The following is a 57,045-nucleotide window of genomic DNA, read 5'->3' on the forward strand; positions in this document are numbered from 1 at the left end:
CCGCGGTCGATTGCGAGGCGGTCTGGGTCGCGGTGGCGGTCATCGTGCCGGCGGTGGCCTGCAGCTCGGTGGCCGAGGACGACACCAGGCCGACGATCCCGCCGACCGCCCGCTCGAACCCGTCGGCCATCTGGCGCATGCCGGCCTTCCGCTGTTCCTCGGCGGTATTCCGCGCCAGGAGCGTCTCCTGCTCCAGTTGCCGCGTCCGGACCAGGTTGTCGCGGGACGACTCGACGGCGCCCGCGATGGCTCCGATCTCGTCGGTGCGGTCGGTATGGGGCACGGGGCCGTCCACGTCGCCGGCGGTCAGCACGCGCATGCGCCGGATCAGGCGGTCGATGGGCCGCGTGATGCCGCCGACGACGTAGGCGGCGCCCGTGAGCCCGATCGCCAGGCCGATGCAGCACAGGAGCCCGGTGAGCCAGAGGGCCCGCGAATAGATCGCCTGGGCCGCCAGCTGGGCGGCTTCGCCCCCCTTCACGTTGAGGGCCGTGCCGCGATCGAGGGCGGCCAGGGCCGCGTCGAAAGGCTGGCGCGAGGCTTGGAACAGATCGGTCGAGGCACGCTGGTCCCTGGCCCGGGCGGCGGCCACGATCTTCGACCGCATCGCCAGGTATTCGTCCCAGTGCCGTCGGAACGTCGTCCAGAGGCCGCGCTCCTCGGCGTTCGAGATCAGTGTCTCGTAGCGGGATGCGACTTCATCGATGTTCTTGGCACGGCTCTCCGAGACGGCGTCGAGCTCGTTCACCGCCTCGGACGCCATGACGTATCGGGCGTCGACGAGGCGCAGGCGCGTCACCTTGTATTTGAGTTCGCCCAGCTCCCGGACGCTCGGCAGCCAGTTCCCCGACAGATCGAGGGCGTTGGCGTTGACGGCGCGGAGCTGCCATCCCCCGACGACACCCTGCGCCAGCAGGCCGACCGACAGGACGGAGATCAATCCGATCAAGATATGTGAGATCTTCAGTTTCATGGTGTCGCTCAATCTGTCGTCACTAGATTATCGAAGAAGCATAAATATTAGATTAATTAATTGAAAATTTTTAGTAAATAGGAATTATATCTTGTAAAAGAGCGTTGCGGGCGCGCATCGCCGGATTCGATGCTTGAAGCGACTTGATCCGGGCCGCCCCCGCCCCCGCCCCCCGTGCATCCGTGCGATCCCCGCCGCGAAACCGGAACGCCGTCCCGGTGTTGAGATCGCGACGCTTCCCAACGGACAGGCCGATGATCAGAACCGCCCTCGTGCTCGCCTCCGGCCTCGGCCTCGCTCTCGGCCTCGCGGGTCCCGCCGCGGCCCAGACCGCCCACGTCCCGCCGCCGAGCGACGCGGTCGGCGCGCCGGGCCCCGGCACCGGCACGAAGCCGCCGGCCTCGCGCCCGACCCGGAATCTTCCCGGCAACCCGAGCAGCACGTCGGTGCCCGGCACCAACCCGGGTGTCTGGATCGGCGGCAGCCCGACCGCGGGACCGCCCGGCAGCGGCGGTACGGCGGGCGGGCCGGCCGCGGGGAATCGGTGATTCACGGTCGCGTGTGAACGGAGGCCGCGTGATGCTGACGATCCACCACCTCGGTCGCTCGCAATCCGAGCGCATCCTCTGGCTGTGCGAGGAACTGGGCGTTCCCTACACCCTCGTCCGCTACGACCGCGACCCGGTCACCATCCTGGCGCCGCCGGACCTGCGGGCGCTGCATCCGCTCGGCGCGGCGCCGGTGATCGAGGAGGATGGGCTGGTGCTCGCCGAATCCGCCGCGATCGTCGAGTACATCGCGGTCAGGCACGGCGGCGGCCGGCTGCGGCTCGGGCCGGAGCACCCGGACTATGCCGCCTTCCTGTACTGGTTCCACTTCGCCAACGGCAATCTCCAGCCGGTCCTCGGCCGGACGATGATGGTCGGCCGCGTCGGGCTTCCCCCCGACCATCCGGTCCAGGCGGCGGTGCAGGGCCGCCTCGACCGGGTGATGGCGCTGGTCGAGGCGCGGCTCGCCGAGGTGCCGTACCTCGCCGGCCAGGAGTTCACGACGGCCGACATCATGAGCGTTTTTTCGCTCACCACGATGCGGCTGTTCCAGCCGGTCGATCTCGCGCCCTATCCGGCGATCCGCGCCTACCTGCAGCGCATCGGGGCCCGCCCCGTCTATCGCCGCGCCATGGAAAGGGGCGATCCCGGCTTTGCCCCGATGCTGACCTGAGGCGTCAGGCGTCGAGCCACTCGCGCAGCAGCGCGGCGGTCCCCTCCGGCCGCTCCAGCGGCGGGAGGTGGCCGCACTCGCTCAGGACGTGCAGGTGCGAGCCGGCGATGCCGGCATGGATCTCCTGCGCCAGGGCCGGGGGCGTCAGCACGTCGTCGGCGCCCACCGCCACCAGGGTCGGTACCCGGATCGTCGCGAGGGTCGGCCGGCTGTCCGGCCGGGCGAGGATCGCCCGCTGCTGGCGCAGGAAGGCTTCGCCCCCGACCCGCTCGGCCATCGCCTTCACGGCGTCGCCGACCGGGCCGGCGACGTGCGAGGCGTGGACGAGCTTCGGCAGCAGGCGGGTCGTCACGCCGGCGAAGCGCCCGACCTTGATCTGCTCCATGCCCTGGCGCCGCAGCGCCGCGTGCGCCGCGTCCTCCGGCGCGGCGCCGGTGTCGAACAGGGCGAGCCGCGTCACCCGCTCGGGCGCCTGGCGCAGGATCTCGAAGGCGACGTAGCCGCCCATCGACAGGGCGACGAGACCGAAGCGCGGCGGCGCCGCGGCGAGCGCCCGGCGGGCCATCGCGGCGACGCTGTCGTCGAGGGTCAGGTCCGCCACCGCGGCCGCGCTGCGGTCGGCCAGGGCGGCGATCGGGCCGCGCCACAGGACGGCGTCGTTGAGGAGCCCGGGCAGGAACAGCAGCGGGCCGGAAGGGAAGGTCATGGGGGATTCCGTGGCCGCCCCCGGGACCCCGAGGGCGGCGTTCGCCGTCTTGCGATCTCTGGCTGATCGCGTCGCGAGGCAGACATCGGCTTTGCTCGGGCGCCGCGCCGGCTTGTGGCACGGATTCCGGAGGGCATCCTCCGAAAATCGCGTCAGTAGGAGCGCGGCATGCCCAGCACGTGCTCGGCGATGTAGGACAGGATCAGGTTCGTCGAGATCGGCGCCACTTGGTAGAGCCGGGTCTCGCGGAACTTGCGCTCGACGTCGTACTCTTCGGCGAAGCCGAAGCCCCCGAAGGTCTGGATGCAGGCATTGGCCGCCTCGAACGAGGCGTCGGCGGCGAGCATCTTGGCCATGTTGGCCTCCGCCCCCGGATTGGCTCCGGCCTCGTAGAGCGCCAAGCCCTCCCGCACCATCAGCTCGGCGGCCCGCATGTTGGCGTAGGCCTTGGCGATCGGGAACTGGATGCCCTGGTTCTGGCCGATCGGCCGGCCGAACACCTGGCGCTCGCGGGCGTAAGCCGAGGCCTTGGCGATGAACCACTTGGCGTCGCCGACGCACTCGGCGGCGATCAGCAGCCGCTCGGCGTTCATGCCCGACAGGATGTAGCGAAAGCCCTTGCCCTCCTCGCCGACCAAATTCTCGGCCGGCACCTCCATGTTGTCGAAGAACACCTCGCAGGAATTGTGGTTCATCATCGTGCGGATCGGCCGGATGGTCAGGCCGCGGCCGAGCACGGTGCGCATGTCGACGATGAAGGTCGAGAGGCCGTCGGTCTTCTTCGCCACCTGGTCGCGGGGCGTGGTGCGGGCGAGCAGAAGCATCAGGTCGGAATGCTCGGCCCGGCTGGTCCAGATCTTCTGGCCGTTGACGATGAACTTGTCGCCCTCGCGCCGCGCCGTGGTGCGGAGCGCGGTGGTGTCGGTGCCGCTCGTCGGCTCGGTGACGCCGAAGGCCTGGAGCCGCAGGCGGCCGGCGGCGATCTCCGGCAGGTAGCGCTCCTTCTGGGCCTGGGTGCCGTGCCGCAGCACGGTGCCCATCGTGTACATCTGGGCGTGGCAGGCCGCGCCGTTGCAGCCGGAGCGCTGCACCTCCTCGAGGATCGCGGCCGCCGCAGAGAGCGGCAGGCCCGAGCCGCCGTATTCCTCGGGGATCAGCACCGAGAGGTAGCCGGACTCGGTCAGCGCGTTCACGAAGTCCGTCGGGTAGGCGCGCTCGGTGTCGAGGCGGCGCCAGTACTCGTCGGGAAAGCGCGCGCAGAGCTTGGCGACCTCCTCGCGGATCTCCGGATGGCGCAGCGCGTCGGTCTCGGTCATTCGGGCGTCTCCTGCCTGCCGGGCCGCCGGGTGGGGATCCGGGGCGCCGGTCGTTCGCGACAGGTTTACACGGTCCGCCACCGTCCGTGTCATACCGTCGAGGCGTGCCTGCCATCGCGGCCGGCGTATCTCGCGGCGGTCAGAAGTCGGCGTGCAGCCGGGTGCCGAAGAAGTTCGCCGGGCCGCGGTCGCGGTTATAGGCGGGGTTCACCACCAGCTGGTAGTTGAACGACACCGTCACGGCCTTGGTCAGGCTCAGCGCGTAGTAGGTCTCGAAGGCGCGCTCGGTGCCGTAGGTCAGGCGTCCGTCGCCGATCAGCAGGCCGAGGCCACCGTTGGCGAAGTAGGCCCGGTGCGACGGCGACAGGCCGTTGATCGCCCCGCCGATCCCGACCGTGTCGCTCGGCCGCTCCCAGGCGGTGCCCTTCAGGGACAGGCCGCCCGAGACCGAGCGGTCGACGTCGGTGAAGGACAGGCTCTCGTTGCGCCCGTCCGAGACGCTCGCCCGGGCGAACAGGCCGAGATCCGGGGTGAGCGCCTGCTCGAGGTTGATGTAGGCGCCGGTCTTGCGCCGGGGCCGGCGGGTCGCGGCGGCCGCGTCGTTGATGTCGTCGTAGACGCCTCCCTGAGTCAGGTCGACGACCTGGCGATAGTTGGCGGTATTGCCGACGTTGCTGAACAGGCCGATGCGCAGCTTGCCCGGCTGGTCGAGGCCCGGCAGGACGTGGCGCTCCTCGAACTCGATGTTGGTGCCGGCGCGCTCGAAGACCCGCGGGTCGAGCACGTCGTTCGAGGGCTGCTTGGGCACTTGGGTGTAGGCGGCCCGGATCGCGAATTCCGGCCGGTTGTACTCGACCATCACGCCTTGCGTGAAGCCGGGGAGGTTCGCCGGGAAGTCCCAGGCCGAGGAGCCCCAGATCGACCAGTTCATGAAATCGACCCGCGGGTCGTGGGCGTAGACGTTGCCGTCGAAGAAGTCGCCCAGCGCGAACTTGCCGGCCACCACCGAGATCCGCTCGACGTCGCGGGTCATCGCCACCTGGTTGACGCCGTCCGGCACGTCCTCGGTGGCGCCGCCCAGCCCGAAGGTCTGGCGGATAAAGTAGCGGTTCGAGCGCAGCTTCGGGAACGGCGCGCCGGCCTTCTGGGCCTCGCCGTTGACGAAGCCGGCGACGCCGAGCGTCCTCGACAGGCCGAAGCCCTGCGAGAATTCCGGGTTGTAGTAGAGCTCGGTGCTGTCGGTCAGCTTCACGCCGAGGAACACGGTCGCGGTGGTGGTGGACTGGACCTGGTTCGGCACCAGGCTGTTCTCGCCGCGATAGGGCGCGCGGAAGCCCGGTACCCCTTGCATCACGAAGGTGGTCTGGCCGTGGAAGGAATAGCGGCCGGTGTCGCGGCTGGCCGGCGCGTCCTCGGCCACCTCCGCCGGCAGCCTGAGGCCGTAGGGGTACCAGGAGAGCCGCGCCATCATCTGGTGCGACGAGAACGCGGCCTGGGTGGCGACGGGGCCGAGCCCCGGCACCGCGCCGAGGTCGAAGCGGCCGGACCGACCGAGGTCGATGTAGCGGTAGTCGAGGCCGAGCGCGAGGTTGGGGGTGATGGCGTATTGCACGCCGGCCCCCAGGGTGAAGCCGAGGAAGGACAGGTCCTTGCGCGCCGTCGCCGTCGGGCCCGCGGCGGCGTCCGGGTAGGTCGCCAGCACCCGCGCGTCGGCGCCCGCGAGCCCGAAGGTGGCGTAGACGAGGTAGCTCTCGAACGCGTAGCCGAGGCGGGCGCGCACGGCCCCGTAGAGGTCGGTCTTGGCGCGGATCACGCTGAAGGCCGGATCGACGTCCTCGTAGCCGAAGCCCAGCGCCGTCGAGGGGACCGGGCGCTTGAGGTTGGCGCCGTAGAGGTCGGCCTCGATCCCGTAGAGGTAGGGACCCGTCTGCCAGTTGTAGCCGCCGAACAGGCCGCCGACCGCCGTGGTGGCGGTGCGGCCCGCATCCGAGCGCCGCGTCGAGTCACCGCTCTGGAAGGCCGGGATCGCCCGGCCGCCGACCGTGCTCGGCCCGAAGCGGTAATTGCCGAACGAGGCGCCGGCGCTGCCCTCGACGCCGAGATAGGGGCCCGACCAGTCGGTGTAGGTCGGCCCCTCCGCGGGCGCGGGCGCGGGAGGGCGCAGGTCGGCGGCCTGCGCCAGCCCGGCCCACAGGCCGAGCGCCACACCGAGTCCCGCTCCGCCCGCACGCCGCATCGCCGCTTCCCCTGCCGTTCCGGTGCCGGGTATAGCAATTGCTATATTCCTGGCAACCGGCCACGCTCGTCCGGGAAAGGCCTCTACGGTTTCCGTGACGGTATTGTCACGGTCCGGCGCCCTAGGCCGGTTACCCTACGCCGAGAGCGTCGTCAGGCGCCGAGCAGCCCGCGGCCCGCGAGGTTGCGCATCAGCGCCGCCGCCCCGAAGGTCCAGGGCTCGCAATCCTGGCAATGGCGCATCCGGTTGACCAGCGCCCCGAGCCCGGGGCTGCGGATCACCACCCGGTCGCCGACCTGGTGGGTGAAGCCCTGGCCCGGCGCGCCGCGATCCTCCACGGGGGCGAACATCGTGCCGAGGAAGAGCACCGCGCCGTCCGGGTACTGGTGGGTCCCGCCCATCATCGCCTCGACGAGGTCGGCCGGGTCGCGGCTGATCTCCGAGAGGGGCGAGGTGCCCGACAGCCGGAAGCCGTCCGCGCCCATCACCTCGAGGCTCACCACCGTGCGGCGGACGTCGTCGAGGGAGAAGCGATCGTCGAACAGGCGCACGAACGGCCCCAGCGCGCAGGAGGCGGCGTTGTCCTTGGCCTTGCCGAGCAGCAGGGCCGAGCGGCCCTCGAAGTCGCGCAGGTTGACGTCGTTGCCGAGGCTCGCCCCGACGATGCGCTGGTCGGAGGCGACGACCAGGGCGATCTCGGGCTCGGGGTTGTTCCACTGCGAGCCCGGATGCAGGCCGGCCTCCTGGCCGCAGCCGACCGCCGAGAGCGGCTGGGCCTTGGTGAAGATCTCGGCGTCCGGGCCGATGCCGACCTCGAGGTACTGGCTCCAGGCGCCCTGCGCCACCAGCACGGCCTTGAGCGCCATCGCCTCGGGCGAGCCGGGCTTCAGGCGCCGCAGGTCGTCGCCGACGAGGCGCCCGACCTCGAGGCGGATCGCCGCCGCGGCGTCCGGGTTGCCCCGCGCCCGCTCCTCGATCACCCGCTCCAGCATCGAGACCGCGAAGGTCACGCCGGCGGCCTTGACCGCCTGGAGGTCGATGGGGGCGAGGAGCCACGGCCGCGACGGGTCGCGGGTGTCCGGCGGGGTGTTGGCCAGCACCGCGTCGAGGGGGCCGAGCGTCTCGCCCGTGGCGGCCCGCAGGGCGCCCGCCGGGTCGGCCGCCTCGCACAGGTCGCGGACCGTCGGGAAGGCGCGGGTGACGTCGACGAGCTCGGGCGCCCCCGACGCGCCGTCGCGCACGGCGACGACGCTCGGGCCGTTCAGCTCCGGCCGCCAGACGCGGCCGGCGAGCGCCCCGGCACAGCCGTCCTCCGGCAGGATGGCGCGGGCGTCGAAGGCATCGAGGATCGGCTGCATGGGTGTCTCCTCCCGGCCGGCTCCCGTTCGGCGGGGCGCAGCATGGGGAGAGACCTAAGCCGATCGGCCGCGGCGGGGAAGCGCGGAAGACGCCGGATCGTCCGGATCCATGTGCCTGCCTCCGGGATCCCCCGCGGCGGGGGGCGTCAGGCCGCGTCCGGCCGGCAGGCCAGGACATGGCGGAGCGCCTCGTCCAGGGGGGCGGGGCGGCCCAGGTGGTAGCCCTGGACGAAGGGGCAGCCGAGGCTCCGCAGCATCGCGAGGTCCTCGGCGGTCTCGACGCCCTCGGCCACCACCTCGAGGCCGAGGGCCCGGCCGAGGCCGAGCACCGCCTGGACCAGCCCGCGCTTGTCGTCGGAGTCCGCCAGGCCGGTGACGAGGCTGCGGTCGATCTTCACCCGGCCGGCCCGCAGGTGGCGCAGCGAGGCCAGCGACGAGTAGCCGATGCCGAAATCGTCGAGCGCGACGCCGATGCCGGCCCGCGACAGGGCGAGGAGCTTGCCCTGCACCGCCTCGATGTCGAGGGCGGTCTCCTCGGTGATCTCGATCTCGAGCATCGCCGGCGGCAGGCCGAGCGCCCGCAGGCGCTCGAGCACGATCTCGTCGACCGGGACCTGCACCATCTCCCGCGGCGACACGTTCATCGCCACCCGCACGCCCTGGACCCCGCCGGCACGCAGGGCCTGGAGCGCGCCGCAGACCTGCTCCAGGATGACGCGCAGGAGCGATTCGGTCAGCCCCGCCCGGGCGGCGGCGGCGACGATCTCGCCCGGCGGGACCCAGCCGTGGACCGGGTGGTACCAGCGCACCAGGGCCTCGAGGCCCGCCACGGTGCGGCCGCCCTCGCCGAAGATCGGCTGGAACCAGACCGCGACGCCGGTCTCGGCGAGCGCGTGCGACAGGTCTCGCTCGCAGTCGCGGCGCAGCTCGATGCGGCCGCGCAGGCTCTCGTCGAAGATCCGGAAGCGGTTGCGCCCGGCGGCCTTGGCGGCGTGCAGCGCCTCGTCGGCGCAGGTCAGCATCTGGGTCAGGTCGGGCCCGTGGGCGTGGCACAGCCCGGCGCTGATGCCGAGCCGCCCGGCATCCAGCCCGTCGAAGGGCTCGACCGCCGCCTTGATCAGGGCCGCCGCGAGGTCGGCGGGCGGCAGGGCGGCGGACGGGTCGTAGAGGACCGCGAACTCGTCGCCGCCGAAGCGGGCCGCCAGGGCCTCCGGCGGCAGGCTGCGGCGCAGGCGCCGGGCCACCTCGACCAGCACCCGATCGCCGGTGGTATGGCCGTAGACGTCGTTGACCGACTTGAAGCCGTCGAGGTCGAGGAGCATCAGGCACGGCGCCGGGCCGGGGCGCTGGATCCGCTCCTCCGCCGCCAGGGCGAAGCCGGCGCGGTTGTTGAGGCCGGTGAGCACGTCGTGGGTGGCGCGCCGCCGCATCTCCTCGGCGAGGATCGAGGCGGCCGCATGGGCCTCCTGGCGCGAGCGCGCGAGCGCCGTGGCCTCGTTCTTGAGCCTGCTGGTGCGGCGGAAGGTGCGCTCGGTCTCGGCCGCATTGCGCAGGAGCGCCGCGAGGTAGAGCAGCACCGTGAAGGCGAGGCAGGTGCGGTCGAAGCCGCCGGCCCAGGCGAGGCAGCCCGCCGCGGTCAGCAGCGGCGGCGTGATGAAGCCCGTGGGGATGGCCGCGAAGGCCGTGCCGTGCGCGACCGCGCCCGAGGTGATGCCGCAGGTCACGATGAGGTAGAACAGCGTCTCGGGCGCGGTGTAGCCGGCGCACAGGAGCGGCACCAGGGACCAGACCACGCCCGACAGCAGGGCCGCCAGGGTGGCGAGGCGCAGGTGCCGGTCGACCGAGCGCGCCGCATCCTCGGCCTGCTCGGGCGCCTCGCCGGCCGCGAGGCCCTGGCAGGGCGCCCGGCACAGGCCGACGCGGATCAGGTTCACGGCCGACGAGACCGCGAACCAGGCGAGGCCGGCCTGCCCGTTCCCGGCATGCCAGGCCACCAGGGCGCTGGCGGCGCCGAGCAGCGCGTTCACCAGCATGGCGGGCTGGACGCTGCGCCGGACCGATTCGAGCTGGTCGCGTCGGATCGATGACCGCAGGTCGGTGTCGTCGCTCGCGGGCAACATGTCGGAGCCTGCTTCCTGGCTGCCTGTTCCTGACATGACCCCTCGGCGCGTCAGTATGCTTCCCTTAGCGGTCGCAGGTAAAGAATCGTTGACGGCGGGATACGTCAACCCGCCCATTACGCGCAGTTCGCCCGACGCGACGGAACGTCGGCCGAGCCTAGCCGTTGAATTCGCGCTGCAGAGCGGAGGAGGGAACATGCGGAACGTGGCGAAGGCGGCCGTGGTGGTGGCCGTGACGCTGATGGGCGCCGGGGCGGCCGAGGCCAAGGGCTGCATCAAGGGTGCGATCATTGGCGGCGTGGCCGGCCATTACTTGGCCGAGCGCGGCGTGGTCGGGGCCGTGGCCGGTTGCCTCGCGGGCCGGGCGCTGGCCAAGCGGCGCGACCAGCAGCGCGACGTCGATTACGGTGCCCGCGTCGGACCCCGCGACGGCTACGCGCCGCGCCGGAACTACAGCTACTGACGGATGCCCGTCCCGGGCCGGCCCGTGCCGCCCGGGATCGACACCGCGCGCCGGCGCGGCGATCGGTCCCGTGCCGGCGGCGCCGGCCGCCCCATCTGATCGCGCATTCCTCCCGCCGTCCGGATGCGCATGGCCGTCTTCTTCACCGCCGACACGCATTTCGGCGACACCCACATCCTGCGCCAGCGCGGCCGCCTGTTCGCCTCCATCGCGGAGCACGACGAGACGCTGGTGGCGAACTGGAACGCGGCGGTGGGGCCCGACGACGAGGTTTGGCACGTCGGCGACTTCGCGGCCCATGCCGAGCGGGCGCATTGCGCGGGGATCTTCGCCCGGCTGAACGGCGTCAAGCGCCTGGTGCGCGGCAACCACGACAGCAACCGCGTCCTCGACCTGCCCTGGGCCGATCCGCCGGTCGAGAGCGTCCGCGTCACCCTGCGGGAGGAGGGGCGCGAGTGGCGCCTCTTCCTGGCCCATTACGCCCACCGGGCCTGGCCGGGCCTGTGGCGCGGCACCCGCCACCTCTACGGCCACACCCACGGCACGCTGCCCGACACCACCCGCTCCTGCGACGTAGGAGTCGATGCCTGGGACTATCGCCCGGTGCGCCTCGCGGCCTTGGCGGCGCGCCAGGACGCCGCGACTCTGGTGCCGGAGGAACTGGCGCGGGACCGGGCGAGGGAGGAGGCTGCGACCAGGGATCGCGACGGATCGACGGAAGCCGTGATTCCACCCGCGACCTCATCCTGAGGTGCGGCTGCTTGCAGCAGCCTCGAAGGAGGGCTCCAGACGTCGCTGCGATCTCTGGAGCCCTCCTTCGAGGTCAGCCCATCGATGATGGACTGACACCTCAGGATGAGGTTTCGGATGGGACGAGCGGGGGGCCGAACGGCTCCCCGGCTCCACTCAGCCGCCGATGTTGTAGGCCGCGAGCGCCGCCATGTTGACGATGTCGGAATCGGTGGCGCCGAGCGGGACGATCTGCACCGCCTTGTCGAGGCCGACGATCAGCGGCCCGAGCACCTGGGCGCCGCCGAGTTCCTGCAGCATCTTGGTGGAGATCGCCGCCGAGTGGAAGGCGGGCATCACCAGCACGTTGGCCGGCTGCTTGAGCCGGCTGAACGGGTACTGGGCGAGCAGGTCCTTGTTCAGCGCGACGTCGGCGGCCATCTCGCCGTCATACTCGAAATCGACCCGCATCCCGTCGAGGATCCGCACCGCCTCCTGCACCTTCTCGGCGCGCTCGGCCTTGGGGAAGCCGAAGGTCGAGAACGACAGCATCGCCACCCGCGGCTCGTAGCCGAGGCGGCGCGCCACGCCGGCCGCCTCGATGGCGATGCCGGCGAGTTCCTCGGCGCTCGGCATCTCGTGGATCGCGGTGTCGGCCACCAGCACCACCCGGCCGCGGGCGAGGCAGAGCGAGACGCCGATCACCCGGTGGCCGGGCTTGTGGTCGATGACCCGGCGCACGTCCTCGAGCGCGATCGAGTAGTTGCGGGTGGTGCCCGTCACCATCGCGTCGGCGTCGCCGAGCGCCACCATCGAGGCGGCGAAGTGGTTGCGGTCCTGGTTGATCAGGCGCTGGCAGTCGCGGAACAGGTAGCCCTTGCGCTGCATCCGGGCATACAGGAACTGCGCGTAGACGCTGTTGCGGTCGGATTTCGCGGCGTTGTGGATCTCGATGTTGTCGCGGCCGGCGAGATCGATGCCGGCGGCCTCGGCATTGGCCATCACCCGGTCCTCGCGGCCGACCAGGATCGCGGTGCCGAGGCCCTGGTTGACGAAGGAGATCGCGGCGCGGATCACCACCTCCTCCTCGCCCTCGGCGAAGACGACGCGCTTGGGGTACTTGCGCACCCGCTCGAACACCCGGTTCAGCGTGCCGGCGACGGGGTCGCGCCGGGCCGAGAGCTGGGCCCGGTAGCGGTCCATGTTGTCGATCGGCTTGCGGGCGACGCCGGTCTCCATCGCGGCCTTCGCCACCGCCGGCGGGATGGTGAAGATGAGGCGCGGGTCGAACGGCACCGGGATGATGTATTCGCGCCCGAAGCGCGGCCGCGTGCCCTGGTAGGCCGCCGCCACCTCGTCCGGCACGTCCTCGCGGGCGAGCGCCGCGAGCGCCTGCGCGGCCGCGATCTTCATCTCCATGTTGATCGTGGTCGCGTGCACGTCCAGCGCGCCGCGGAAGATGTAGGGGAAGCCCAGAACGTTGTTGACCTGGTTGGGGTAGTCCGAGCGCCCCGTCGCCACGATGGCGTCGTCGCGGACCTGCGCCACCTCCTCGGGGGTGATCTCCGGGTTCGGGTTCGCCATCGCGAAGATGATCGGCTGCGGCGCCATCGAGGCGATCATCTCAGGGGTGAAGGCGCCCTTGACCGAGAGGCCGAACACGATGTCGGCGCCCTCGAGCGCCTCGGAGAGCGTGCGCTTGTCGGTGGCGACGGCGTGGGCCGACTTCCACTGGTTCATGCCCTCGGTGCGGCCCTGGAACACCACGCCCTTGGTGTCGCACAGGATCACGTTCTCGGAGCGGAAGCCCAGCGCCTTGACGAGCTCGATGCAGGCGATGCCGGCCGCGCCCGCGCCGTTGACGACGAGGCGGGCCTCGGAAATGTCGCGGCCGGTGAGGTGCAGGGCGTTGATGATGCCCGCCGCCGAGATGATCGCGGTGCCGTGCTGGTCGTCATGGAAGACCGGGATGTCCATCAGTTCCCGCAGGCGCTCCTCGATGATGAAGCACTCGGGGGCCTTGATGTCCTCCAGGTTGATGCCGCCGAAGGTGGGCCCAAGGTAGCGCACGCAGTTGATGAACGCCTCGGCATCCTCCGTTTCGACCTCGAGGTCGAAGGAATCGATGTCGGCGAAGCGCTTGAACAGGACCGCCTTGCCCTCCATCACGGGCTTGGAGGCGAGCGCGCCGCGATTGCCGAGGCCGAGGATCGCGGTTCCGTTCGAGATCACCGCCACGAGGTTGCCCTTGGCGGTGTAGTCGTAGGCGAGCGCCGGATCGTCCGCGATGGCGAGAACCGGCACGGCGACGCCCGGCGAGTAGGCGAGCGACAGGTCGCGCTGCGTCGCCATCGGCTTCGTCGCCACGACCTCGAGCTTGCCCGGGCGGCCCTGCTGGTGGAACTGCAGCGCCTCCTGGTCGGTGAAGGTCGGGCGCTTGCCGCGGGTGACGGGGCGGGACTCGCTCATGCCAGGCTCTTCTCGTGCGACCAGGGTCATACTCTGGGGGAACCGTCCCTTAGGGCCATGATCCGGCCGGCTCAAGCGGCGCCGGAGCGCTAAACCGTGTCGGTCCGCGATTTTAAACCGGGGACGACCATCCCCATCATCCCCGCTGTGCCGGTCTGGAGCGTGGCCGTCGGCCTCTGTTAGTCTGCCCGACCACGATGCCGCGGACCCGACAGCCCCCCGATCTCATGACGATGGACAGCGATACCGGCCGCCTCATACGCAGCGAGGCCTACGAGCCCGCCGACGAGGCGCCCCCGGCCCCCGCCCGCGGCCGGCGCCCTGCCGCGCCCGACGACGAGACCAAGGTCTCGCCGATGATGGCGCAGTACATCGAGATCAAGGCGGCGAACCCCGATTCCCTGCTGTTCTACCGCATGGGGGACTTCTACGAGCTGTTCTTCGAGGATGCCGAGATCGCCTCGCGGGCGCTCGGCATCGTGCTCACCCGCCGCGGCAAGCACGGCGGCGCCGACATCCCGATGTGCGGCGTGCCGGTCGAGCGCTCCGACGACTACCTCCAGCGGCTGATCGGGCTCGGCCACCGGGTCGCGGTCTGCGAGCAGACCGAGGACCCGGCCGAGGCCAAGAAGCGCGGCTCGAAATCGGTGGTGCGGCGCGAGGTCGTGCGCCTCGTCACTCCCGGCACCATCACGGAAGACCGCCTGCTCGATCCCGGCCGGGCCAACGTGCTCCTGGCGCTTGCCCGCCGGCGCGCCTCGGATGCTGCCTGGACCTACGGGCTCGCCGCCGTCGACATCTCGACCGGGCGCTTCTCGCTCGGCGAGGTCGAGGGGCCCGGCCTCGCCGCGGAGATCGCCCGGCTCGACCCGCGCGAGATCGTGATGGGCGAGGCGATCCACCAGGATCCCGAGATCGCCCGGCTGTGGCGCGAGACCCGGGCCGCCGTCACGCCGGTCGGGCGCGGCGACGTCGATCCGGCCTCGGCCGAGCGGGCGATCAAGGAGCAGTTCGGCGTCCAGACCCTCGACGGGTTCGGCGCCTTCAGCCGGGTCGAGATCGCGGCGGCGGGCGCCGTGCTGCACTACATCGCCCGCACCCAGCTCGGCGCGAAGGTGACGTTGAGCCCGCCGACCCGCCAGGCGGCGGGCGCCAGCCTGATGATCGACGCGGCGACGCGCCAGAACCTCGAACTCACCCGCACCCTGTCGGGCGAGCGCGCAGGCAGCCTGTTGGCCGCCATCGACCGCACGGTCGGGGGCGCCGGGGCGCGGCTTCTCGCCGAGCGGCTGGCCGGCCCCTCGACCGACCTCGCCCTGATCCGGCGCCGGCACGACGCGGTCGCGTTCCTGGTCTCCGAGGGGCCGTTGCGGGCCGAATTGCGGGCCGAGCTGGCGCGCGCGCCCGACATGGCCCGGGCGCTCACCCGCATCGGCCTCGGCCGGGCCGGGCCCCGCGACCTCGCGGCTCTGCGCGACGGGCTGATGGCCGCCCGCGGCATCGCGACGGCGCTCGCCTCGGCCGGCGCGCTGCCGGGCGAGATCGGCAAGGCCGCCCGCATCCTCGCCGGGCTCGACGAGGGGCTGGCCGACGACCTCTCCGCCGCGCTCGCCGACGACCTGCCGCTGCAGCGCCGCGACGGCGGCTTCGTGCGCGAGGGCTACCGGGCCGAACTCGACGAATCCCGCACCCTCCAGCGCGATTCGCGCCAGGTCGTCGCCGGTCTCCAGTCCCGCTACGCGACCGAGACCGGCTGCCGGACGCTCCGGATCAAGCACAACAACCTGCTCGGCTACTTCATCGAGGTGCCGCAGGCCTTCGGCGAGACCCTGCTGAAGGACCCCTGGCGCGCCACCTTCGTCCATCGCCAGACGATGGTGGACGCGATGCGCTTCACCAGCGTGGAACTGGGCGAACTGGAAACGAAGATCGCCAATGCCGCCGGGCGCGGGCTCGCCCTCGAGCTCGCGGTCTTCGAGAGCCTGTCGGCGTCCGTGATGGCGCAGTCCGACGCGATCGTGGCGGCGGCGAGCGCGCTCGCGGCGCTGGACGTCGCGGCCTCGCACGCGGAGCTCGCCGTCGAGCTGAACTGGACCCGGCCGGTGGTCGACGACGGCCTCGCCTTCCGGATCGAGGGCGGGCGCCACCCCGTGGTCGAGGCGGCGCTGACCAAGGCCGGCGAGGCCTTCATCGCCAATGCCTGCGACCTGTCGGGACGCGAGGCCGGTCAGATCCTCCTCGTCACCGGCCCGAACATGGGCGGCAAGTCGACCTTCCTGCGCCAGAACGCGCTCATCGCGGTGCTGGCCCAGATGGGCGCCTTCGTGCCGGCGATCTCGGCCCATCTCGGCCTCGTCGACCGGCTCTTTTCCCGCGTCGGCGCCGCCGACGACCTGGCGCGCGGCCACTCGACCTTCATGGTCGAGATGGTCGAGACCGCGGCGATCCTCAACCAGGCGACGCGCCGCTCCCTCGTCGTGCTCGACGAGATCGGGCGCGGCACCGCGACCTTCGACGGCCTCTCGATCGCCTGGGCCTGCCTGGAGCACCTGCACGGCACGAACGGCTGCCGGGCGCTGTTCGCCACCCATTTCCACGAGCTGACGGGGCTGGCCCAGCGCCTGGAGCGGCTCTCCAACGCCACCCTCAAGGTGACCGAGTGGAAGGGCGACGTGGTGTTCCTGCACGAGGTGGTGCCGGGCGCGGCCGACCGCTCCTACGGTCTCCAGGTCGCGCGCCTCGCCGGCCTGCCGGCTCCGGTCATCGCCCGCGCCAAGGCGCTGCTCGCCGAGCTGGAGAAGGGGGAGGGCGGCTCCGGACGGCGGAAGGCCCCGGCCGAGCTGCCGCTCTTCGCCGCGATGCCGGCCGCCCCGCCCCCGGCCCCGCCGCCGGTCGAGACGCCCGACCCGGTCGGGCGCCTCCTCGATGGGATCGACCCCGACGCGCTGAGCCCGCGCGAGGCGCTCGACGCGCTCTACCGGCTCAAGGCGGCGCGGGCGGAGGGGTAGGGGCGGGGCGCGGGCGGTCCTCGCGGCGCACCCCGCCGTTCCTCGAGCCGTCAGGCGGCGCGCGTCTCGCGTCGCCCGGCCCGGTGATGCGCGATCCCCTCGGCGATGACCTTCGCGTAGCGGCCGAAGGCGTTGCCCTCCGGCAGGAGGAGGCGCGGGATCGCCAGCTCGCATTCGAGCAGGCGGAGGCGGCCGTCGGCGTCCTGGAGCCCGTCGATGCGGGAAAACCAGAGCGCGCCGTAGCGCCGTTCGAGCGCGTCGTTCACCCCCGTCGCCCAGCTTTCCTCCGCGGGGCTCGGGGTCCAGCGATGGTTCCGGCCGCCCAGCCGCTCGTGCGCCCACCAGCCTCCCTGGTCGCTGACGGTCTTGCGCACGACGTGGCTCAGGCTTCCGCCGAGGAACACGAAGGACAGCTCGCCGAAATCGAGGACGGAGGACAGGAACGGCTGCACGATCAGCTCGTGCGTCCGGGCCAGCGCGGCCATCTCGGCCTGTCTCGGGAACCCGCCCTCGGCGAGGACGAAGTGGTGCTCGTCCAGCGCCGGACCGCGCCGGGACACCCGGATGGTGTTCCAGGAGCCCGACGACACGGTCGGCTTGACGACGACGTCGTCCCAGCCGGCCTCCTCCATCGTCCGGACCACGTCGAAGGCGGAGCCCCTGGCGATCCAGCGGGTGGGAACGAGGTCGATCCCGTCCTGCGCGAGCTTTCGCAGGTAGCGTCCCTTGTCGAGGGCATCGAGGACCAGCGGCAGGGGGTTGGCCAGCGGAACCGGACCGTTCGGTGCCGCCAAGAGCCGCTCGTGGACGTGCTCCACGCGCTCCTGGAAGCGCGGCTCCTTGTGGTACCACCGGCACATGCGCAGGTTCACGAGATCGATCTCGCCGAGATCGAGCGTGTCGAACGCGTCGAGATGGACCATCCGCGCCGCCACGCCCTCGGCGCGAAGGGCCTCCTCCACCGCGGGATATTCGAGGTGGGGCGCGCCGAGGCTCAGGTAGAGGGCCTTACGCATGGGAGCCCCCCGCGTTGTTCGTCAGGTCGGTGGAGAGGGGCGAGGATTTTCCGACGGTCTTCGGCGACAGCCGCATCAGGAGCTTGCGCCGGCCGGTATCGGCGGCGTCGTAGACGTAGCCGAAGGCGAAGCAGGCCAGAAGGCCGAGCGGGCGCAGCCTGATGACCTAATCGAGCTTGGTGTTGATCGGGATCGGCAGGCGGTCGAACCACGTCGCCGTCCCGGCGGGACGCTGCGCGGCCGGCTCGACGAGGTCGCGGGCGCTGATGTCGAGCACCTGTCCGTGCCGGGCGAAGGGCAGCCGCCAGATCCGCGGCAGCGGCGCCGTGACCGACAGGACGCTCTTGAGCGGGGGAGGGACGATGCCGTGGCGCTGGCGCCAGCGCGCCCGTTCGGCGATCCTGCCCTGCAGGAAGCGCTGGAGACGCTGCACCCGTTCGGGCGACAGGCCGAGCCAGTAGGGCGAGCGCGAGTAGAACAGGCGGCGTTCCACGTCGCGCCGGAGCCGTTCGAGCGCCGGGGTCTCCCGGTCCGAATGGCCTTCGGTGCGCACCAGCCAATGCGTCAGCTTGGCCCGCGTGCTGCCCATGCACCAGAAGATCGCCATGTCGAGGATGTGGGACAGAAGGAAGAAGCGCGAATCCTCGATCGCGGGCGTGTACTTCTCGCGCACCATGTTGCGCATCATCGCCCAGTCCTGCCGCGTCGCCTCGTTGATGCGGTCGATGTAGGCGTCGTCGATCTCGCCGGTCTTGACCTGCCGCTCCATCACGTTGGCGATGTGCCAGCTCGAGACCAGCGCCAGCGCGATGCCCTGGCTGTAATAGGCGTCGATGATGCTGCCGGCATCCCCGGCCATGGCGTAGCGTTTGGCGCTGACGAACCGGTCGGTCCAGTGCTGGACCTGGCGATAGGCCTGGAACTCGAGCAGCGTCTCCTCGCCGATGATCCCGTCGAGCACCGGATGGCGGCGGATCAGGGCCCAGAACTGCTCGCGCAGCGTTCCCTCGACGGGCGTGCGGCGCAGGTCGAAGGTCACGCCGACGCTGATCCGGTTCTGCGAGAGACGGATGACCCAGATCCAGTAGCCGACGCCCCACAGGTGGACGGTGTAGAGGTCGCGCGGCGTCCGCTGGCCCGAGGCGAGCAGCGCGGTCCAGCGCTCGTCGAACTTGGCGTCGTCGACGTGGGAGAACTGGCCCCAGGCCGCGGAGGTCTGGAACCCGTCGTCCATCTCCTGCCGTTCCGCCCGGTGGTCGAGCTTGCTGGCCAGCAGGCGGTTGCGCCCCGAGCAATCCATCACCCAGCCGGCTTCCAGGGGCGACGGGTACTTGTCGCCGGCGAGCGTCAGGCGATGCGGGGCGTCGGTCTCGGAGAGATCGATCGCCTCGACGCGGACGTCGTCGAGGAACCGGATGCCGGGGTGTCGGCGGACGGCGTCGCGCATCGCGGCCTCGGCGTCCGGCCGCGCGATCTGCATGTCGAGGAACATGCAGCGGAACCACTTCTTGTCGGGGGCGTGGTCGAAGAGATAGTGCGGCGGATGCGGGTCGGCGTTGACCGCCCACTCGGTCGTTCCGGAGAATTCCGTCTTGTGCTCCGCGCCGGCGGTGAACCAGACGCCGAGCTTGATGAACGATTCCTCGGAGATGAAGCGGTCCAGCTCGCCGACGGTCCGCAGGAAGGCGCTCGTGAACACCAGGAAGGATTCGCCGACCTTGTAGCTGTCCTTTCGGCTCTCGACGTTGTCGACGAGCGTCACCGTCAGGCCGCGCTTGGCGAATTGCAGCGCGTTGGTCAATCCGACGATGCCGGCGCCGACGACGACGACATCGCTGTAGGTCTCGCACCTGGAGTTTTTCTCGTGCCCGGAGGCTGGCGTCGCTTGAGCGGAACGAAAGTTTACTGAGGTAGGCATCGGCTACACTCCGTCGACAATGTCGTTCAGGGCGCCGCCCGCCAGGCGGCGTTCGGGGCGGGCGGCGGTGCGCGTACGCGCCGTCGCCCGCCGGCTCTGCGACCCCTGGCGCATCGGCCGGGACACGGCCCGGCCTTCGTCGGGGCGGGGTGCGCCGACGTCCTCGCGCCGCCAAGTTGCGGGTCGTCGAGAGATGGTAAAGGCCAGCATTTGAAGTTTTTATGACGATGTCAACGTCGAATATGCGCTTTTTACTACCCGAGGTTGATCTATTTACCTAAGGGAAACAAAATTAAACATATGTAATTGCGGGAGGCGCCGGTCCTCGTCGAGGGCCGTGCCCGGCGCGCGCCTCGCGGCGGAGGGGGCCGGACGCCCATTGTCCGATCGCGAGAAATCCCGTCGGCGGCCGGCGGACATTCCGCTTGACGGTGGACGGGGTGAGCGACAGTGTCGCGGGACATGAGCCCGGACCGGACCCTTCGCGATCGACGCCGACGTCGCCCCTCTCACGCGGCGGCTCCGTGCGCTGCGCGTCGATCGGCGTTCCTCCGCGTGGCGGCGGCCTGACCCCTCGGGCCTCGACCGACCCCACCACGCGTCGCAGCCGCCCGGCCCGCATGCCCGGACGACCCCCGCAGCCCCCGGCTCCGGGGGTTTTCTTTTGCCCGCAACCCGGAAGGACATTCCCATGAGCATTCGCGTCGGCATCGTCGGCATCAGCGGTTTCGGCGGCGGCGAGGCGATGCGCCTGATCGCCGGCCACCCGTCCTTCGAGCTCGTCTACGCCGCCGGCGAGGGCAGCGCCGGCAGCCGCCTCGTCGAGCGCTTCCCCGGCGCGCCGGCCAAGTTCGCCGATCTCGTCATCGAGAAGTGGGACCCCGCGGCCCTGCCGCCGCTCGACGTGCTGTTCGCCTCGCTGCCGACCGGCACCTCGGCCGAGGCGCTGGCGCGCGTGCCCCGGAACGTGAAGATCGTCGATATCGGCGGCGACCACCGCTACGCCGAGGGCTGGGCCTACGGCCTGGCCGACGTCTGGCCGGACCGGATCGCCGGCCGGACCCGCATCGCCAATCCCGGCTGCTTTCCCGCGGCGACGCTGATCGCCCTGGCGCCGCTGCTGGCCGGGAAACTGATCGCGCCCGGCCACATCATCGTCGACGCCAAGACCGGCATCTCCGGGGCCGGCCGGGGCGGCGGCGACAGCCGGTTCGGCTACGCCGAGAGCAACGAGAACCTGGTGCCCTACGGCCTGCTCCAGCACACCCACATGCCCGAGATCGCCGAGACGATCGAGCGGCTGGGCGGGGGCAGCGCCGCCGGGCTGGTGTTCACGCCGCACCTGGTGCCGATGACCCGCGGCATCCTCGTCACCCTGTACGCCCGCGGCCGGGCGACCACGCAGGAGTGCCTGGAGGCGGCCCGGAGCTTCTATGCCGGGCGGGCCTTCGTCCGCGTGACCGACAGGCCGCCGCAGACCAAGTGGGCGACCGGCTCGAACCTCGCCTTCGTCAGCTACGCGGCCGATCCCGCGCGCGATCTGGTGATCGCGATGGGCGTGGTCGACAACCTCGGCAAGGGAGCGGCCGGCCAGGCGGTGCAGAACGCCAACCTGATCTGCGGCCTGCCGGAGACCGCGGGGCTCGACGGCGCGCCCGTCTGGCCCTGACGGAGCGCCGTTTCGCGCCGCGCCCGCGGTGCGCCGCCGGTCGATCAGGCCGGCATGTCGGGATCGGACGCCGCGTCCCCGCGGATCGCGGGCGACAGCACCACCCCGTCCGGCGGCTCCGTCGACGCGCCGCCGTGACGGCGCCACGCCACGTAGGCCAGGGCCGCCCGGATCACCCGCTCGGAATAGGGCTTGGCGATGATCCCGGCGGCGCCGGCGAAGTCCGGCGGCACCCGCTTGGCGTTGGCGGTGGTGAACAGCACCGTCGTGCCGGGCCGGGCGCTCAGGTCCTGCGCCACCCCGATCCCAGTCGGACCGTCGGCGAGGTGGACGTCGACGAGGGCGACGTCGGGCGAGAGATCGCGGGCGAGCGCGACCGCCTCCTGCGATCGGGTCGCCACGCCGACCGCGACGTGTCCCGCCTCCTCGATCAGGCATTCGAGCTCGAGGGCGATGAACGCCTCGTCCTCGACGATGAGAACCCGCAACGCCGGTCCGCTCACCGCCCGGGTCCCGAGTCGGGTCCCAAGGGCAGCACGACGTGGGCCCGGGTGCCCGGGCCCAGGTCCTCGACGACGAGGCTCCCGCGCAGCTGGCGCACCAGCATGCCGACGAGATCGCGCCCGAACGCCTCCGGGTTGGCGGGCGCGTCGGAGAGGCCGATCCCGTCGTCCCAGACTTCGAGCACCAAGTGCTCGCCTTCGCGCCGCGCCGTGAGGGCGACCCGGCCGTGGCGGCCGTCCGGGAAGGCGTGCCGGACGGCGTTCGTCGCGAGCTCGTGCATCAGCAGCGCCAACGGCGCGGCCATCGAAGCCGGCACCGCCACCGCCTCGACGTCGACCGTCAGCGCGATCCGCTCGGGGTCGATCCCGGCCTCGAGCTCGATGGCGAAATCGGCCGCGAAGTCGCGCAGCTCGAAGCGCGAGACGTCGTCGAGGGTGTAGAGCAGGCGGTGGACGGTGGCGAGCGCACCGATGCGGTCGGCCATGCTGCGCAGCACCTCGCGGCAGGCCGCGTCCTGGGCGCGCCGCGCCTTGAGCAGCACCAGGGAGGAGATGACCTGGAGATTGTTCTTCACCCGGTGGTCGACCTCGTGCAGCAGCGCGGTCTGCTGGTCGAGCGCGGCCTGGAGCGCCCGGTTGCGCGCCTCGATGTCCCGGGCGAGGACCTCCTTCTCCCGCATCAGCGCCAGCTCGGCCTGCCGGGTGCCGGTGACGTCGGAGAGGAGCGCGAAGTAGGTGGACAGCGTCCCGCGCTCGTCCCGGACCGGCGTCAGCGTCATGGCGTTCCAGAACGGGCGCCCGTCCTTGCGGTAGTTCAGGATGTCGACCTGCACCGGCTCGCCCTGGGCCACCGCCTGCCGCACCCGGGCGACGGCGGCCGGGTCGGTGTCGGGCCCCTGGAGGAAGCGGCAGTTGCGGCCCATCACCTCGTGCTCCTCGTAGCCGGTGACGCGGCAGAAGGCGGGGTTGGCGAACACGATCGGGTTGTCGGCCCGGCCCGGGTCGGTCATGACCATCGGCGTCTCGCTCGCCCGGAAGGCGTCCGCGAAGCGGGCCCCGTGAGCGGCGTCGCCCGCCTGCGCGGCGCTCGCCTCGGCCTGCCTGGGAGCGTCCAACCCGATCATCCGCACTCGCCCACCGCCGGCTGGCACCACCCGGAGGAGCCCGGACGGAGAGGGGAATCACCCCCAATCTATCCCAGCGAACCCGCGACCCGGGGTGCGGTTCCCATTCGCAGCGTAAGCTTCGGTGGACGCAATGTTAATCCTTTCTCCATCATGATCCCGCCCACATCCTGGCGTCGAGTGCGCGGCGGCGGCCGGGCGCGGCGCCGCCCGGCGGAAATGCGCGGCGCAATTCTGTCGTGTTCATTGTTTTTGCATCGTCTCGCCGCCGGCTCCGGCGGGGGAGGTGCGGTGCCCGGAAGGACGACGCGCGCGATGACGGCAGCCGGGAAGACGACATCCGGGACGGGACGGCCGGCCGCCGGCTGGGTCGCCCGCACCCGCGCCACCCTGCGGGACGTGGCGGCCGACCGGCGCATGGCCATGATGCTGGTGCTCGGCTTCGGCGCCGGCCTGCCGATCCTGCTCGTCTTCGCCACCCTGTCGGCCTGGCTGCGCAGCGCCGGCATCGAGCGCTCGAGCATCGGCCTGCTCAGCTACGTGTCGCTCGCCTACACGCTGAAGTTCCTCTGGGCCCCGGTGATCGACCGGCTCGACCTGCCGGTGCTGTCGCGCCTGCTCGGCCGGCGCCGGGCCTGGATGCTGCTGTCGCAGATCGCGGTCGCGGCCGGCCTGATCGCGATGAGCCGGGGCGATCCGGCGACCTCGCTCGGCTACACGGTGGCCTGCGCCCTCGTGATCGCCTTCGCGTCGGCGACCCAGGACATCGTGGTCGACGGCTGGCGCATCGATTCCGCGCCCACCGAGCGCCAGGGCATGATGCTGGCCTCCTACCAGCTCGGCTACAGCCTCGCCCGCATCTGCGCCGGCGCCGGCGCGCTGTTCGTCGCCGACGCCTTCGGCTGGGCGCCCGCCTACGGCGCCATGGCGCTCCTGATGCTGGTCGCGCTCGGCGGCACGCTCGCCGCCCCGAAGGTGCAGGCGCGCGACCCCGGACCCCGGCGCGGCTGGCGCCACGCGCTGCGCGAGGCGGTGGTCGAGCCCTTCGCCGACCTCGTCGCCCGCAAGGGGACGGGGCTGGTGCTGATTCTGGCGCTGATCACCGTCTACCGCCTGCCCGACATCGTGTCGGGCATCATGGCGAACCCGCTCTACATCGACATGCAGTTCACCCTGTCGGAGATCGCCACGGTCTCGAAGGTCTACGGCGTCTGGATCGGCATCGCCGGGGCCTTCGCGGGCGGCATCGCGGTGAGCCGGCTCGGCCTCTACCCGGCGCTCCTGATCGGCGGCATCGCGGCCTCGGCCTCCAACCTGATGTTTGCCTGGCTGGCGCTGGCCGGCCACGACCTGCCGCTGCTGGTGGCCAGCATCAGCATCGACAACTTCGCCGGCGCCTTCGCGGGCACGGCGCTCATCGCCTACATGTCGAGCCTGACCTCGCCGGCCTTCGCGGCGACGCAGTACGCGCTGCTCTCCTCGCTCTACGCGCTGCCGGGCAAGTTCGTCGGCGGCCTGTCGGGCTTCGCCGTCGAGTCGCTCGGCTACCCGGTCTTCTTCGTGATGACCGCGGCGGTCGGCATCCCGGTGACGCTGCTCTGCCTCTGCCTGCGGCTCCTGCCGGGCGAGACCGAGCCGGCCCCGGGGGCGGAACCGGCGCAGGACCTGCCGGCCCGGGCCTGAGGCGGCCCTCGCGCGGCGCCGCTCGCCGGCGCCTCTCGCCGCCGCCTCTGCCGCCCCTTGCGGAACCCTCCCCAGGCGCCCCAGCTTTATCGGCACGTTCGATGCGACGGCCCGCCCGTCGCACCGCCTGTCGCCCGAGAGGGAGCGCCCGTGTCCGAGATCGTCGCCGTCGAGCCCGTCCCGTCCCCCGTCCCGGTCGGGGCGCCCGAGCCCCTCACCGCGGAGGATCGCGCCGCCCTGCGCCGGGCGGTCGCGGCGTTGGAGCGGCCGAGCCTCGCCGGCCGGCTGTCGGCCATGGCCGGCGCCCCGCTCGACCTCATCGGCCGCGCCCTGCCGGCTCCGGTGATGGACGCGGTCGGTCATGCCACCGAGACGGCGATGCGCGGCGCCCTGCGGGCGGCTCTGGCGACCCTGCCGACGAAATCCGCCGCGACCGCGGCGGACCCCGACGCCGCGGCGCTGGCACCCCTCGGGCCCGACATCCAGCCGTCCTGGTCGCCGTCCTGGCGCGACCGGGCAATCGACCTCATCGGCCGCTTCCCGCCCGGCGACCGCGGCCACAAGGCGCTGGCGGCCTTGTCGGGCGCCGTCGGGGGTGCCTTCGGGCTCACCACGCTCGCCGTCGAGCTGCCGCTCTCCACCACCCTGATGCTGCGCTCGATCGCCGAGATCGCCCAGCGGGAGGGCGAGGACCTCGGCGATCCCGAGGCGGCGCTCGCCTGCATGCAGGTCTTCGCCCTCGGCGGCCGCGGCCCGGCCCAGGCCGATGCGCCGGCCGGGAACGCCGCCGAGAGCGGCTACTTCGCGGTGCGCGGGGCGCTCGCCAAGGCGATATCGGAGGCCGCCCGCTACGCCGCCGGCCGCGGCCTCCTCGACGAGAGCGCGCCGGCGCTGATGCGGTTCGCCGGCCAGGTCGGCGCCCGGTTCGGCGGCGTGGTCTCGCAGAAGCTCGCCGCCCAGGCGGTGCCGGTGCTCGGCGCGCTCGGCGGCGCGGCCGTCAACACCGCCTTCATGGACCATTTCCAGTCGATCGCCCGCGGCCACTTCACCGTGCGGCGGCTGGAGCGCCGCTACGGCAAGGGCCCGGTGCGGGAGGCCTACGAGGCGGAGCGGGCCGCCCTCGGCGCGGCGTAGCGGCGCTTCAGGAGGGCGTAGACGAGGCGCGCGGTCTGCACCTCGCCGCCCTCCGGCCGGCCGGGCTTGGCACTCGGGTTCCAGCCGTAGAGGTCGAGGTGGACATGCGCCTTCGCCGCGGGCGCGAAGCGGCGCAGGAACAGGGCCGCCGTGACCGCCCCGGCGAACGGCCCGCCCGAGACGTTGTTGAGGTCGGCGACCTTGGAATCGAGCAGGCCGGCATAGGGCGCCCAGAGCGGCATCCGCCAGACCGGATCGTTGACGGAAAGGCCGGTGGCGCAAAGGTCCGCCGCCAGGGCGTCGTCCTCGGTGAACAGGGCCGGCAGGTCGGGGCCGAGCGCCACCCGGGCGGCGCCCGTCAGGGTGGCGAAGTCGAAGACCAGTTCCGGCGCCTCCTCGTCGGCGAGCGCGAGGGCGTCGGCCAGGATCAGCCGGCCTTCCGCGTCGGTGTTGCCGATCTCGACGGTGAGGCCGCGCCGGCTCTTGAGCACGTCGCCGGGCCGGAAGGCATCGCCCGCGACCGCGTTCTCGACCGTCGGGACCAGAACCCGCAGCCGGACGGGCAGGCCCGCCCCCATCACCATCTCGGCGGCGGCGAGCGCCACCGCGGCGCCGGCCATGTCCTTCTTCATCAGCAGCATCGCGGCCGAGGGCTTGATGTCGAGGCCGCCGGTATCGAACACCACGCCCTTGCCGACGAGGGTGACGCGCGGCGCCGACGGGTCGCCCCAGGCGATGTCGATCAGCCGCGGCGCCCGCGGCGAGGCCCGGCCCACCGCCGCGATGAGCGGAAAGCCCGCCTCCAGCGCCTCGCCCGCCACCACCGTGCAGGCGGCGCCGAACCGTTCGGCCAGGGCCCGCGCGGCCGCCTCGACCTCCGCCGGGCCGAGGTCGTTCGCCGGGGTGTTGACGAGGTCGCGGCCCGCCGCCACCGCGTCCGCGATGCGGTCGATCTCGGCGGCGTCGACGCCCGCAGGTGCGGCGAGCCGCGCCTGCGGCGCCGCCCGCTCGCGGTAGCGGCCGAAACGGTAGCCCGACAGCCGCCAGGCGAGCGCCGCCAGCGCCGGATCGCCGGGATAGCCGTCGAGCCGGTAGGTCCCCTCGGGGAGGGCATCGGGCAGGCGCCCGGCCGCGAAGGCGTCGCCCTTGTCCCCGCCCTCGACCCCGAACAGCACGCTCTCGATCGCGCCCTCCGGCCCCGGCAGCAGGGCGATGCGGCCGGGCTTGGCCTCGAACCCGCTCGCCCGCGCGAAGGCGGCGGCGAGCGGCGGAAGCGCCGCCAGGGCAGCCGGCCAGCCGGCGGCGTCGACGCAGCGGATCGGGATGGCGGTCTCGGTCGCGGGCAGGAGCGTGGTCACGCGGGGGCATCCCTTCCTTCAACGCGGACGGCGGAGGGCCGGAGGGGGAGCCAAGACGGGACGGTTGTCAATCCTCGGGCAATGCACCTCGGGCAGGCGCTTCGAGCAGGCGCCCCGGGGTAGGCGCCGGAGCGCGTGGCCCCGGTCGCCTCGCCGCAGGCCGGGAACCCCGGCGGGCCGCCAGCGTCACCCAGGACCCCAACCGCCCGACGAGGAGATCGACATGACCGAGGACAGGAAGCCCATCAACCCGCTGGAGCGGCGCGAGACCATCGGCATCGAGGACGGCAGCCGCCACGACGGCGAGGCCGTGACGGCGAGCCGGCACGGGACCGGGACCGATCGTGGCGGCGCCGAGACCCGGCCGCCGGCCCCGAAGGCGACACCCTCGGACACGCCCCGGCGTTAACGGTCGATTAGGGTTAACGACCTATCACCACGGTCACGAGGGCCGTGGGAGCGGGTTGCCACATCCCAGGCCCGTTCCTGGAGTGGCCGATGCCCGCGACCGTCGAGACCCGTCCCGTCCGCTCGAACGCCCTGCGGAGCCTCGCCGTCGTCGCGGCGGTGGCGCTGATGGCCTCGGGGTGCCTGTCGCGCAAGCCGCTGACCACCGGCTCGATCGACGCCGCCGCGCCCGCCGATACTGCGCGCCGCGACGTCGGGCGGCTCGCCGCCCGCTACGAGCGCGACCCGGGCGACGTCGGCACCGCCATGGCCTACGCCCACGCGCTGCGCGCCACCGACCAGGGCTCGCAGGCCGCGGCGGTGCTGCAGCAGACCGCCCTGCGCAACCCGAAGAATCCGGCGGTGCTCTCCGCCTACGGCAAGAGCCTGGCCGAGGTCGGCCGCCTCGCCGAGGCGGCAGAAGTGCTGCGCAACGCCCACTCGCCGGCCAATCCGGACTGGCGCGTGCTCTCGGCGCAGGGCGCGGTGGCCGACCAGATGGGCGACCACCTGCAGGCCCAGCGCTACTACGAGGCGGCGCTGAAGATCGTCCCGGGCGAGCCGGCCGTGATGTCGAATCTCGGCCTGTCCTACGCGCTCGCCAAGCGGCTGCCCGAGGCCGAGGCGACCCTGCGCCAGGCCAGCGCCGACCCCCGCGCCGACGCCCGGGTGCGCCAGAACCTCGCCCTGGTGCTCGGGCTGCAGGGCCGCTTCGGCGAGGCTGAGCAGATCCTCACCCGCGACCTCGGGCCCGCGGAAGCGGCGCAGAACGTCGCGGCGCTTCGCGCCTCCGTCACCCAGCCCAATGCCTGGAAGGCGATCCGCTCGGCCGAGAAGGCCGAGGCCCCGGCCCCGCGGCCGCGCGTCGCCGCCTCGGCGATGTGAGGGCCCGTCCGGGACACCGTTCGACCCCGAGTCGCCTCTCTCATCCCGATCTCGACCTCCTCCCGAGGTGTCGGGCGATCGCCTGACCTCGAAGGAGGATTCCGGCAGGCGCGACGTCGTCGGAGCCCTCCTTCGAGGTCATGGTCGGGCAAGCCCGTCAGGCCGGGATCGCGGACGATCCCGGATCTCCAGGCGGTCGCGCCGCGCGCAGGTCAGGACGGCTGCGGGGCCACCCACACCGCGTCGCGCACGGTGATCGCCCGCGGGATCAGGCCGAGGCGATGGAAGCGGTCGGCGGTGGCCTGCTGGCCGTCGAGGATCCGGTCGGTCAGCGGCCGCACCGCGAACTGGGTCCGGTCGGCGGCGGCCTTCTGGATCGGCAGCGGGATGCCGGTGACCTCGGCGAGCGCCTGCGCCACCTGATCGCGATGCGCCTCGGCCCAGGCCGCGCCCTGCTCCAGCGCCCGCAGGGCCGCGCTCACCACCGCCGGATGGGCCTGCGCGAAGGTCTTGTTGGCGAGGAAGTAGCCGGACACGTCGAGGGTCTGCCCGGAGGTGGTGAGCACCCGGGTCTTGTCGCGCGCCTGCGCGACGGCGAAGTACGGATCCCAGATCGCCCAGGCGTCGACGCTGTCGCCGGTGAAGGCCGAGCCCGCATCGGCCGGCGAGAGGTAGACCGGCGTGATGTCCGTGAAGCTCAATCCCGCCTTCTCGAGGGCGGCGACCAGCAGGTTGTGCGAGGAGGTGCCGCGCCCGACCGCCACCTTGCGGCCCTTGAGATCGGCGACCGTGCGGATCGGCGATGCGTCCTTCACCAGGATCGCCTCGCCCTCACCGGAGGGTGCCGCCGCCGCGGTATAGACCAGGTTGCCGCCGGCGGCCTGGGAGAAGATCGGCGGCGCGTCGCCGGTATAGCCGAAATCGATGCTGCCGGCGTTGAGCGCCTCGAGGAGCGGCGGGCCGGCCTGGAACTCGAACCAGCGCACCTTGACGCCGCGATCGGCGAGCTGCGTCTCGATCAGCTGCTGCTGGCGCGTGACGACGATCAGCCCGATCTTCTGGTAGCCGATCCGGAATTCCTTGAGCGCGGTCTGCGCGGCGCGGGCCGGACCCGCCGCGAGGGCGCCGGCCGTCATCAGCCCCGCGAGGACGGAGCGGCGTGTCGGATGCATCGAACAAACTCCCGCAGAGATCATCCGAGGCGTACAGCAGTCGTTGCCGGCTCGTCGGATGATGTCGAAAGCTCTCATCCCCCGGTTCTGTCGTCAATGAACGGGAAATCCAAACTCGGCGGCGAGACGGGACAGGATTTCTCTCACGGCAGGCATTGCGGAAATTTCGTTTCCCGGCACCCGCGAGGGTGCCCGGTTCGGCGGATCGTCGCGGACCGGCTCGCTCTCCCGCGAGAGCGGCCGGGTGAAAACACTCTGAAAAATCGAGCGCGGGATCTTCTCTCCCGCACGGGGGGAGGGGAGGCGCGCCACATCCCGTCCTGGACGACCCTGCCTCTCGCGAGGCGGGATCGCGCCCGCCGTGACGGGTTGCGTCGTCCGGTCCGTCCCCAGGGGGCGTTCCCGCGTTGCCGCCCGGGCCGCCCGCCGCCATGATCCGCCCGGCCAAGGCGCCCGGCTCACCGGGGCGCCGCCGGAGGAACGCCTCGTGTCCCGCGTGCTCTACGAACTCGCCGCCGCCGACCCGGACCGGCGCTTCAGCCCGTTCTGCTGGCGCATCCGCCTCGCCCTGGAGCACAAGGGCCTCGCCTTCGAGGGCCGGCCGTGGCGCTTCACCGAGACCGAGGCGCTGGCCTTCTCGGGCTCGGACAAGGTGCCGGTGCTGATCGAGGACGGGCGTCCGATCGCCGAATCCTCGGTCATCGCCGCCCACCTCGATGCGGCCTACCCGGATCGTCCCTCGCTGTTCGGCGGCGCGGCGGGGCAGGCGCTGACCCGCTTCCACGTCGCCTGGACCGACCAGGTGCTGCACCTCGCCCTGGTGCCGCTCCTCCTCCTGCCCATCCACCGCCACCTCGACGACGACGACCGGGCCTATTTCCGCAGGAGCCGCGAGGCCCGCTTCGGCAAGCCGCTCGAGGCGGTCTGTCCCGATCCCGAGGCCCAGCTCGCCGTCCTGCGAAAGACCCTCGCGCCGGTCCGCGCCGTGCTGCGCGCCCAGCTCTTCCTCGGCGGCGACGCCCCGCTCTACGCCGACCACGCGGTGATGGGGGCCTTCCTGTGGGCCCGCGGCGTCGGCGGGCCCGATCTGCTCGAGCCAGACGATCCGGTGGAGGCGTGGCGCCGCCGGATGATCGAGCGCCTGGGCGAGGGGTCGCGGGCGCTCGCCTCGGGCTGACGCCCGCCCGCGAGGGCTCACCGAAAGGCCTTCCGCCAACTCCCTGTGGACCCCGCGGCCCGGCGCGGATCGGGGCGGTCCCGGCCGTGTTACGAGTCGTGGCCGTTGCAGGGAGCCGAGATGACGATCAGCGTCGAGATGGGGGTGGCGAGCGGCGGCCGGCCGGCCGCCCTCGACCTGGAGGAATTGCTGGCGACGCGCCTGCTCGTCCAGGGCAACTCCGGCTCGGGCAAGTCGCACCTGCTGCGCCGGCTGCTCGAGCAGAGCGCGCCGCACGTCCAGCAGGTGGTGATCGATCCCGAGGGCGACTTCGTCACCCTGGCGGACGCCCACGGCCACGTCGTCGTCGAGGGGGACCACGGCGAGGCCGACCTCCAGCGCATCGCCGCGCGGGTGCGGGCGCACCGGGTCTCGGTGGTGCTGACGCTCGAGAACCTCGACGTCGAGGCGCAGATGCGCGCCGCCGCCGCCTTCCTGGGCGGGTTGTTCGAGGCCGAGCGCGACCACTGGTACCCGGTGCTCGTGGTGGTGGACGAGGCGCAGCTCTTCGCGCCTGCCGCCGCCGGCGAAGTCTCGGACGAGGCCCGCAAGGCCTCGCTCGGGGCGATGACCAACCTGATGTGCCGCGGCCGCAAGCGCGGGCTCGCCGGCATCATCGCGACCCAGCGCCTCGCAAAGCTCGCCAAGAACGTGGCGGCGGAAGCGTCGAACTTCCTGATGGGCCGCACCTTCCTCGACATCGACATGGCGCGGGCCGCCGACCTTCTGGGCCTGGAGCGGCGCCAGGCCGAGAGCTTTCGCGACCTGGAGCGCGGCCACTTCATCGCGCTGGGGCCCGCCCTCTCGAAGCGCCCGCTGCCGATCGCCATCGGGCCGGTCGCGACCTCGGCCCGCTCGTCGAGCCCCAAGCTCGTGCCGCTGCCGAGCCCGGCCGCCGGCGATTCCCTGCGCGACCTGATCCTGACGCCTTCCGAGGACGAGGTGACGTGGATGCCCGCGCCGCGCCCGGCCCCCGCGCCGCGGGCGACGCCGACCGACCTCCTTCAGCAGCTCGCCCAGTACCGGCCGCCCGAGCCCGTCGAGGCGCCGCCGAGCATGAGCGAAGCCGAGCGGGACGCCGCGCTCGCCGAGATCCTGCGCGAGATCGCCGCCGACCCGGACGGGTCCCATCACCCGATCGCGGTGCTCTACCAGGACTTCCTCGTCCGCTGCCGCATGCGCCGGCTGCCGGGCGAGCCCCTCGATCTCGGCCGCTTCCGCCGCCGCCTCGCCATCGCGCGGGCCGGGGTCGACGGCGAGGCCGCCGAGGGCGACGAGGCGGAGGCCGTGATGGCAGCCTGCGCCGGCCTGCCCGAGGAGGTCCAGGGCCTCTTCCTTCTGCTCGCCCGCGCCGCCCGGGCCGGCGCCCCGTGCCCGTCCGACGACGCGCTGGCCCGCGCCATCGGCTCGCGCTCGCCCGGCCGGGCGCGGCGGCTGCTCGCCTATGTCGAGAGCCGCGGCGCCGCGGTGTGCCGCACCGATTTCCGCGGCAACCGCGTCGTCGCGCTGCCGGCGCTGGGCTGCGAGACCGCCCCGGGCGACCCGAAGGGATCGGCGCAGGAGCCCGCCGGCCTGTTCGCGGCGGAATAAAATCTTTCCGGCACCCGCGAACCGGGCGCCGAACCGTGTCCGTTCGTGTCGCGTGCACCGGGCATTAAGCCTCATCGGAGAAGGTGGGCCAGCGGCAGCGTACGCCCTTGCGGTCGAACGACCCTCGGGCGACACAACTACCGCTCACTTGAACGATCGTGGCGGACGCCTTGAAGTTGCAGAGCCAGCTTGAACCGGAACCGGGTGCCCGGCCGATCCAGATCCGGGTCGGCGGCCGCTACCTCCTGCCGGGCGGGGCGGAGCATGCCTGCGAGACCCGCAGCCTGTCCCTCGCGGCCATCGAGGTGCTGGCGCCGGAAAGCGGCCTCCTGGGCGATCCGGTCACGCTCTACCTCGACGACGTCGGCCCGGTGGCCGGTGCCATCCGGGCGATCAACCCGGACGGCTTCACCCTCGCGGTCGATGTCGGGCCGGAGCGACGGGCCCGCTTCGCCGCCCGCCTGGACTGGCTCGCCGGCCTGACGAGCGGACGGAGCGACCAGCGCAGCGACCCGCGCATCGTGCCGACCGTCCGCACCGTCGAGGTGCGCGGCGCCGACGGCCGGGTCCAGCCCGGGACGATCATCGATCTGTCGATGACCGGCGCGGCGATCTCGGTCCCCGACCGGCCGGCCGTGGGCGAGGCGGTCACCATCGGCAAGCGCCGCGCCACCGTGGTGCGCCACCTCGAGAACGGGTTCGCCGTCACCTTCCGGCTGCCGTTCCGGCCCGAGACCTTCGGCCTGCACGTCATGCTGTGAACCGAAGCGTGCCGCGAAAGCCGCACGCTTCCGGCGCACGGGACCAGAATCCGCCCCTCACGCAACGGCCCCGCGCGGCCGGGAGACCGGGATGCCGGGCACGAACCGGGGCGGCAAGGCCCCGCGCGATCGCATCGAGCGGATCGACCGCGGGTCCGGCCGGGACCCGGTCGACATCCGCATCGTCGTCTCGACGGCTCGGGGCGGGCGGGGGCGCGCCCGCTTGCCCTGGCCGGTCAGGCTCGCGCTGACGCTCGCGGTTCCCGCCCTGGTGCTGGTCGTCGCCTTCGTGCTGCCGCACTACCTCGACTGCCGCGGCCGGGCCGGGGCCGGCTTCGTCGTCCAGGGCGTGGGCGACGCGGCCTGTCTCCGCCGGAGCGTCTCCGGCCAGATCGACGAGACCCACAAGCGCTTCGAGGACATCGCCCGCGCGGTCGGCGCACGCTGACCGGCCGGCCTTCGATCGCAAGACGGGAAGTCTGTCAGGTACCGGCGCGGGCGACAAGGCGGATCCCGGCACGGGGCCTTGCGCCGCGCCGCCTGTCTGTTTTGGGAGCGCTGCCTTAAGTTCGGGACGATCCCCTCCGGTACGAGGACGAGGCCCGATGTTCCCAGACGTGAAGCTCCACATCGCTGGCGAGTGGCGCGCCGGCAGCGGCGGCCAGACGCTGCCGATCCTCAACCCGGCGACCGGCGAGACCCTGAGCCAGCTCGCCGTCGCGACCCGGGACGACCTCGACCAGGCCCTCGCGGCGGCCGAGCGCGGCTTTCAGGCCTGGCGCAAGGTCTCGGCCTTCGAGCGCAGCAAGGTGCTGCGCAAGGCCGCCAACCTGATGCGCGAACGCGCCGACGAGATCGCCCGGATCATGACCCTCGAGCAGGGCAAGCCGGTGGCGGAGGCCAAGATGGAGGTGCTCGGCGGCGCCGACACCATGGACTGGTTCGCGGAAGAGGGCCGGCGCGCCTACGGCCGGGTGATCCCGCCCCGCGCCGAGGGCGTGATGCAGCTCGTGATCCGCGAGCCGGTCGGCCCCGTCGCCGCCTTCACGCCGTGGAACTTCCCGATCAACCAGGCGGTGCGCAAGGTCTCGGCGGCGCTCTGCACCGGCTGCTCGGTGATCCTCAAGGGCCCCGAGGACACGCCGGCGAGCTGCACCGCGCTGATCCAGGCCCTGCTCGACGCCGGCGTGCCGGGCGACGTGCTCGGCCTCGTCTTCGGCGATCCGGCGACGATCTCGTCCTACCTCATCCCGCACCCGGTGATCCGCAAGATCACCTTCACGGGCTCGACCGCGATCGGCAAGGAACTCGCCGCGCTCGCCGGCCAGCACATGAAGCGCGCCACGATGGAGCTCGGCGGCCACGCCCCGGCGATCGTCTTCCGCGACGCCGACGTGCAGAAGGCCGTGCAGGTGCTCGGCGCCAACAAGTTCCGCAATGCCGGCCAGGTCTGCGTCGCGCCGACCCGCTTCCTCGTCCACGATTCGGTGTTCGACGCCTTCGTCGACGGCTTCGTCGGCCTGTCCCAGGGCCTCAAGGTCGGCAACGGCCTGGAGGACGGCGTCAAGATGGGCCCGCTCGCCCATGGCCGCCGCATCGAGGCGATGGAGGCCTTCGTGGCCGATGCCGAGCAGAAGGGCGCCACCTTGCGCACCGGCGGCAAGCGCATCGGCAACCAGGGCAACTTCTTCGAGCCCACGGTCTTCACCGACGTGCCGCTCGACGCCCGGATCATGAACGAGGAGCCGTTCGGGCCGATCGCCGCGATCCAGCGCTTCTCGGACGACGAGGAGGCCTTCACGGAGGCCAACCGTCTTCCCTATGGTCTCGCCGCCTACGCCTATACCCGCTCGGCCGAGACCGCGACCAAGCTCGCCACCCGGGTCGAGAGCGGCATGATGTCGATCAACCACCACGGCATCGCCCTGCCGGAAACGCCCTTCGGCGGCGTCAAGGATTCGGGCTACGGCAGCGAGGGCGGCTCGGAGGCGATCGAGGCCTACCTCAACACCAAGTTCGTCACGCAGGCCGGCTTCTGACCGACGGGGAGGGGCCGGCCCGGCCGGCCTCTCCCGCGATGGTGCCCGTAGTGATTCCCGCCGGACGAAATGAAAAGTCGCGATCCGGGGTGGCGGGCGAACTCGGTTTCGAGAGCCAGCCCGGCACACGCAACGGATTAACAGAAGATCTTGCCTCCGGCACACGACCTCGGGATGAGGTCGAGAGGAGGACAAGATCTTCCGATCGAGTCGAACAGGCCCTTACAGACTGGTCGAGTGCTGTCCCGCCCCGGTGGCGAGCCGTGCGTCGAACACGGCGCTGGCCGAGCGCAGCAGGCCGCGCATCGCCTCCGGCACCGCGATGCGGTGGCCCGACCGTGCGACGACGCCGAGGCGGGCCATGGCGTCGAGCCGCGCCAGTTCCGGCGCGAAGGCAGCTTCCGCGCTGACGCCGTGCCGGCCGCAGACCTCGTCGAGGTCGACGGCGAGATCGCACATCAGGCGCTCGATCACGTCGCGGCGCAGGCGGTCCTCCGGGGTCAGCGCGAGGCCGCGGGCGGTCGGCAGCTCCCCGCGGGCGACGGCCTCGGCGTAGGCCGCGATGTCGGCGATCGACTGGGCGTAGCCGCCGGGCAGGCTGGAGATCGCCGAGGCGCCGAAGCCGAGGAGCGTGCGGGTCCCGTCGGTGGTGTAGCCCTGGAAGTTCCGGCGCAGGGCCCCGGTCGCCGCGGCGCGGGCAAGGGAGTCGTCGGGCGCGGCGAAGTGGTCGAGGCCGATCCGCACGTAGCCGGCGCGCACGAGGCGCGCGGCCGCCGCCTCGAACTGGGCGTGACGCTCGTGCGGGCCGGGCAGGGCGGTCTCCGGCAGGGCGCGCTGGTGCGGCTTCATCCAGGGCACGTGCCCGTAGCCGAACACCGCGACCCGGTCGGGCCCGAGCGCCAGTACGTGGTCCACCGTCGCCACGACGTTGGCGACGCTCTGGTGCGGCAGCCCGATCATCAGGTCGACGTTCACCGCCTCGATGCCGGAGAAGCGCAGCCAGTCGACGGCCCGGGCGGTCTCCGCCACCGATTGCTCGCGGCGGATCGCCCGCTGGACCTGCGGGTCGAGGCTCTGCACCCCGAGGCTCGCCCGGGTGACGCCGATCGCCGCCAGGGTCTCGACGTCGGCCGGGGTCAGCGTGCGCGGGTCGATCTCGACCGCGATCTCGATGTCGGGCGCGACCGTGAAGACCTCGCGCAGGCGCGCCATCAGCCGGCGCAAGTCCGAGCCGCGCAGCATCGTCGGGGTGCCCCCGCCCCAGTGCAGGTGGCGCAGGACCGGCCGGCCGGCGACGCGCTCCGCGACGAGATCGATCTCCCGGACGAGCGCGGCGACGTAGGCCTCCACCGGCGCGTAGCGGCGCACGACCCTGGTGTGGCAGCCGCAATAGAGGCAGAGCTCGGCGCAGAACGGGACGTGGAGATAGGCCGAGACCGCCTCGCCCGCCTCCACCTCCCCGAGCCATCGGCCGGTCGCGGCGGGGCCGACCGCGGCGGTGAAGTGCGGCGCGGTCGGGTAGCTCGTGTAGCGCGGCACGCGCTCGCCGCCGAGGCGGTCGATCAGGTCGGGCGTGATCGTGGCAGGCGAGACCATGGCGGGGATCGCTCCGGAAACGGGTCGGGCGAAGGCTCGCAAGGTCGCGGGCCCGGCGCCTTGCGGTGGATCAACCCCGCCCGCCGCGGCGTGCGTCGTCACGGTCATCCCCCGGTGCGGCCGGGGCCGGCTTGAGGCAGATCAAGGCTCGGCCGGAAGGCCCGTGACCTAACGGGGCGATCACGCAACCCGTGCGTGGAGCCAGCCGAATCCCGCCATGCCCGCCCTACCCGCACCCAAATACATGACCGAGGGGGAGGCCGGCCTGTGCGCCGCCTTCGGCCTCGGCGCGCTCCTGTGCCTCGTCGCCTCGGCGAAGGCCGTCGATCCCGCCTACGGATTCCATGCCGGGCTGTTCTCGCTGGCGGCGGTCGCCGGCATCGTGGCGATCCTGCGCCGTTACGCCGCCCGCGACCCCGAGCCGGTCCCCCAGGAGATCGGGGGAAAGCCCAACTACAACCTCGGCCCGATCAAGGTCGCCGCGGTCGCCTCGATGGGCTGGGGCATCGCCGGGTTCCTGGTCGGCTGCATCATCGCCTTCCAGCTCTGGGCGCCCGCGCTCAACCTCGGGCTCGAATACACCACGTTCGGGCGGCTGCGCCCGCTCCACACCTCGGCGGTGATCTTCGCCTTCGGCGGCAACGTCCTGATCGCGACCTCGCTCTACGTGGTGCAGCGGACCTGCCGGGCGCGGCTCGCGGGCGATCTCGCCCCGTGGTTCGTGGTGCTCGGCTACAACCTGTTCATCGTGGTCGCCGGCACCGGCTACCTGATGGGCGTCACCCAGTCGAAGGAATACGCCGAGCCGGAATGGTACGCCGACCTCTGGCTGACCATCGTCTGGGTCGTCTACCTCGCGGTGTTCCTCGCCACCCTGGCGAAGCGGCGCGAGCCGCACATCTTCGTGGCGAACTGGTTCTACCTCGCCTTCATCGTCACCATCGCGATGCTGCACGTGGTGAACAACCTCGCGCTCCCGGTGAGCGTGTTCGGCTCGAAGTCCTACCCGATCTTCTCCGGCGTGCAGGACGCGCTGGTGCAATGGTGGTACGGCCACAACGCCGTCGGCTTCTTCCTCACCGCCGGCTTCCTCGCCATCATGTACTACTTCATCCCGAAGCGGGCGGAGCGGCCGGTGTATTCCTACCGGCTCTCCATCATCCACTTCTGGGCCCTGATCTTCATGTACATCTGGGCCGGCCCGCACCACCTGCACTACACGGCGCTGCCGGACTGGGCGCAGACCCTCGGCATGACCTTCTCGATCATGCTGTGGATGCCGTCCTGGGGCGGGATGATCAACGGCCTGATGACGCTGTCCGGCGCCTGGGACAAGCTGCGCACCGATCCGATCCTGCGCCTGATGGTCGTCTCGCTCGCCTTCTACGGCATGGCGACCTTCGAGGGCCCGATGATGTCGATCAAGGCCGTCAACGCGCTCAGCCACTACACCGACTGGACCATCGGCCACGTCCATTCCGGGGCGCTGGGCTGGGTCGCCTACGTGTCGTTCGGCGCGCTCTACTGCCTGGTGCCGTGGCTGTGGAACCGGCGCGAGGTCTATTCGCTGCGCCTCGTCGAGTGGCACTTCTGGGTCTCGACGCTCGGCATCGTCCTCTACATTACGGCGATGTGGGTCGCCGGGATCATGCAGGGCCTGATGTGGCGCGCCTATAACGACTTCGGCTTCCTCGAATACTCCTTCGTCGAGACCGTCGAGGCGATGCGGCCCTACTACCTGGTGCGGGCGCTCGGCGGCGTCCTGTTCCTGATCGGCGCGCTGATCATGGCCTACAACCTCGCCATGACGATCCTGGGCCGCGAGGCGAACGCGCCCAATCCCGCGCCCGCCGCCCCCGGCGCCCTCGTCCCGGCCGCGTAGTCCGACGAGCGATCCATCGGGCCCGCCCGCCGGCGGGCCCCGTTCCTTCCGTCACACGCGAGAGATTCCGGCCATGGCCATCGCCCAGCCCGGCCTCTGGAAGAGGCATGAGTTCTTCGAGAGGAACTCGATCCTGCTGCTCATCGGCATCCTGATCGTCGTCGCCATCGGCGGCCTGATCGAGATCGTGCCGCTGTTCTACCTGAAGAGCACCATCGAGGCGGTGGAAGGGGTACGGCCCTACACGCCGCTCGAGCTTGCCGGCCGCAACGTCTACGTGCGCGAGGGCTGCTACCTCTGCCACAGCCAGATGGTGCGCCCGATGCGCGACGAGGTCGAGCGCTACGGCCATTTCTCGCTCGCCGCGGAATCGCTGTACGACCACCCCTTCCAGTGGGGCTCGAAGCGCACCGGGCCCGACCTCGCCCGGGTCGGGGGGAAGTATTCCGACGCCTGGCACCGCGAGCACCTCAAGGACCCGCGTGCCGTCGTTCCCGGCTCGATCATGCCGGCCTATCCGTTCCTCGACCGGCCCCTCGACGCCGAGGCCATCGCCGACGACCTGACGGCGAATGCCCGGCTCGGCGTGCCCTACAGCCGCGACATGATCCTGCGGGCGGACAGCGACCTCACCGCCCAGCTCGACCCCGACGGCGCGGATGCGGGCTTCGCGCAGCGCTACCCCGGCGCCGTCGCGCACGCCCCCGGCGAGAAGGGCCGCCCGACCGAGCTCGACGCGCTGGTGGCCTACCTCCAGGTGCTCGGCACGATGGTCGACTTCAAGCTCTACGACGACCGCAGCAACCTGAGGTGACGCCCGTGACCTACGACCTCGCCTCCCGCTTCGCCCAGACGAGCGGCCTTCTCTATTTCGTGGCGCTGTTTGCCGGCGTCGGCCTCTACGCCCTCTGGCCGCGCAACCAGGGCCGGTTCGACGCCGCCGCCCGCCTGCCCCTCGACGAGGAGTGAGCCTCGTGACCGACCTGAAGTCCTCCAATCCCGCCGCCGGCCCGGAGACCACCGGCCACGAATGGGACGGCATCGCCGAGTACAACAACCCGCTGCCGCGCTGGTGGCTGTACTCGCTCTACGCCACGATCGTCTGGGCCTTCGGCTATTGGATCCTCTACCCGGCCTGGCCGCTGGTCTCCGACCACACCAGGGGCCTCCTGGGCTACTCGACCCGCGCCGCGGTGCTGGCCGACGTCGCCGCGACCAGGACCGCCCGCGCCGCCCTCGGCCAGTCGACGCTCGCCGCCGCGGATCTGACGCGGATCGCCGCCGATCCGGCGCTGCTGCCCCTCGCGCTCGCCACCGGCAAGGCGGCCTTCGGCGACAATTGCGCCGGCTGCCACGGCACCGCGGCGACGGGCCGGACCGGCTACCCGAACCTCCAGGACGACGACTGGCTCTGGGGCGGCAGCCTGGAGGCGATCGCCGAGACGATCCGGGTCGGCATCCGGTCGGGCCACGCCGATGCCCGCGCGGGGGAGATGCCGGCCTTCGGGCGCGACGGCCTCCTCAAACGCGACGAGATCGAGACCGTGGCGAACTACGTCCTGTCGCTCTCCGGCAGGGCCTTCGCGCCGGCCCTGAGCCTCGAGAACGGCGCCGCGCTCTTTTCCCGGAACTGCGCCGCCTGCCACGGCGAGCAGGGCCGGGGCAACCCGGAGATGGGCGCCCCGAACCTGACCGACGCGGTCTGGCTCTACGGCGCCTCGCCCGGGGACGTGATCGCGACGATCCAGGGCGGGCGCAAGGGCGTGATGCCGACGTGGGAGGGGCGGCTCGACGCCGCGACGATCAAGTCCCTGGCGGTCTACGTCCACGGGCTCGGGGGCGGGCGGTAGAGGGAGGAGCCGCAGAAAGCCGGGCTGGACCGCCTCTCCGGTCCGGGCCGGCCGGCTCCTCCGGCGCCCCGAAAGGCCGGGCGCGGGTCTCCTTCGAATTCGCGCGTGACCTGCGCCCTCGGGCCTGCGCGCCCGGCCTCACCCCCCGGCACCGGTCCACGCCGCGTGCACCGCGCCGGAGGCGGTGTCGGGCTTGGCCTCGCCGATGAAGATCACGACCGGTCCGTGCGCGTCGCGGCGGGGGTCGTAGAAGTCGAGGAGGTGCGGGTCGCGGTGCTGGAGGAAGTCCGGCCGCAGGCCCCGGCGGCGCATCAGGTGGTCGATGACGACCTGGTCGCCGTGGACCGCGTTGGGGACCGGGCCGCAGGCGCCGGCGGTCATCCAGCGTTCCGGCTCGGCCGCGAAGGTCTCGTACAGGAAGGCGAGCTTGTCGCCCTGCCAGCGCAGGAGCGCGCTGGAGACCCGCCCCTTGTGGAAGTAATCCTCCATGGCGGCGAGGCCGGGCGCGGCCAGCGCATCGGCCGGCCCGGTGAGCACGGTGTCGAGGTCGCACAGCAGCACCGGGCCCTCGACCGCGAGGTCGGGCCGGAACGCCTCCATCTTCGCCCACCAGGCCGGCCAGTCGTGGCGAAGGCGCACCGGCTCGACGCCCATCGCCGCGAGGGGGGCGAGGGCGAGCGGGGTGTCGGTGAGGCAGAGGATCCGGGCGAACCCGGGCGCGTGGCGGCGCACGCCGCGGGCTAGGCGCTCGACCCAGGCCGCGTCGTAGCGGCCGCCGCTCTTGAGGACGGTGATCAGGGTCGCCATGGAGGGTCTCACGCGTCGGTCGGGGGAGGGTGCAGGCGCAGCCGTCCGGCGGCGGCGGCGCGGCTGCACCAGGCCCGCTCGGCCGCCCAAGGGTGGCCGGGCCAGCCGGCGAAGCCGAAGCCGTGCGCCTCGACCGGGGCCGCCGCGGCGGGGCGCCCGGCGAGGAGGGCGAGCACGGTCAGGAAGCCGGTGCTCGGGTTCGGCCGCTCGCCCGCGAGCGGCGCGAGGCCGGCCCGCGCCGCCTCGTGCAGCTCCTCGGGCAGGATGTGGACCGGCTTGCCGAGGGGACGCAGCATCGCCAGCGCCTCGCGGGTGAAGCAGATCGGCTCGGGACGGTTATGGGCCTCGGGCAGCATCGGGAAGGGCAGGACGAAGGCCTGGGCCCGGCGCACGACCGGGCGGTCGCAGAACCCCGGATCGTCCAGCCACTCGCGCATCTGCCCTCCGCGGTTGACGAGGACGAGATGGGTGACGTGCGAGCCCGCCCGCTCGCCGAAGCCCGCGGCGTTGTTGAAGCGCACGACGCTCGCGCCCGCGTCGATCGCCGCGGCGGCGTCGACACCCGGCGCGTTGCCCACCACCACGACCGCGCCGTGCAGGGACGGACCCGGCCACGCGGCGCGGAGGGGATCGGGGGCGGGCATGGGGCGGTGACGGTTCCGGGGTGGCGAAGTGCGCCGTCGTGCGGTCACGCTTTCGCGGATAGGACGGGGAAGTATGGCGCCCGGCCCGGGGCGACCAGCCCCGACCGTCCCGGAGTCTCCGCGATGACCGCCGAGAGCGGACCTGACCGACGCTGCTTCCTCTGCGCCGCCGCCATGCTGGCGCCGAGCGCGCGCCGCCTCGCCTATCCGGGTGGCCGCGAGCGCGCCTTTCCGATCGCCTGCGGCTCCTGCGGCGTGCTGACGGCGCCGGACGCGGACCCGGACCGCTGCCGGGACGACCTCGCCCGGCGCCTCGGCGAGGAAGTCTTCGTTCCCGATCAGGACGCCGCCTACGGCCTCGACATCTACACCCTGCGCAGCGCCGCGACCCGGCTCGCCCGCGGCCTGCGCCCGCGCGGTCCCGACGACCGGACCGCCCTGCTGCAGCCCCACGCGGTGCGCGCCGCCGAGGCCGTCCTGTACGACCTCGCCGCCGGACCGGGACGCCCCGTCTCCCTCGGGCTGATCTGCCGGGTGGCCGAGCGCGACGCGGTGCTGGCCGGTCTTGCACCCCACGCCGCCTGGACCGACGACGTCGTCCTGCTCCTCGACGCCGCGGCCTCGCCGCCCCGCCCGGTCGCGGCCCCGGGATTCGCCGACGGCGCCGTGCGGGTCGCGACCCGGCCGCTCTCGGGCGATTTCGCCGCCCAGCGCAACGCCCTCCAGGACCTGGCGCGCCACCCCTGGATGCTGCAGCTCGACGCCGACGAAACGATCGATCCCGCCCTCGGCCGGGTGCTGCCCGCGCTCGCCGCGCTGGCCGAGGACGGAGACGTCGTCTCGGTCGGGCTGCCCCGGCGCAACCGGGTCGACGGGATCCTCTCGGACGTCTACCCGGACGTGCAGTACCGGCTGAACCGGGCCTCGACCCGCTATGCCGGCCGCGTCCACGAGCGACCGGTCCTCGACGGGGGCTGGCCCCGCAGCCTCATCGCCCTCACCGGGGCGATCGATCACGGCTTGAGCCTCGCCCATGTCCGGGCGCGCTCGCGGGCCTACGAGAGCCTCGATCCCGGGCGCGGGCGGCTCGAGGAGGAGGAGGCGCTGCTGCGGCCCTACCGGGCGTGAGGCCGGCTCCGCGCCGCCGCGACCGCCCTGCGGTACAGGTCGAGCGTCTCGCGCCCCAGGCGCGCCCGGTCGAACCGCCCGGCCGCCGCCAGCGCGCGGGCGCGGTAGGCGAGGCGCAGGGCCGGATCGCGCAGGAGCGGCCGCAGGGCGTCGGCGAGTGCCGGACCGGTCGCCTCCGCGGCGAGCGGCCCCGCCCCGGGCGTGCCCACGAAGGCGCGGGCGCTGGCATCCTGCGCGCAGGCCACCACCGGGCGGCCATACGCCAACGCCTCCTGGTAGACGAGGCCGAAGCTCTCGTAGCGCGAGGGCGCGAGGACGACGTGGGCGTGCCGGTAGGCGTCGTCGAGCCTCGCCGCGTCGATCCGGCCGCGGGCCTCGACCCGGGCGCGGGCCGGGGCGGCGAGGTCGGCGGGCAGGTCCTCCGGCGGCACCCCGACGAGGTCGAGCCGGAACGGCGGCAGGGCGCCCCGCTCCTGCTCGTCGGCGAGGATCGCGAGAGCGGCCATGAGCGCGTCGAAGCCCTTGCGGGCTTCCGCCCGGCCGACGAAGAGCAGCCGCACCGGATCTTGCGTCTCGGGATAAGCGGCGTCCCGGGCGCCCGCCGCGATCTCCGGCGGCAGGCTCAGCCCGATCACCGCGGCCGGTTGGCCGCCCGAGAGCCGGTAGGCCTGGTCGATCACCGCGGCGTGCGCGACGGTGTTGGCGATGAGGCCGGCGCTGCCCCGCGCCTGGCGCCGTTCGAGCGCGTCGGCGCTCGCCCCGTCGAGGCGGTCGCGCAGGTTGGGCGCGGGGCCGCGCGTGAAGGCGGCCGGCGTCGAGGAGCGGGTGACCAGCGGCAGGTCGCGGCGCCCGGCGAGCAGCACGGCCGGGGCGTACCAGTTCGTCGCCTCGACGACGTCGAAGGGGGCCTCGCGACGGGCGGCCAGCACCGCGCGGCGAAAGGCGAGGGGCGCCGCGAGATGGCCGAGCGAGCCCCAGCGGCGCAGCCGCGCCAGGCCCCCCTCCGGCTTCAGGGCGAGGCCGACGATCCGGACGCCGCCGGCCCGCGCGGTGCCGGCGCGGTCGAGGGTGAACACCGTCACGTCGGCGCCGGCTTCGGCCAGGCTCTCGGCGATCTCCCGGGCGGCGGTCGAGAGGCCGCTCGGGGCCGGCGGGTAGTCCCAGGTCAGGAGGGCGGTGCGCATCAGCGACCGAGAAGGCGCCGGTAGAGGGCGAGGTAGTCGCGCGCCATGCGCTCGGCGGTGAACCGCTCCTCGAAGCGGCGGCGCACCCCCGCCCGGTCGAGGGTGCCGATCCGGGCGAGCGCCGCGACGGCTTCCTCCTCGGAGGAGACGACGAAGCCCGTCACCCCGTCCTCGACGATCTCCGGCACCGAGCCGCGGTTCCAGGCGATCACCGGCGTGCCGCAGGCCATCGCCTCGATCATCACGAGGCCGAACGGCTCCGGCCAGTCGATCGGGAAGAGGAGCGCGATCGCCTCGCGCAGGAGCGCGCCCTTGCCCGCGTCGTCCACCGGCCCGAGATAGACCGCGTCCTCGCCGAGCAGCGGCCGCACCTCCCGGTCGAAGTAACCCGGATTGCCGACGTCGATCGTGCCGCCGAGCCGGATCGGCAGGCCGGCGGCCCGGGCGACCCGGATCGCGGTGTCGGGCCGCTTCTGGTCGGTCAGACGGCCGACGAAGGCGAGGTGGCGGCCCGGCGCCGGGGAGGCGGCGTAGCGGTCGCGGTCGATGCCGTGATGGACCACCCCGGCGCGGTTCGCCGCCGGGATGCCGGCGGCTTGCGCGGTCGAGATACCCGCGACCGGCAGATCCGGAAATCCCTGGAAGAACAACGCACGGTCGAGCTCGTCGACCCGCCAGTGGATCGTCGTCAGGCTGTGGCGACGGCGCTCGCCGAGCAGCGCCGCATGGGCGAACTCGCCGTGGCAATGGACGATGTCGAAGGCGTCGAGGTGCTGGCGCAGGGCCTCGAGCTGCAGCGCGTCGAGCGCCGCCGGCACCCCGGGCGCGACCGTGCCGTGGCGCCGCTCCAGGGCCGCGAGGCTCGGATAATTACCGATACGGGGTAAGTGTGTCGCACTGTCCGACGGGGCGAACAGCGTTACCTCCACCCCCAAGCTTCGCAGCGCCGTGCTGAGGTCGTGGATGACCCGTTCCGTGCCGCCGTGATGCTCCGGGGGGATGGGAAAGATGTTCGGAGCGACTTGGGCGACACGGATGCTTTGGGTGGCTTCGATCACGAAAGATACCTCACGCGAACCGTCCTGTCTTTGCGGCGCCTCTGCTGCGGCAGCGGCGTGATGTTCGTTCTGCACGTCGCCCTGCAGGGCTGCCTGCGCGGTCGGGATGTCGTCTACGGGCTCACCGCCGATACCGGCGGCCATATCCGCTACCTGCTCGATCTCGTCGCCGCCTCGGCCCAGGATCCCGGAATCGACCGGATCGTGGTGGCGACGCGGCGTTTCGACGGTCCGCCCGGACCCGATTACGCCGTGCCCGAAGAGCGTCTCGGCGACAAGGTCGCGCTCGTGCGGCTGGCGAGCGCGTCCCCGGGTTACCGGACCAAGGAGGAGATGCACGCGGAGGTGGCAAGCCTCGCCGAGAACCTGATCGCCTGGATCGGCGCGCAGGCGCGCGCGCCCGACCTTCTCCACGCCCATTACGCCGATGCCGCCGCGGTGGCGGCGATCGTCGAGGAGCGCCTCGGCATCCCGTTCGTGTTCACCGCCCATTCCCTCGGGCGGGTCAAGGCGGCGACGCTGGGGGAGGGGGCCGAGAACCGTCCCGACCTCGCCCGCCGGATCGCCACCGAGGAGCGGGCGCTCGCCCGCGCGAGCCTCGTCGTCGCCTCCTCGCGCGACGAGGCGGAGGTGCAGTACGCCGGCTACGACGCCTACGATCCCGGCCGGATCCGGGTGCTGCCGCCGGGCAGCGACCTCGCCCGCTTCGCCGACAGCCGGCCCGACCCGCGGGTCGACGCCACGCTCGCGCGCTTCCTGCACGAGCCCGGGAAACCGGTGCTGCTGGCGCTCGCCCGCCCGGTGGCGCGCAAGAACCTCGCGGCCCTGGTGCGGGCCTACGGCGAGAGCGCGGAATTGCAGGCGCGGGCGAACCTCGTCCTGGTCGCGGGCACCCGCCAGGACATCGATGCGCTCGACGGCGACATGGCCGCGACGATGCGCGACCTCTTGGTGCTGATCGACCGCTACGATCTCTACGGCCGGATCGCCTATCCCAAGACCCACCGGCCCGAGGACGTGCCGGCGCTCTACGCCCATGCCCGCGTGCGCGGCGGCCTGTTCGTCAACCCGGCGCTGAACGAGCCGTTCGGGCTGACGCTGCTCGAGGCCTCCGCCGCCGGACTGCCCCTCGTCGCCACCGACAGCGGCGGGCCCAACGACATTGTCGAGACCTGCGGCAACGGGATCCTGGTCGATCCGCGCCAGCCCGACGCCATCGCGGCGGCGGCCCTGCGCATCCTCGACGATCCGGCCTTCTACGCGGCTTGCGTCGCCGGCGGGGCGCGGGCGGCGGCGGCCTACGACTGGGACCGGCACGCCGCGCGCTACCACGCCCTGCTGCGGGCGCTGCACGCCCCCGTGCCGCCGATGCGGGCGCCGCGCCAGCTCCTGATCAGCGACATCGACAACACGCTCGTCGGCTGCCGGGCCGGCTTGAGCACCTTCCGCCGCTGGCGCAGCCGGCAGGCCGCGCTCGCCTTCGGGGTCGCGACCGGGCGCTCGTTCCACAGCGCGATGGCGATCCTGGAGCAGCAGGACAGCCCGCGACCGCAGGTGATGATCACCTCGGTCGGCTCCGAGATCTACCATCTCGACGCGAACGGCGTGACCTACACGGCCGACGCGGCCTGGCGCGAGACCGTCGCGGCCGGCTGGAAGCGGGAGGCGATGCGGGCCGCGCTCGACGGCCTCGACGGGCTCGCCCCGCAAGGCCCGCTGGAGCAGCGCGCGTTCAAGCTAAGCTATTTCGGCGACGCCGCGGCGGCGGCCCGGGTCCGCGCCCGGCTCGCCCGGGCGGGGTTGCGCGCGAGCGTGATCCACAGCCACGGCCGCTACCTCGACGTCCTGCCGGAGCGGGCCTCGAAGGGCACCGCGGTCGATCACGTCCGCGCGCTCTACCGCCTGCCCGAGCGGGCGGTGTTCGTCGCCGGGGATTCGGGCAACGACGTCGAGATGCTGCGCGCCCGCGCGCAAGCGATCATCGTGGCGAACTATTCCGACGACCTCGCCGGCCACGCGGCGCTCCAGCATTCCTACGTCGCCCGCGCCTCGCATGCCCGCGGCATCATCGAGGGCGTGGGCCATTTCCGCCGGGTGCTCGCGTCCCAGGTCCTCGAAGCCCATGCCGGCTGAACCCGGCGCGGTGAGCGTGCTCACCCTGGTGCGCGGCCGGGCCGACCGGCTGCGCCACCTGATGCGCGGGCTCGCCCGCCAGACGGCCCCTCCGCGCGAGCTCGTCATCGCCTGGATGCAGCCCGAGGCCGAGCCGGACCTGCCCGATCCCGGCTGCCCGGTCCGCCACCTGCACGTCCCGGGCGAGCCGATGCCGCTCGCCGCCGCCCGCAACCGGGCGGCGGAGGCGGCCTGCGGCGACCTCCTGGTCTTCCTCGACGTCGACTGCATCCCGAGCCGCGGCCTCGTCGCCGCCTATGCGGCTGCGGCGGCGCGGGCCGACGGGCTGTTCCTCGGCGAGGTCCTGTACCTGCCGCCCGGCGGCCTGCCGGCTGCCTCCGCCGCGCCCGACGACGCGACCCTCGACCGGCTCGGCCGCGTCCACCCGGCCCGGCCCCCGGTGCCGGCGGCGGGGATCCGCCCCGAGCCCGATTCCGGCCAGCTCTGGGGCCTGTCCTTCGCCCTGCCGGCGCGGGCCTGGCACGCGGTCGGCGGCATGGACGAGACGTATGCGGGCTATGGCGGCGAGGAGACCGACCTCGCGGCGCGCCTGTCGCTCAGCGGCCTGCCGACCTTCTGGGTCGGGGGTGCGCGGGCCTATCACCAGCACCACCCGGTCCACGTCCCGCCGCTGCAGCACTTCGCGCCGATCCTCGCCAACGCGGCCCGCTTCCGGGCCCGGCACGGGCGCTGGTGCATGACCTACTGGCTCGGCCAGTTCCGCGACGCCGGGCTGATCGCCTGGGACGAGGCGGCGGAGTCGATCCGCCTGCTGCGCCCGCCGACCGAATCCGAGATCGCCGCCGCCTCGCGGCCCGACGCCCTGTTCTCCTGACGACCGAGAGACCATGAAGAAGCCGATCGCATTCTTCGTCCACCACCAGGGACGGGGGCACGCCAACCGCACGATGGCGGTGGCGGCCGAGTTCGCCCGCGACCGCCCGGTCTCGGTGCTGACCGCGGGGCCCCACCTGTTCGACGGCTTCGCTCGCGACATCGAGATCGTCGCCCTGCCGAACATGATCGGCGCCGCGGTGCCGACCCCGCGCCTCTACGCCGAGCCGACGCCGCAGGTGATGCATTGCGTGCCCCTCGGCCTTGCCGAGATGCGCCGGACGATGCGCCAGATCCTCGACCACCTCGACGAGCGCGGGATCGGCCTGTTCGTCGTCGACGTCTCGGCGGAGATCGCGCTTTTGTCGCGCATCGCCAGCGTGCCGGCGGTGCAGATCCGGATGCACGGCGACCGCCAGGATATCGGCCATGTCGGGTCCTACGAGGCCTGCGTCGGGATGCTGGCGCCGTTCGATCCCCGGATGGAGCAGGACGACTACCCGGCGCACTTGCGCGCCAAGACTTTCTACAGCGGCGGGCTGTGCACCAGCGTCGACCGGGTGCCGGACCGGGCCGAGGCGCGGGCGCGGCTCGGCCTCGATCCCGACCGCGAGATCGTCGTGGCGGTGACCGGCGGCGGGGGCAGCGGCACGCCCTACGCGCCCCTCACGGTCGCGGCGCGTGCCGCCCCCGACGCCCTGTGGCTGACCCTCGGGCCGACCCACCGCGAGGGCCACGAGACCGATTTCTCGAACCTGCGCGAGCTCGGCTGGGTGCCGTCCGTCACCGACTACCTGGCGGCGGCCGACATCGTGGTGGCCTCGGCCGGCGACAACACGGTGCACGAGGTCGCCCGCGTCGGCGGCCGCCTGATCGTGATGCCGGAATGGCGCTATTTCGGCGAACAGACCCGCAAGGCGGAAGTCCTGGTGCGCCTCGGCGCCGCCGTCCAGGCGCCTGTCTGGCCCGGCGACCTCCAGGGCTGGCGCGACCTCCTCGCCCGGGCCCGCGCCCTCGACGGGACGGCGTTGCGGAGCCTCTACGCGCCGGACGCCGCCGCCCGCGCCGCCGGCTGGCTCGAGGGGCTGACCGACGCGCTCTGGCAGGGCGCCGCCGAGCCCCCGCAGGCCGCCGCCCCGCTGCGCGTCGTCGCGGCCGGCTAAAACCCGTCCGATCCCCCCTTGCCGGAGCCCGGAGCCCGCATGTCCACCGTTTCCGTCGTGACCCTGGCCAAGGGCCGGCCGGCGCATCTCGCCAACGTCCTGCGTGGCCTGGAGCGCCAGACGCAAGCCCCCGTCGAGTTCATCGTCGCGGTGATGCAGGACGACCTCTACGACCTGCCCGCGTCGTCGGTGCCCGTGCGCCAGATCCGGGTGCCGGGCGAGGCGCTGCCGCTCGCCGCCGCGCGCAACCGCGGCGTCGCGGCCGCCACCGGCGACGCCGTGGTCTTCCTCGACGTCGACTGCATCCCCGCGCCCGACCTCGTCGCCGACTACGCGCAGGGGCTCGCCACCCTCGACGGCCTGCTGATGGGCGAGGTGCTGCACCTGCCCGAGGCCGCAACCCTCGGCGCCTGGACCTACGAGGGCCTGGCCGGAGTCGCGGAAAAGCACTCCGACCGCCGGGGGCCGCCGGCCTCGGGACTCGAGATCTGCCGCGACTACCGCTGCTTCTGGTCGCTCAACTTCGCGATCCGCCGCGCCACCTTCCTGGCCACCGGCGGCTTCGACGAGCGCTATACCGGCTATGGCGGCGAGGACACCGATTTCGGCAAGGCCCTCGACCAGCGCGGCCTGCCGATCGCCTGGATGAAGGGCGGGCTCGCCTATCACCAGTACCACCCCCACCACATGCCGCCGGTCCATCATCTCGACAGCGTGGTGCGCAACGCCGAATTGTTCGAGGCCAAGTGGGGCTACCGCACCATGGGGCACTGGCTCCACGCCTTCCGGGTGATGGGGCTCATCGACGACACCCCCGACCGGCCGATCCGCATCCTGCGCCGCCCGGATGCCGGCGACCTCGCGCTCACCGGCCAGCAGGGCCACCAGCCCTACACCAATTCCGCTTCCGTCATCCGCGCCATCGAGGCCCGCGAGGAGCCGGTGCAGGACGCGGTGCCTGCGTGAGGATCGCGCTCCTCGCCCATCTGCGCCACCCGATCGCGCCGCCCTTCGCGGGCGGGCTCGAAGCCTATTGCTGGCACCTCGCCGAGGGGCTGACCGCGCGGGGCCACGACGTGGTGCTGTTCGCCACCGGCGACAGCGACCCGCGCTTTTCCCTCGACCCGGTGAGCCCGGTCCACCACGAGAAGAGCTTCCCGGGCCTCGAGCACCGGGGCGATGCCGGGCTGCGCGCCCATGTCGACGCCGCCTACGCGGCGGCCCTCGACCGGATCGGCGCCGGCGGCTTCGACGTGGTGCACAACAACTCGCTCAGCCGGCTGCCGCTGGAACGGCGGCGCACGGACACCGTCCCGACGCTCACCTCCCTGCACGCGCCGCCCTACGACGCGCTCCGCTGGTTCGTGCACGACAGCCCGTCGCCGCATCACCGCCTCACCGCGACCTCGGCCGCCCACCTCGCCGCCTGGTGGCCGGACGGCGCCCCGCCCGAGGCGTCCGTCCTGCCCAACGGCATCGATCCCGCCGCCTGGCCCTTCGGCGCGGAGGGGGACGGCAGCGCCGCGTGGAGCGGGCGCCTGACGCCCGTGAAGGGCGCCCACCACGCGATCGCGGCAGCGAGGAGCGCCGGCCTGCCCCTGACCCTGTTCGGCCCGATCGAGGAGCCGGATTACTGGGAGACGGCGATCCGCCCGCTCCTCGGAGGGTCGATCCGCTACGGCGGCCATCTCGCCGGATCGGCACTCGCCGCCGAATTGGCCCGCGCCTCTTTGTTCCTGTTCACCCCGTGCTGGGACGAGCCGTTCGGGCTCGCGGCGATCGAGGCGATGGCCTGCGGCCTGCCCGTGGCGGGCTTTGCCCGCGGCGCGGCCCGGGAGGTCGTCGGCGAGGGCGGGTGCCTGGTCGCGTCCGAGGACGCCGTGGCGCTGGCCGGGGCGATCCCGGCGGCGCTCGCCATCCCGCGAGAGATCCCGCGCGAGCGGGTGCTGCGCCTGTTCACCCGCGAGCGCTGGCTCGACCGTTGCGAGGCGCTCTACGCGGCACTCCGCGCCGGCGACGCGTCTTCCCCGTTCCCCGCATCCCGAGCCGCACCATGACCCGCCAGACCCTCATCGACGCGCTGTGGCACGGCCGCGATCCCTTCGCGAACCCGCCCGAGTCCCTGCGCGCCCTCGACCTCCAGGGCTGGCGCAGCATCCATCCCTACCTGGAGGAGGCGGTACGCGAGTGGCGGCCCGGCACCGTCGTCGAGATCGGCGCCTGGAAGGGGGCGAGCGTGCTCTACCTCGCGAGGACGATGGCCGAGCACGCCGTGTCCGGCACGGTGATCGCGGTCGATACCTGGCTCGGTGCCGTCGACCACTGGGCCGACCCGGCCTTGTTCGCGGAACTGAGCCCCGAGCACGGCTATCCGAGCCTCTACCGCACCTTCCTGGCCAACGTCCTGCACGAGGGCATGGCCGAGCGGGTGGTGCCGCTCCCGCTCGATTCGGTGAACGCCGCCGAGCTGATGCGCCTGCGCGGGCTGTCGGCCGACGTGATCCACCTCGATGCCGGCCACGAGGAATCCTCGGTGGCGGCCGACCTGCGGGCGTGGTGGCCGGTCCTGCGCCCCGGCGGCCTGTTCATCGCCGACGATTACGACAGCCAGGGCGGGAAATTTCCCGGCGTCGCCCGGGCGGTCGACGCGTTCTGCGCCGAGCACGGGCTGGCGGGGCCGTGGTCGCTGCGGGGCAAGGCCAAGTTCGTGAAGCCGCTCGACGCCGCGTGATCCCGGCGGATCGTCCCGCCGGCACCCCGGCGGCGAGGCATGGCGCGCCTCCGCCGGGGTGCCCGTCCCCGCCTCAGGCGGCGATCTTCCGGCACTCGGCCGCGCAGCGGCGGCAGGAGTCGCGGCAGGCGCGGCACTCGGCGATGTCGGGGAACTTGGCGCATTCCGCCTCGCAGGCGGTGCAGACCTCGGCCACGGCCCGGGCCATCGCCGGGGTGCGGGGCGAGTCGACGGCGGCCAGCGTCTGAAGCGCCGCGCAGGCATGGACGAGGTCGTAGGTCGACCGCGTGCAGGCCGCCATGCGGGCGTCGTTCATCGCCAGCATGGCGAAGCAATGCCGCAGGCAGTCGTTGCCGGTGGCGACGCATTCGGCGCTCGACGCGGCGAGGGCGGCGAACCGCGCCGGATGGTCGTGCGGTGCCCCGGCCGGCGCCGACCCGTGATCGTGGTCGTGCGCGTGATCGGCCGCCGCGGCCCTGGTCGCCACGCCGCCCGCGAGGCTCGCCAGCGCGCCCGCCGCGATGAATTGCCGTCGTTCCATGTCGGTCCGTCCTTCTCGGTCCCTGCCCCAGGGGCACGCCCTCGCGCCCTCCTACACGCGCGGCATCGCGGCGGCGACCGGTCTCGTCCGCCGCCCGTCGCCGCACGGCGCGCCGGCCCCGGCACACGGATCCCGGGCACCGCGTGGCGCGGGGCTTGCCTCCAGGGCGGCACGCCGAGGAGGGGGCGCACGCCACTCGCCCTCAAGGCTCTGCGACACTCGCCGAGGGAGAGACTCATGAAGCGCGAAGACCTCACAGAGAAGCTGCTCGACATCAAGCGCGAGAAGGGCTGGACCTGGAAGCACATCCAGGACGAGATCGGCGGCCTCTCGCCGATCCTGATCACCGCCGCCTGCATGGGCCAGATGAAGCTGCCCAAGGCTCAGGCCGCCAAGGCCGCCGCCCTGTTCGGCCTGACTCAGGCCGAGGAGCGGATGCTGAACGAGGCGCCGTATCGCGGTTCGATTCCCTCGATGCCCCCGACCGACCCGCTGATCTACCGCTTCTACGAGCTCGTCATGGTCTACGGCACTACCTGGAAGGAGCTGATCCAGGAGGAGTTCGGCGACGGCATCATGTCGGCGATCGACTTCAACATGACGATGGAGCGCGAGCCCAACAACAAGGGCGACAGGGTCAAGATGAACCTGTCGGGCAAGTTCCTGCCCTACAAGTACTACGGCAACGAGGAGGGCGTGCCCGAATACGGCTTCAAGGAGAGCTGAGGCGGGAAGCGGCCGGCGCCCGGCGGGCGCCGGCCGTCACGGACGGTCTCACCGCCCCTCCGCACCGTCGCCGCGGCTCCGGCGCCGTCGTCACCCCGAGCATCGCCGGCTGCGCGGAGCGGACCAGCCCGCGCAGGGCGAGGCCGAGCGCCTGGAGCCGCTCCTCCGTGAGCTGGGCCTGGAACGGGTGGGCCGCCACCACGAGGCGTGGGCGCCCGGTGCCGTCGCACAGGGCGGCGGCGACGCTGGTCACGCCGCGGATGAGGTGGCCGAGATCGAGGGCGTAGCCCCGGGCGGCCGCGGTCTCGGTCCATCCCGGCGCCCCCTTGCCGCGTCCGTCGTTTACGGTCCAGAACAGCGTTCAGCGGACGGAATGGAAACGCCCGATCCGCGCGCGGCCCGGGACAAGGCCGGACATCGTGGGAGGACCGGGATGGCACGCACCAGACGGGCTCCGGGGGCGCGTCGCGCCGGAGCGATGGTGCGGACGCTCTGCGCCGCGACCGCGCTCCTCGCGCCGGTGACGGCCCGCGCCGACGGCGACGTGCTCAGGATCGGCATCATCACCGACATGAGCGGCCAGTACAGCGAGGGCACCGGCGAGGGTTCGGTCGCCGCCGCGCGGCTCGCGGTCGAGGATTTCGGCCCGACGGTTCTGGGCAGGCGGATCGAGATCATCTCGGCCGATCACCAGAACAAGCCCGACATCGCCTCGACCATCGTGCGCAACTGGATCGACACGAAGGGCGTCGACGTGGTGGCGGAGGGCGTGAATTCCGCGGTCGCGCTCGCGGTCCAGGCGGTGACGCGGGAGCGCGGCAAGATCTTCCTGATCTCCGGCGCCGGCTCGTCCGACCTCACCGGCAAGTCGTGCTCGCCGACCGGCGTGCACTGGACCTACGACACCTACGCCTCGTCGAACGCCACGGCGAAGACGCTGGTCGCCCGGTGCGAGAAATCCTGGTACTTCCTCACCGCCGATTACGCCTTCGGCCACGCGCTGGAGCGCGACGCGGCCCGGGCGATCGAGACGGCGGGCGGGCAGGTCCTCGGCAAGGTCCGCCACCCGTTCAACAATCCCGACTTCTCGTCCTTCCTGCTCCAGGCCCAGGGATCGCCCGCCAAGGTGATCGCGCTCGCCAATGCGGGTGGCGACTTCGCCAACGCGGTCAAGCAGGCGCACGAATTTGGACTGACCCAGTCCGACAGGACCGTCGCGGCCTTGCAGGTGACCCTGACCGATGTCGCCTCCCTCGGCCTCGATGTGGTCCAGGGCGCGCTGTTCACCGACAGCTTCTACTGGGACCGGACGCCGGAGACCCGCGCCTATGCCGAGCGCTTCTTCGCCCTGCGCAAGGCGATGCCGACCGCCTACCAGGCCGGCGTGACCTCGGCCCTCACCCATTACCTCAAGGCGGTGCAGGCCGCCGGCACCACCGACGCCGCCGCCGTGATGGCGAGGATGCGCGAGACCCCCGTGAACGACTTCTTCGCGCAGGGCGGCAGGGTCCGGATCGACGGCCGCATGGTCCACGACATGTACCTGATGCGCTTCAAGAAGCCGTCCCAGTCGAAGGGCCGCTGGGACCTCTACGAGCTCGTCGCCACGGTGCCGGGCGACGAGGCGTTCCGGCCGATCGGTGAAGGCGGGTGCCCGTATGTCCGGAACTGAGCCCGCCGCCGATCTCGCCGCTCTGGTCCGGCCCGGCGCGGTCGCGATCGTCGGCGCCTCCGCCGACCCGACCCGCATCGGCGGCCGGCCGATCGCCTACATGCTGCGCGCCGGCTTCCGGGGCGCGATCCTGCCGGTGAATCCCAACCGGGCCGAGGTGCAGGGCCTCGCCTGCTTCCCCGCTGTCGCGGCCCTGCCGTCGGCGCCCGACGTGGCGGTGATCGCCGTGCCGGGGGCCGCTGCGCTCCAGGCCGTCGAGGATCTGGGGGCGCGGGGCACGCGCTTTGCCATCCTGTTCACGGCGGGCTACGCCGAGGTCGGGGAGGTGGCGGCGCAAGACGCCCTCGTCGCGGCGGCGCGGCGGCACGGGATGCGGCTTCTCGGGCCGAACTGCCTCGGCCTGTTCAACGCCGCGGCCGGCTTCTACCCGATCTTCTCCGCCTCCCTGGAGGGCGGCCTGCCGCTGCCGGGACGGATCGGCATCGCCAGCCAGTCGGGCGCCTACGGCACCCACCTCTTCGCCGCCTGCCGCAACCGACACATCGGCACGGCGATGCTGATCACCACCGGCAACGAGGCCGACCTGTCGGTCGCCGACGCGATCGGCTGGATGGCGCGGGACGACGACATCGACGTCATCATGGCCTATGCCGAGGGCGTCCAGGACGGGCCGGCCTTCGCGGGCGCGCTTGCCGAGGCCCGGCGGGCGAAGAAGCCCGTGGTGATGATGAAGGTCGGCCGCAGCGTGGTCGGCAGCGCGGCGGCGCAGTCGCACACCGCCTCGATCGCCGGCAACGACGCGGTGTTCTCCGCGGTGCTGGCCGAGCACGGCGCGATCCGGGCCCGCTCGACGGAAGAGCTGATCGACATCGCCTACGCGGCGACGCGGCGGATCTACCCGGTGCCGAACAGCCTCGGCGTCATCACGATCTCGGGTGGCGCCGGGGTGCTGATCTCCGACGCCGCCGAGGCCGTGGGCCTGCCGATGCCGCCGATGCCCGAGGAGGCGCAAGCCCGCCTCAAGGCGATCCTGCCGATCGCCGCGCCGCGCAACCCGGTCGACTGCACCGCGCAGGCCTTCAACGACCTGTCGCTGATCGGCCGGTTCACGGAATCGATGATCGCCGACGGGGGCTATTCCTCGATCCTGGCCTTCTTCACCCAGATCGGCGGCGCCCCCAGCATGGCACCGGCGATCCGCGCCCAGCTCAACGCCGTCAAGGCGCGCCATCCGGACCGGCTCTACGCCCTCTCGGTCCTCGCCTCGGAGGAGCGCAACCGCGAATACGAGGCCGACGGCTACCTGCTCTACGAGGATCCGGCCCGCGCCGTGGTCGCCCTCGACGCCATGGGCCGCCTCGGCGCGAGCTTTGCGCAAGCAGAGCCCGCCGCGCCCGGGACGATGCCGGCGATCGCGCTGCCCGGGACGACGCCGAGCGAGGCCGAGGCCAAGCGCCTGCTCGCAGTGGCGGGCATCGCGGTCGTGCCCGAGGCCGCCTGCTCCGATGCCGAGGCGGCGGTCGCGGCGGCCGAGGCGTTCGGCTTTCCGGTCGTGATGAAGATCCTGTCGCCGGACATCCTGCACAAGACCGAGATCGGCGGCGTGCTGCTCGACGTGGCCGATGCCGAGGCGGTCCAGCGCGGCTACGCCACCCTGATCGATCGCGCCGCCCGCCACGCGCCGTCCGCCCGGATCGAGGGCGTGCTGGTGGCGCGGCAGATCAAGGGCGCGGTCGAATGCATCATGGGCATCCACCGCGATCCGGTCTTCGGCCCGGTGGCGATGGTCGGCCTCGGCGGGGTGTTCGTCGAGGTGATGCGCGACGTGGTCTTCCGGCGCTGCCCGTTCGGCGAGGACGTCGCCGAGGCGATGATCCGCTCGATCAGGGCGGCGCCGCTCCTCACCGGCGCCCGCGGCCGGCCACCCTGCGATATCGCGGCGC

49 protein-coding genes (1 of these 49 only partly in view) are annotated in these 57,045 nt (G+C 72.7%); 29 read left to right on the top strand and 20 right to left on the bottom strand.

Annotated features, from left to right (window positions below):
* Positions 1-949 (bottom strand): MCP four helix bundle domain-containing protein (locus tag V3T34_RS06360; protein ID WP_331369129.1); only part of this gene is annotated, 949 nt, incomplete at its 3' end.
* A gap of 278 nt (positions 950-1,227) precedes the next feature.
* Between V3T34_RS06360 and V3T34_RS06365 the strand changes: the two genes are divergently transcribed.
* Positions 1,228-1,521, top strand: coding sequence for a hypothetical protein (locus tag V3T34_RS06365; protein ID WP_305078047.1), 294 nt, complete (start codon positions 1,228-1,230; stop codon positions 1,519-1,521).
* Between the two features lie 31 nt (positions 1,522-1,552).
* On the top strand, positions 1,553-2,194 hold the full coding sequence (locus V3T34_RS06370) for a glutathione S-transferase family protein (RefSeq protein ID WP_305078048.1): 642 nt from the start codon (positions 1,553-1,555) through the stop codon (positions 2,192-2,194).
* Positions 2,195-2,198: 4 nt separating this feature from the next.
* On the opposite strand, the gene V3T34_RS06375 is transcribed toward V3T34_RS06370, so the two are convergent.
* From V3T34_RS06375 to V3T34_RS06395, 5 genes are all read right to left on the bottom strand, one after another.
* Positions 2,199-2,900: an alpha/beta fold hydrolase gene (locus V3T34_RS06375; RefSeq protein WP_060849829.1), complete on the bottom strand. Its 702-nt coding sequence runs from the start codon at positions 2,898-2,900 to the stop codon at positions 2,199-2,201.
* Positions 2,901-3,052: 152 nt separating this feature from the next.
* Complete coding sequence (locus tag V3T34_RS06380) at positions 3,053-4,216, bottom strand: acyl-CoA dehydrogenase family protein (RefSeq protein ID WP_060849830.1); 1,164 nt, start codon at positions 4,214-4,216, stop codon at positions 3,053-3,055.
* Between the two features lie 139 nt (positions 4,217-4,355).
* Entirely contained in the window at positions 4,356-6,452 is a 2,097-nt protein-coding gene (locus tag V3T34_RS06385) for a carbohydrate porin (protein WP_305078049.1), read from the bottom strand.
* A gap of 152 nt (positions 6,453-6,604) precedes the next feature.
* Complete coding sequence (locus tag V3T34_RS06390) at positions 6,605-7,810, bottom strand: fumarylacetoacetate hydrolase family protein (protein WP_060849832.1); 1,206 nt, start codon at positions 7,808-7,810, stop codon at positions 6,605-6,607.
* Positions 7,811-7,956: 146 nt separating this feature from the next.
* Positions 7,957-9,930, bottom strand: coding sequence for a putative bifunctional diguanylate cyclase/phosphodiesterase (locus tag V3T34_RS06395; protein ID WP_060849833.1), 1,974 nt, complete (start codon positions 9,928-9,930; stop codon positions 7,957-7,959).
* 196 nt (positions 9,931-10,126) lie between these two features.
* Between V3T34_RS06395 and V3T34_RS06400 the strand changes: the two genes are divergently transcribed.
* Both V3T34_RS06400 and V3T34_RS06405 read left to right on the top strand, forming a co-directional pair.
* On the top strand, positions 10,127-10,393 hold the full coding sequence (locus tag V3T34_RS06400; RefSeq protein WP_060849834.1) for a hypothetical protein: 267 nt from the start codon (positions 10,127-10,129) through the stop codon (positions 10,391-10,393).
* Positions 10,394-10,522: 129 nt separating this feature from the next.
* A complete protein-coding gene (locus tag V3T34_RS06405) occupies positions 10,523-11,143 on the top strand; it encodes a metallophosphoesterase (RefSeq protein WP_305078050.1) in 621 nt (206 codons plus the stop codon).
* Positions 11,144-11,299: 156 nt separating this feature from the next.
* On the opposite strand, the gene V3T34_RS06410 is transcribed toward V3T34_RS06405, so the two are convergent.
* The gene (locus V3T34_RS06410) at positions 11,300-13,591 is read right to left on the bottom strand and encodes an NADP-dependent malic enzyme (protein WP_060849836.1); all 2,292 of its coding nucleotides are present in this window, start codon (positions 13,589-13,591) and stop codon (positions 11,300-11,302) included.
* A gap of 227 nt (positions 13,592-13,818) precedes the next feature.
* On the opposite strand from V3T34_RS06410, the gene mutS reads away from it, so the two are divergent.
* Positions 13,819-16,599: a DNA mismatch repair protein MutS gene (gene mutS, locus V3T34_RS06415; protein ID WP_305078051.1), complete on the top strand. Its 2,781-nt coding sequence runs from the start codon at positions 13,819-13,821 to the stop codon at positions 16,597-16,599.
* 50 nt (positions 16,600-16,649) lie between these two features.
* Here mutS and V3T34_RS06420 read toward each other — a convergent pair whose 3' ends face one another.
* Both V3T34_RS06420 and V3T34_RS06425 read right to left on the bottom strand, forming a co-directional pair.
* Entirely contained in the window at positions 16,650-17,615 is a 966-nt protein-coding gene (locus tag V3T34_RS06420; RefSeq protein WP_305078052.1) for an ATP-grasp domain-containing protein, read from the bottom strand.
* Positions 17,616-17,781: 166 nt separating this feature from the next.
* The gene (locus tag V3T34_RS06425) at positions 17,782-19,533 is read right to left on the bottom strand and encodes an NAD(P)/FAD-dependent oxidoreductase (RefSeq protein WP_305078053.1); all 1,752 of its coding nucleotides are present in this window, start codon (positions 19,531-19,533) and stop codon (positions 17,782-17,784) included.
* A gap of 691 nt (positions 19,534-20,224) precedes the next feature.
* On the opposite strand from V3T34_RS06425, the gene argC reads away from it, so the two are divergent.
* Positions 20,225-21,202, top strand: a complete 978-nt coding sequence (argC, locus tag V3T34_RS06430) for an N-acetyl-gamma-glutamyl-phosphate reductase (protein ID WP_305078054.1) — start codon at positions 20,225-20,227, stop codon at positions 21,200-21,202.
* A gap of 44 nt (positions 21,203-21,246) precedes the next feature.
* Here the strand turns inward: argC and V3T34_RS06435 are convergent, their stop codons facing one another.
* The gene (locus V3T34_RS06435; RefSeq protein WP_305078055.1) at positions 21,247-21,690 is read right to left on the bottom strand and encodes a response regulator; all 444 of its coding nucleotides are present in this window, start codon (positions 21,688-21,690) and stop codon (positions 21,247-21,249) included.
* 11 nt (positions 21,691-21,701) lie between these two features.
* Positions 21,702-22,820 carry a PAS domain-containing protein gene (locus V3T34_RS06440; RefSeq protein WP_305078056.1) on the bottom strand — a complete coding sequence of 373 codons (1,119 nt, stop codon included), beginning with the start codon at positions 22,818-22,820 and terminating at the stop codon, positions 21,702-21,704.
* Between the two features lie 324 nt (positions 22,821-23,144).
* Here V3T34_RS06440 and V3T34_RS06445 point away from each other — a divergent pair, with 324 nt between their 5' ends.
* Entirely contained in the window at positions 23,145-24,512 is a 1,368-nt protein-coding gene (locus tag V3T34_RS06445; protein WP_305078057.1) for an AmpG family muropeptide MFS transporter, read from the top strand.
* 150 nt (positions 24,513-24,662) lie between these two features.
* A complete protein-coding gene (locus tag V3T34_RS06450; protein WP_305078058.1) occupies positions 24,663-25,646 on the top strand; it encodes an EcsC family protein in 984 nt (327 codons plus the stop codon).
* Here the strand turns inward: V3T34_RS06450 and V3T34_RS06455 are convergent.
* A complete protein-coding gene (locus V3T34_RS06455) occupies positions 25,610-27,004 on the bottom strand; it encodes a leucyl aminopeptidase family protein (RefSeq protein ID WP_091889245.1) in 1,395 nt (464 codons plus the stop codon). The two genes, V3T34_RS06450 and V3T34_RS06455, sit on opposite strands and share 37 nt — an antisense overlap.
* Positions 27,005-27,227: 223 nt before the next feature.
* Between V3T34_RS06455 and V3T34_RS06460 the strand changes: the two genes are divergently transcribed.
* Together V3T34_RS06460 and V3T34_RS06465 are read left to right on the top strand one after the other, a co-directional pair.
* Positions 27,228-27,413 carry a hypothetical protein gene (locus V3T34_RS06460; RefSeq protein WP_060849845.1) on the top strand — a complete coding sequence of 62 codons (186 nt, stop codon included), beginning with the start codon at positions 27,228-27,230 and terminating at the stop codon, positions 27,411-27,413.
* 89 nt (positions 27,414-27,502) lie between these two features.
* Positions 27,503-28,336: a tetratricopeptide repeat protein gene (locus V3T34_RS06465; protein WP_331369130.1), complete on the top strand. Its 834-nt coding sequence runs from the start codon at positions 27,503-27,505 to the stop codon at positions 28,334-28,336.
* A 212-nt stretch (positions 28,337-28,548) separates the two neighbouring features.
* On the opposite strand, the gene V3T34_RS06470 is transcribed toward V3T34_RS06465, so the two are convergent.
* Positions 28,549-29,508 (bottom strand): sulfonate ABC transporter substrate-binding protein, encoded by a 960-nt coding sequence (locus tag V3T34_RS06470; protein ID WP_060849847.1) that lies wholly within the window; start codon positions 29,506-29,508, stop codon positions 28,549-28,551.
* 487 nt (positions 29,509-29,995) lie between these two features.
* Between V3T34_RS06470 and V3T34_RS06475 the strand changes: the two genes are divergently transcribed.
* The 5 genes from V3T34_RS06475 (at position 29,996) to V3T34_RS06495 (ending at position 35,114) form a co-directional block, all read left to right on the top strand.
* Positions 29,996-30,685 carry a glutathione S-transferase N-terminal domain-containing protein gene (locus tag V3T34_RS06475; protein ID WP_305078060.1) on the top strand — a complete coding sequence of 230 codons (690 nt, stop codon included), beginning with the start codon at positions 29,996-29,998 and terminating at the stop codon, positions 30,683-30,685.
* A gap of 120 nt (positions 30,686-30,805) precedes the next feature.
* Entirely contained in the window at positions 30,806-32,314 is a 1,509-nt protein-coding gene (locus V3T34_RS06480; RefSeq protein ID WP_305078061.1) for an ATP-binding protein, read from the top strand.
* 176 nt (positions 32,315-32,490) lie between these two features.
* A complete protein-coding gene (locus tag V3T34_RS06485; RefSeq protein ID WP_236012827.1) occupies positions 32,491-33,075 on the top strand; it encodes a PilZ domain-containing protein in 585 nt (194 codons plus the stop codon).
* Positions 33,076-33,166: 91 nt separating this feature from the next.
* The gene (locus tag V3T34_RS06490; protein ID WP_305078062.1) at positions 33,167-33,523 is read left to right on the top strand and encodes a hypothetical protein; all 357 of its coding nucleotides are present in this window, start codon (positions 33,167-33,169) and stop codon (positions 33,521-33,523) included.
* A 157-nt stretch (positions 33,524-33,680) separates the two neighbouring features.
* Entirely contained in the window at positions 33,681-35,114 is a 1,434-nt protein-coding gene (locus V3T34_RS06495) for an NAD-dependent succinate-semialdehyde dehydrogenase (protein WP_060849851.1), read from the top strand.
* A 222-nt stretch (positions 35,115-35,336) separates the two neighbouring features.
* Here V3T34_RS06495 and hemN read toward each other — a convergent pair whose 3' ends face one another.
* On the bottom strand, positions 35,337-36,710 hold the full coding sequence (gene hemN / locus V3T34_RS06500) for an oxygen-independent coproporphyrinogen III oxidase (protein ID WP_305078063.1): 1,374 nt from the start codon (positions 36,708-36,710) through the stop codon (positions 35,337-35,339).
* 217 nt (positions 36,711-36,927) lie between these two features.
* Between hemN and ccoN the strand changes: the two genes are divergently transcribed.
* From ccoN to ccoP, 4 genes are all read left to right on the top strand, one after another.
* The gene (gene ccoN, locus V3T34_RS06505) at positions 36,928-38,592 is read left to right on the top strand and encodes a cytochrome-c oxidase, cbb3-type subunit I (protein WP_082742865.1); all 1,665 of its coding nucleotides are present in this window, start codon (positions 36,928-36,930) and stop codon (positions 38,590-38,592) included.
* Positions 38,593-38,665: 73 nt separating this feature from the next.
* Positions 38,666-39,406: a cytochrome-c oxidase, cbb3-type subunit II gene (gene ccoO / locus V3T34_RS06510; protein WP_305078064.1), complete on the top strand. Its 741-nt coding sequence runs from the start codon at positions 38,666-38,668 to the stop codon at positions 39,404-39,406.
* Positions 39,407-39,411: 5 nt separating this feature from the next.
* Entirely contained in the window at positions 39,412-39,561 is a 150-nt protein-coding gene (locus V3T34_RS06515) for a cbb3-type cytochrome c oxidase subunit 3 (protein ID WP_091889309.1), read from the top strand.
* 5 nt (positions 39,562-39,566) lie between these two features.
* Positions 39,567-40,442 carry a cytochrome-c oxidase, cbb3-type subunit III gene (gene ccoP / locus V3T34_RS06520; protein ID WP_305078065.1) on the top strand — a complete coding sequence of 292 codons (876 nt, stop codon included), beginning with the start codon at positions 39,567-39,569 and terminating at the stop codon, positions 40,440-40,442.
* A gap of 138 nt (positions 40,443-40,580) precedes the next feature.
* Here the strand turns inward: ccoP and V3T34_RS06525 are convergent, their stop codons facing one another.
* Both V3T34_RS06525 and V3T34_RS06530 read right to left on the bottom strand, forming a co-directional pair.
* Positions 40,581-41,249: a hypothetical protein gene (locus V3T34_RS06525; protein ID WP_305078066.1), complete on the bottom strand. Its 669-nt coding sequence runs from the start codon at positions 41,247-41,249 to the stop codon at positions 40,581-40,583.
* Positions 41,250-41,257: 8 nt separating this feature from the next.
* On the bottom strand, positions 41,258-41,893 hold the full coding sequence (locus V3T34_RS06530; RefSeq protein WP_331369131.1) for a hypothetical protein: 636 nt from the start codon (positions 41,891-41,893) through the stop codon (positions 41,258-41,260).
* A gap of 123 nt (positions 41,894-42,016) precedes the next feature.
* Here V3T34_RS06530 and V3T34_RS06535 point away from each other — a divergent pair, with 123 nt between their 5' ends.
* Positions 42,017-43,021, top strand: a complete 1,005-nt coding sequence (locus tag V3T34_RS06535) for a glycosyltransferase family protein (protein ID WP_305078068.1) — start codon at positions 42,017-42,019, stop codon at positions 43,019-43,021.
* On the opposite strand, the gene V3T34_RS06540 is transcribed toward V3T34_RS06535, so the two are convergent.
* A complete protein-coding gene (locus V3T34_RS06540) occupies positions 43,009-44,205 on the bottom strand; it encodes a glycosyltransferase family 4 protein (RefSeq protein WP_305078069.1) in 1,197 nt (398 codons plus the stop codon). The two genes, V3T34_RS06535 and V3T34_RS06540, sit on opposite strands and share 13 nt — an antisense overlap.
* Positions 44,205-45,242: a glycosyltransferase family 4 protein gene (locus V3T34_RS06545; protein ID WP_331369136.1), complete on the bottom strand. Its 1,038-nt coding sequence runs from the start codon at positions 45,240-45,242 to the stop codon at positions 44,205-44,207. The genes V3T34_RS06540 and V3T34_RS06545 overlap by 1 nt, the downstream gene beginning before the upstream one ends.
* 81 nt (positions 45,243-45,323) lie before the next feature.
* Between V3T34_RS06545 and V3T34_RS06550 the strand changes: the two genes are divergently transcribed.
* From V3T34_RS06550 to V3T34_RS06575, 6 genes are read left to right on the top strand one after another with little or no spacing between them, the layout of a single operon-like run.
* Positions 45,324-47,396: an HAD-IIB family hydrolase gene (locus V3T34_RS06550; protein WP_305078071.1), complete on the top strand. Its 2,073-nt coding sequence runs from the start codon at positions 45,324-45,326 to the stop codon at positions 47,394-47,396.
* Positions 47,386-48,270 carry a glycosyltransferase family 2 protein gene (locus tag V3T34_RS06555; protein WP_305078072.1) on the top strand — a complete coding sequence of 295 codons (885 nt, stop codon included), beginning with the start codon at positions 47,386-47,388 and terminating at the stop codon, positions 48,268-48,270. The genes V3T34_RS06550 and V3T34_RS06555 overlap by 11 nt, the downstream gene beginning before the upstream one ends.
* Before the next feature lie 13 nt (positions 48,271-48,283).
* Complete coding sequence (locus tag V3T34_RS06560; RefSeq protein WP_305078073.1) at positions 48,284-49,432, top strand: glycosyltransferase; 1,149 nt, start codon at positions 48,284-48,286, stop codon at positions 49,430-49,432.
* 39 nt (positions 49,433-49,471) lie between these two features.
* Positions 49,472-50,398: a galactosyltransferase-related protein gene (locus V3T34_RS06565; RefSeq protein WP_305078074.1), complete on the top strand. Its 927-nt coding sequence runs from the start codon at positions 49,472-49,474 to the stop codon at positions 50,396-50,398.
* The gene (locus tag V3T34_RS06570; protein ID WP_305078075.1) at positions 50,395-51,489 is read left to right on the top strand and encodes a glycosyltransferase; all 1,095 of its coding nucleotides are present in this window, start codon (positions 50,395-50,397) and stop codon (positions 51,487-51,489) included. The genes V3T34_RS06565 and V3T34_RS06570 overlap by 4 nt, the downstream gene beginning before the upstream one ends.
* Positions 51,486-52,163, top strand: coding sequence for a class I SAM-dependent methyltransferase (locus tag V3T34_RS06575; RefSeq protein WP_305078076.1), 678 nt, complete (start codon positions 51,486-51,488; stop codon positions 52,161-52,163). The genes V3T34_RS06570 and V3T34_RS06575 overlap by 4 nt, the downstream gene beginning before the upstream one ends.
* A 73-nt stretch (positions 52,164-52,236) precedes the next feature.
* Here V3T34_RS06575 and V3T34_RS06580 read toward each other — a convergent pair whose 3' ends face one another.
* Complete coding sequence (locus V3T34_RS06580) at positions 52,237-52,704, bottom strand: four-helix bundle copper-binding protein (protein ID WP_060849862.1); 468 nt, start codon at positions 52,702-52,704, stop codon at positions 52,237-52,239.
* Between the two features lie 237 nt (positions 52,705-52,941).
* On the opposite strand from V3T34_RS06580, the gene cynS reads away from it, so the two are divergent.
* The gene (cynS, locus tag V3T34_RS06585; protein WP_305078077.1) at positions 52,942-53,430 is read left to right on the top strand and encodes a cyanase; all 489 of its coding nucleotides are present in this window, start codon (positions 52,942-52,944) and stop codon (positions 53,428-53,430) included.
* On the opposite strand, the gene V3T34_RS06590 is transcribed toward cynS, so the two are convergent.
* Positions 53,417-53,683, bottom strand: coding sequence for a hypothetical protein (locus V3T34_RS06590; protein WP_305078078.1), 267 nt, complete (start codon positions 53,681-53,683; stop codon positions 53,417-53,419). The two genes, cynS and V3T34_RS06590, sit on opposite strands and share 14 nt — an antisense overlap.
* Positions 53,684-53,863: 180 nt before the next feature.
* Between V3T34_RS06590 and V3T34_RS06595 the strand changes: the two genes are divergently transcribed.
* Together V3T34_RS06595 and V3T34_RS06600 are read left to right on the top strand one after the other, a co-directional pair.
* Positions 53,864-55,102, top strand: coding sequence for an ABC transporter substrate-binding protein (locus V3T34_RS06595; protein WP_331369132.1), 1,239 nt, complete (start codon positions 53,864-53,866; stop codon positions 55,100-55,102).
* Positions 55,089-57,045, top strand: the 5' portion of a protein-coding gene (locus V3T34_RS06600; protein WP_305078079.1) for an acetate--CoA ligase family protein. The gene runs 134 nt beyond the window's last position; only the first 1,957 of its 2,091 coding nucleotides appear in the window; its start codon is at positions 55,089-55,091; its stop codon lies beyond the right edge, outside the window. The genes V3T34_RS06595 and V3T34_RS06600 overlap by 14 nt, the downstream gene beginning before the upstream one ends.

Origin of the sequence: Methylobacterium ajmalii (assembly GCF_036448855.1) — a bacterium.
Taxonomy (GTDB): domain Bacteria; phylum Pseudomonadota; class Alphaproteobacteria; order Rhizobiales; family Beijerinckiaceae; genus Methylobacterium; species Methylobacterium ajmalii.

Bases quoted from the DNA above. Each gene is read 5' to 3' on its own strand.
- mutS (WP_305078051.1), top strand. From the start codon at position 13,819: ATGACGATGGACAGCGATACCGGCCGCCTCATACGCAGCGAGGCCTAC.
- V3T34_RS06565 (WP_305078074.1), top strand. From the start codon at position 49,472: ATGTCCACCGTTTCCGTCGTGACCCTGGCCAAGGGCCGGCCGGCGCAT.
- V3T34_RS06470 (WP_060849847.1), bottom strand. From the start codon at position 29,508: ATGCATCCGACACGCCGCTCCGTCCTCGCGGGGCTGATGACGGCCGGC.
- V3T34_RS06385 (WP_305078049.1), bottom strand. From the start codon at position 6,452: ATGCGGCGTGCGGGCGGAGCGGGACTCGGTGTGGCGCTCGGCCTGTGG.
- V3T34_RS06465 (WP_331369130.1), top strand. From the start codon at position 27,503: ATGCCCGCGACCGTCGAGACCCGTCCCGTCCGCTCGAACGCCCTGCGG.
- V3T34_RS06365 (WP_305078047.1), top strand. From the start codon at position 1,228: ATGATCAGAACCGCCCTCGTGCTCGCCTCCGGCCTCGGCCTCGCTCTC.
- V3T34_RS06575 (WP_305078076.1), top strand. From the start codon at position 51,486: ATGACCCGCCAGACCCTCATCGACGCGCTGTGGCACGGCCGCGATCCC.
- V3T34_RS06480 (WP_305078061.1), top strand. From the start codon at position 30,806: ATGACGATCAGCGTCGAGATGGGGGTGGCGAGCGGCGGCCGGCCGGCC.
- V3T34_RS06460 (WP_060849845.1), top strand. From the start codon at position 27,228: ATGACCGAGGACAGGAAGCCCATCAACCCGCTGGAGCGGCGCGAGACC.
- V3T34_RS06595 (WP_331369132.1), top strand. From the start codon at position 53,864: ATGGCACGCACCAGACGGGCTCCGGGGGCGCGTCGCGCCGGAGCGATG.
- V3T34_RS06495 (WP_060849851.1), top strand. From the start codon at position 33,681: ATGTTCCCAGACGTGAAGCTCCACATCGCTGGCGAGTGGCGCGCCGGC.
- hemN (WP_305078063.1), bottom strand. From the start codon at position 36,710: ATGGTCTCGCCTGCCACGATCACGCCCGACCTGATCGACCGCCTCGGC.
- V3T34_RS06490 (WP_305078062.1), top strand. From the start codon at position 33,167: ATGCCGGGCACGAACCGGGGCGGCAAGGCCCCGCGCGATCGCATCGAG.
- V3T34_RS06390 (WP_060849832.1), bottom strand. From the start codon at position 7,810: ATGCAGCCGATCCTCGATGCCTTCGACGCCCGCGCCATCCTGCCGGAG.
- ccoO (WP_305078064.1), top strand. From the start codon at position 38,666: ATGGCCATCGCCCAGCCCGGCCTCTGGAAGAGGCATGAGTTCTTCGAG.
- V3T34_RS06375 (WP_060849829.1), bottom strand. From the start codon at position 2,900: ATGACCTTCCCTTCCGGCCCGCTGCTGTTCCTGCCCGGGCTCCTCAAC.
- V3T34_RS06535 (WP_305078068.1), top strand. From the start codon at position 42,017: ATGACCGCCGAGAGCGGACCTGACCGACGCTGCTTCCTCTGCGCCGCC.
- V3T34_RS06420 (WP_305078052.1), bottom strand. From the start codon at position 17,615: ATGCGTAAGGCCCTCTACCTGAGCCTCGGCGCGCCCCACCTCGAATAT.
- V3T34_RS06395 (WP_060849833.1), bottom strand. From the start codon at position 9,930: ATGTTGCCCGCGAGCGACGACACCGACCTGCGGTCATCGATCCGACGC.
- V3T34_RS06525 (WP_305078066.1), bottom strand. From the start codon at position 41,249: ATGGCGACCCTGATCACCGTCCTCAAGAGCGGCGGCCGCTACGACGCG.
- V3T34_RS06580 (WP_060849862.1), bottom strand. From the start codon at position 52,704: ATGGAACGACGGCAATTCATCGCGGCGGGCGCGCTGGCGAGCCTCGCG.
- V3T34_RS06425 (WP_305078053.1), bottom strand. From the start codon at position 19,533: ATGCCTACCTCAGTAAACTTTCGTTCCGCTCAAGCGACGCCAGCCTCC.
- V3T34_RS06445 (WP_305078057.1), top strand. From the start codon at position 23,145: ATGACGGCAGCCGGGAAGACGACATCCGGGACGGGACGGCCGGCCGCC.
- V3T34_RS06560 (WP_305078073.1), top strand. From the start codon at position 48,284: ATGAAGAAGCCGATCGCATTCTTCGTCCACCACCAGGGACGGGGGCAC.
- V3T34_RS06370 (WP_305078048.1), top strand. From the start codon at position 1,553: ATGCTGACGATCCACCACCTCGGTCGCTCGCAATCCGAGCGCATCCTC.
- V3T34_RS06555 (WP_305078072.1), top strand. From the start codon at position 47,386: ATGCCGGCTGAACCCGGCGCGGTGAGCGTGCTCACCCTGGTGCGCGGC.
- V3T34_RS06380 (WP_060849830.1), bottom strand. From the start codon at position 4,216: ATGACCGAGACCGACGCGCTGCGCCATCCGGAGATCCGCGAGGAGGTC.
- V3T34_RS06540 (WP_305078069.1), bottom strand. From the start codon at position 44,205: ATGCGCACCGCCCTCCTGACCTGGGACTACCCGCCGGCCCCGAGCGGC.
- argC (WP_305078054.1), top strand. From the start codon at position 20,225: ATGAGCATTCGCGTCGGCATCGTCGGCATCAGCGGTTTCGGCGGCGGC.
- V3T34_RS06405 (WP_305078050.1), top strand. From the start codon at position 10,523: ATGGCCGTCTTCTTCACCGCCGACACGCATTTCGGCGACACCCACATC.
- ccoN (WP_082742865.1), top strand. From the start codon at position 36,928: ATGCCCGCCCTACCCGCACCCAAATACATGACCGAGGGGGAGGCCGGC.
- V3T34_RS06400 (WP_060849834.1), top strand. From the start codon at position 10,127: ATGCGGAACGTGGCGAAGGCGGCCGTGGTGGTGGCCGTGACGCTGATG.
- cynS (WP_305078077.1), top strand. From the start codon at position 52,942: ATGAAGCGCGAAGACCTCACAGAGAAGCTGCTCGACATCAAGCGCGAG.
- V3T34_RS06550 (WP_305078071.1), top strand. From the start codon at position 45,324: ATGTTCGTTCTGCACGTCGCCCTGCAGGGCTGCCTGCGCGGTCGGGAT.
- V3T34_RS06410 (WP_060849836.1), bottom strand. From the start codon at position 13,591: ATGAGCGAGTCCCGCCCCGTCACCCGCGGCAAGCGCCCGACCTTCACC.
- V3T34_RS06530 (WP_331369131.1), bottom strand. From the start codon at position 41,893: ATGCCCGCCCCCGATCCCCTCCGCGCCGCGTGGCCGGGTCCGTCCCTG.